General features: G+C 73.6%; 50 protein-coding genes and 1 pseudogene (2 of these 51 cut by a window edge). 20 read left to right on the forward strand and 31 right to left on the reverse strand.

Translation table 11 applies throughout. From position 1 onward, the window contains the following. From ACE1OC_RS34960 to ACE1OC_RS34975, 4 genes are all read right to left on the reverse strand, one after another. Positions 1-311 carry the 5' end (the start) of an aldehyde dehydrogenase family protein gene (locus ACE1OC_RS34960; RefSeq protein ID WP_407840344.1) on the reverse strand. It extends 1,213 nt beyond the left edge of the window, so only the first 311 of its 1,524 coding nucleotides appear in the window; it begins with the start codon at positions 309-311; its stop codon lies beyond the left edge, outside the window. A 56-nt stretch (positions 312-367) separates the two neighbouring features. Then, positions 368-1,762: a helix-turn-helix domain-containing protein gene (locus tag ACE1OC_RS34965; RefSeq protein WP_407840345.1), complete on the reverse strand. Its 1,395-nt coding sequence runs from the start codon at positions 1,760-1,762 to the stop codon at positions 368-370. 152 nt (positions 1,763-1,914) lie between these two features. Continuing rightward, complete coding sequence (locus tag ACE1OC_RS34970; protein ID WP_407840346.1) at positions 1,915-3,279, reverse strand: SWF or SNF family helicase; 1,365 nt, start codon at positions 3,277-3,279, stop codon at positions 1,915-1,917. 5 nt (positions 3,280-3,284) lie between these two features. Then, positions 3,285-6,290 carry a DEAD/DEAH box helicase gene (locus ACE1OC_RS34975; RefSeq protein ID WP_407840347.1) on the reverse strand — a complete coding sequence of 1,002 codons (3,006 nt, stop codon included), beginning with the start codon at positions 6,288-6,290 and terminating at the stop codon, positions 3,285-3,287. A 258-nt stretch (positions 6,291-6,548) separates the two neighbouring features. Between ACE1OC_RS34975 and ACE1OC_RS34980 the strand changes: the two genes are divergently transcribed. After that, a complete protein-coding gene (locus ACE1OC_RS34980) occupies positions 6,549-6,731 on the forward strand; it encodes a hypothetical protein (protein WP_407840348.1) in 183 nt (60 codons plus the stop codon). Between the two features lie 20 nt (positions 6,732-6,751). After that, the gene (locus ACE1OC_RS34985; protein WP_407840349.1) at positions 6,752-7,324 is read left to right on the forward strand and encodes an MOSC domain-containing protein; all 573 of its coding nucleotides are present in this window, start codon (positions 6,752-6,754) and stop codon (positions 7,322-7,324) included. A 4-nt stretch (positions 7,325-7,328) separates the two neighbouring features. Here ACE1OC_RS34985 and ACE1OC_RS34990 read toward each other — a convergent pair whose 3' ends face one another. The 4 genes from ACE1OC_RS34990 to ACE1OC_RS35005 all read right to left on the reverse strand — a co-directional run bounded on the left by ACE1OC_RS34990 (position 7,329) and on the right by ACE1OC_RS35005 (position 10,085). After that, a complete protein-coding gene (locus ACE1OC_RS34990; protein WP_407840350.1) occupies positions 7,329-7,715 on the reverse strand; it encodes a hypothetical protein in 387 nt (128 codons plus the stop codon). Positions 7,716-7,795: 80 nt separating this feature from the next. After that, positions 7,796-8,275 (reverse strand): SAM-dependent methyltransferase, encoded by a 480-nt coding sequence (locus tag ACE1OC_RS34995; protein ID WP_407840351.1) that lies wholly within the window; start codon positions 8,273-8,275, stop codon positions 7,796-7,798. Positions 8,276-8,424: 149 nt separating this feature from the next. Further along, a complete protein-coding gene (locus tag ACE1OC_RS35000) occupies positions 8,425-9,213 on the reverse strand; it encodes a hypothetical protein (RefSeq protein WP_407840352.1) in 789 nt (262 codons plus the stop codon). A 248-nt stretch (positions 9,214-9,461) separates the two neighbouring features. Next, entirely contained in the window at positions 9,462-10,085 is a 624-nt protein-coding gene (locus tag ACE1OC_RS35005; RefSeq protein WP_407840353.1) for a class I SAM-dependent methyltransferase, read from the reverse strand. A gap of 167 nt (positions 10,086-10,252) precedes the next feature. Between ACE1OC_RS35005 and ACE1OC_RS35010 the strand changes: the two genes are divergently transcribed. The 5 genes from ACE1OC_RS35010 to ACE1OC_RS35030 all read left to right on the forward strand — a co-directional run bounded on the left by ACE1OC_RS35010 (position 10,253) and on the right by ACE1OC_RS35030 (position 15,336). After that, positions 10,253-11,050 carry an MHYT domain-containing protein gene (locus ACE1OC_RS35010; protein ID WP_407840354.1) on the forward strand — a complete coding sequence of 266 codons (798 nt, stop codon included), beginning with the start codon at positions 10,253-10,255 and terminating at the stop codon, positions 11,048-11,050. A 113-nt stretch (positions 11,051-11,163) separates the two neighbouring features. Further along, positions 11,164-13,857, forward strand: coding sequence for a nitrate- and nitrite sensing domain-containing protein (locus tag ACE1OC_RS35015; protein WP_407840355.1), 2,694 nt, complete (start codon positions 11,164-11,166; stop codon positions 13,855-13,857). Continuing rightward, positions 13,857-14,300: a roadblock/LC7 domain-containing protein gene (locus tag ACE1OC_RS35020; RefSeq protein WP_243340590.1), complete on the forward strand. Its 444-nt coding sequence runs from the start codon at positions 13,857-13,859 to the stop codon at positions 14,298-14,300. Before ACE1OC_RS35015 ends, ACE1OC_RS35020 begins: the two co-directional genes overlap by 1 nt. Before the next feature lie 11 nt (positions 14,301-14,311). Then, positions 14,312-14,698: a DUF742 domain-containing protein gene (locus tag ACE1OC_RS35025; protein ID WP_274547500.1), complete on the forward strand. Its 387-nt coding sequence runs from the start codon at positions 14,312-14,314 to the stop codon at positions 14,696-14,698. Then, a complete protein-coding gene (locus ACE1OC_RS35030) occupies positions 14,698-15,336 on the forward strand; it encodes a GTP-binding protein (RefSeq protein ID WP_382968188.1) in 639 nt (212 codons plus the stop codon). The genes ACE1OC_RS35025 and ACE1OC_RS35030 overlap by 1 nt, the downstream gene beginning before the upstream one ends. 70 nt (positions 15,337-15,406) lie before the next feature. Here ACE1OC_RS35030 and ACE1OC_RS35035 read toward each other — a convergent pair whose 3' ends face one another. Then, positions 15,407-15,835 carry a PPOX class F420-dependent oxidoreductase gene (locus ACE1OC_RS35035; protein WP_407840356.1) on the reverse strand — a complete coding sequence of 143 codons (429 nt, stop codon included), beginning with the start codon at positions 15,833-15,835 and terminating at the stop codon, positions 15,407-15,409. A gap of 106 nt (positions 15,836-15,941) precedes the next feature. Between ACE1OC_RS35035 and ACE1OC_RS35040 the strand changes: the two genes are divergently transcribed. Next, positions 15,942-16,340: a roadblock/LC7 domain-containing protein gene (locus tag ACE1OC_RS35040; RefSeq protein ID WP_243340556.1), complete on the forward strand. Its 399-nt coding sequence runs from the start codon at positions 15,942-15,944 to the stop codon at positions 16,338-16,340. 138 nt (positions 16,341-16,478) lie between these two features. Continuing rightward, a complete protein-coding gene (locus ACE1OC_RS35045) occupies positions 16,479-17,363 on the forward strand; it encodes a DUF6397 family protein (RefSeq protein ID WP_407840357.1) in 885 nt (294 codons plus the stop codon). Here the strand turns inward: ACE1OC_RS35045 and ACE1OC_RS35050 are convergent. From ACE1OC_RS35050 to ACE1OC_RS35060, 3 genes are all read right to left on the reverse strand, one after another. Beyond that, positions 17,327-17,740: a YchJ family protein gene (locus tag ACE1OC_RS35050; protein ID WP_407840358.1), complete on the reverse strand. Its 414-nt coding sequence runs from the start codon at positions 17,738-17,740 to the stop codon at positions 17,327-17,329. The genes ACE1OC_RS35045 and ACE1OC_RS35050 overlap by 37 nt on opposite strands. Positions 17,741-17,781: 41 nt before the next feature. Then, on the reverse strand, positions 17,782-18,684 hold the full coding sequence (locus ACE1OC_RS35055) for an acyl-CoA thioesterase (RefSeq protein WP_250745037.1): 903 nt from the start codon (positions 18,682-18,684) through the stop codon (positions 17,782-17,784). A gap of 106 nt (positions 18,685-18,790) precedes the next feature. After that, positions 18,791-21,313: a DEAD/DEAH box helicase gene (locus ACE1OC_RS35060; RefSeq protein ID WP_407840359.1), complete on the reverse strand. Its 2,523-nt coding sequence runs from the start codon at positions 21,311-21,313 to the stop codon at positions 18,791-18,793. 145 nt (positions 21,314-21,458) lie between these two features. Here ACE1OC_RS35060 and ACE1OC_RS35065 point away from each other — a divergent pair, with 145 nt between their 5' ends. Both ACE1OC_RS35065 and ACE1OC_RS35070 read left to right on the forward strand, forming a co-directional pair. Next, on the forward strand, positions 21,459-22,250 hold the full coding sequence (locus ACE1OC_RS35065) for a metal-dependent hydrolase (protein ID WP_407840360.1): 792 nt from the start codon (positions 21,459-21,461) through the stop codon (positions 22,248-22,250). 53 nt (positions 22,251-22,303) lie between these two features. Continuing rightward, positions 22,304-23,089 (forward strand): hypothetical protein, encoded by a 786-nt coding sequence (locus ACE1OC_RS35070; protein WP_407840361.1) that lies wholly within the window; start codon positions 22,304-22,306, stop codon positions 23,087-23,089. A gap of 31 nt (positions 23,090-23,120) precedes the next feature. Here the strand turns inward: ACE1OC_RS35070 and ACE1OC_RS35075 are convergent, their stop codons facing one another. Further along, positions 23,121-24,902 (reverse strand): ABC transporter ATP-binding protein, encoded by a 1,782-nt coding sequence (locus ACE1OC_RS35075; RefSeq protein WP_407840362.1) that lies wholly within the window; start codon positions 24,900-24,902, stop codon positions 23,121-23,123. Next, entirely contained in the window at positions 24,899-26,794 is a 1,896-nt protein-coding gene (locus tag ACE1OC_RS35080) for an ABC transporter transmembrane domain-containing protein (RefSeq protein ID WP_407840363.1), read from the reverse strand. The genes ACE1OC_RS35075 and ACE1OC_RS35080 overlap by 4 nt, the downstream gene beginning before the upstream one ends. 247 nt (positions 26,795-27,041) lie before the next feature. Here ACE1OC_RS35080 and ACE1OC_RS35085 point away from each other — a divergent pair, with 247 nt between their 5' ends. Next, positions 27,042-28,253 (forward strand): tryptophan 2,3-dioxygenase family protein, encoded by a 1,212-nt coding sequence (locus ACE1OC_RS35085; protein WP_407840364.1) that lies wholly within the window; start codon positions 27,042-27,044, stop codon positions 28,251-28,253. A 123-nt stretch (positions 28,254-28,376) separates the two neighbouring features. Continuing rightward, positions 28,377-29,633 carry a sulfite oxidase gene (locus ACE1OC_RS35090; protein WP_407840365.1) on the forward strand — a complete coding sequence of 419 codons (1,257 nt, stop codon included), beginning with the start codon at positions 28,377-28,379 and terminating at the stop codon, positions 29,631-29,633. 24 nt (positions 29,634-29,657) lie between these two features. Here the strand turns inward: ACE1OC_RS35090 and ACE1OC_RS35095 are convergent, their stop codons facing one another. Beyond that, positions 29,658-32,594: an FAD-binding and (Fe-S)-binding domain-containing protein gene (locus tag ACE1OC_RS35095; RefSeq protein WP_407840366.1), complete on the reverse strand. Its 2,937-nt coding sequence runs from the start codon at positions 32,592-32,594 to the stop codon at positions 29,658-29,660. A gap of 116 nt (positions 32,595-32,710) precedes the next feature. Further along, positions 32,711-33,208 carry a MarR family winged helix-turn-helix transcriptional regulator gene (locus ACE1OC_RS35100; protein WP_407840367.1) on the reverse strand — a complete coding sequence of 166 codons (498 nt, stop codon included), beginning with the start codon at positions 33,206-33,208 and terminating at the stop codon, positions 32,711-32,713. 107 nt (positions 33,209-33,315) lie between these two features. Here ACE1OC_RS35100 and ACE1OC_RS35105 point away from each other — a divergent pair, with 107 nt between their 5' ends. Both ACE1OC_RS35105 and mltG read left to right on the forward strand, forming a co-directional pair. Beyond that, complete coding sequence (locus ACE1OC_RS35105; protein ID WP_407840368.1) at positions 33,316-35,265, forward strand: ABC transporter ATP-binding protein; 1,950 nt, start codon at positions 33,316-33,318, stop codon at positions 35,263-35,265. Positions 35,266-35,328: 63 nt separating this feature from the next. Further along, entirely contained in the window at positions 35,329-36,168 is an 840-nt protein-coding gene (mltG, locus tag ACE1OC_RS35110; RefSeq protein WP_407840369.1) for an endolytic transglycosylase MltG, read from the forward strand. A gap of 83 nt (positions 36,169-36,251) precedes the next feature. On the opposite strand, the gene ACE1OC_RS35115 is transcribed toward mltG, so the two are convergent. The 12 genes and pseudogenes from ACE1OC_RS35115 to ACE1OC_RS35170 all read right to left on the reverse strand — a co-directional run bounded on the left by ACE1OC_RS35115 (position 36,252) and on the right by ACE1OC_RS35170 (position 48,572). Then, positions 36,252-37,319, reverse strand: coding sequence for an FAD-dependent oxidoreductase (locus ACE1OC_RS35115; RefSeq protein WP_407840370.1), 1,068 nt, complete (start codon positions 37,317-37,319; stop codon positions 36,252-36,254). 72 nt (positions 37,320-37,391) lie between these two features. Beyond that, on the reverse strand, positions 37,392-38,486 hold the full coding sequence (locus tag ACE1OC_RS35120) for an LLM class flavin-dependent oxidoreductase (RefSeq protein WP_407840371.1): 1,095 nt from the start codon (positions 38,484-38,486) through the stop codon (positions 37,392-37,394). Continuing rightward, positions 38,486-39,526, reverse strand: a pseudogene (locus ACE1OC_RS35125) (ABC transporter substrate-binding protein). Before ACE1OC_RS35125 ends, ACE1OC_RS35120 begins: the two are co-directional and overlap by 1 nt. 65 nt (positions 39,527-39,591) lie before the next feature. Continuing rightward, positions 39,592-40,365, reverse strand: a complete 774-nt coding sequence (locus tag ACE1OC_RS35130; RefSeq protein WP_407840372.1) for an ABC transporter ATP-binding protein — start codon at positions 40,363-40,365, stop codon at positions 39,592-39,594. Then, positions 40,338-41,213, reverse strand: a complete 876-nt coding sequence (locus ACE1OC_RS35135; RefSeq protein ID WP_407840373.1) for an ABC transporter permease — start codon at positions 41,211-41,213, stop codon at positions 40,338-40,340. The genes ACE1OC_RS35130 and ACE1OC_RS35135 overlap by 28 nt, the downstream gene beginning before the upstream one ends. A gap of 440 nt (positions 41,214-41,653) precedes the next feature. Next, entirely contained in the window at positions 41,654-43,021 is a 1,368-nt protein-coding gene (locus ACE1OC_RS35140; protein ID WP_407840374.1) for a cytochrome P450, read from the reverse strand. A gap of 131 nt (positions 43,022-43,152) precedes the next feature. After that, on the reverse strand, positions 43,153-43,830 hold the full coding sequence (locus tag ACE1OC_RS35145) for an HAD family hydrolase (protein ID WP_407840375.1): 678 nt from the start codon (positions 43,828-43,830) through the stop codon (positions 43,153-43,155). A 52-nt stretch (positions 43,831-43,882) separates the two neighbouring features. Further along, complete coding sequence (locus tag ACE1OC_RS35150; protein WP_407840376.1) at positions 43,883-44,362, reverse strand: Lrp/AsnC family transcriptional regulator; 480 nt, start codon at positions 44,360-44,362, stop codon at positions 43,883-43,885. 37 nt (positions 44,363-44,399) lie between these two features. Next, entirely contained in the window at positions 44,400-45,146 is a 747-nt protein-coding gene (locus ACE1OC_RS35155; protein WP_407841779.1) for a DUF1295 domain-containing protein, read from the reverse strand. Between the two features lie 56 nt (positions 45,147-45,202). Continuing rightward, positions 45,203-46,465 (reverse strand): class I SAM-dependent methyltransferase, encoded by a 1,263-nt coding sequence (locus ACE1OC_RS35160; RefSeq protein ID WP_407840377.1) that lies wholly within the window; start codon positions 46,463-46,465, stop codon positions 45,203-45,205. Further along, positions 46,462-47,247: a DUF1365 domain-containing protein gene (locus tag ACE1OC_RS35165; protein ID WP_407840378.1), complete on the reverse strand. Its 786-nt coding sequence runs from the start codon at positions 47,245-47,247 to the stop codon at positions 46,462-46,464. Before ACE1OC_RS35165 ends, ACE1OC_RS35160 begins: the two co-directional genes overlap by 4 nt. Next, a complete protein-coding gene (locus ACE1OC_RS35170; protein WP_407840379.1) occupies positions 47,241-48,572 on the reverse strand; it encodes an NAD(P)/FAD-dependent oxidoreductase in 1,332 nt (443 codons plus the stop codon). Before ACE1OC_RS35170 ends, ACE1OC_RS35165 begins: the two co-directional genes overlap by 7 nt. Before the next feature lie 176 nt (positions 48,573-48,748). Here ACE1OC_RS35170 and ACE1OC_RS35175 point away from each other — a divergent pair, with 176 nt between their 5' ends. Beyond that, positions 48,749-50,254, forward strand: coding sequence for an SDR family oxidoreductase (locus ACE1OC_RS35175; protein WP_407840380.1), 1,506 nt, complete (start codon positions 48,749-48,751; stop codon positions 50,252-50,254). Positions 50,255-50,270: 16 nt separating this feature from the next. Here ACE1OC_RS35175 and ACE1OC_RS35180 read toward each other — a convergent pair whose 3' ends face one another. Continuing rightward, complete coding sequence (locus ACE1OC_RS35180) at positions 50,271-50,867, reverse strand: hypothetical protein (RefSeq protein ID WP_407840381.1); 597 nt, start codon at positions 50,865-50,867, stop codon at positions 50,271-50,273. Between the two features lie 303 nt (positions 50,868-51,170). Here ACE1OC_RS35180 and ACE1OC_RS35185 point away from each other — a divergent pair, with 303 nt between their 5' ends. Together ACE1OC_RS35185 and ACE1OC_RS35190 are read left to right on the forward strand one after the other, a co-directional pair. Beyond that, positions 51,171-52,631, forward strand: a complete 1,461-nt coding sequence (locus tag ACE1OC_RS35185) for a cryptochrome/photolyase family protein (RefSeq protein WP_407840382.1) — start codon at positions 51,171-51,173, stop codon at positions 52,629-52,631. Between the two features lie 35 nt (positions 52,632-52,666). Beyond that, entirely contained in the window at positions 52,667-53,701 is a 1,035-nt protein-coding gene (locus ACE1OC_RS35190; protein ID WP_407840383.1) for a MerR family transcriptional regulator, read from the forward strand. On the opposite strand, the gene ACE1OC_RS35195 is transcribed toward ACE1OC_RS35190, so the two are convergent. Beyond that, a complete protein-coding gene (locus ACE1OC_RS35195) occupies positions 53,613-54,188 on the reverse strand; it encodes an RNA polymerase sigma factor (RefSeq protein WP_407840384.1) in 576 nt (191 codons plus the stop codon). The genes ACE1OC_RS35190 and ACE1OC_RS35195 overlap by 89 nt on opposite strands. A gap of 189 nt (positions 54,189-54,377) precedes the next feature. After that, on the reverse strand, positions 54,378-55,103 hold the full coding sequence (locus ACE1OC_RS35200) for a YoaK family protein (protein WP_407840385.1): 726 nt from the start codon (positions 55,101-55,103) through the stop codon (positions 54,378-54,380). A gap of 69 nt (positions 55,104-55,172) precedes the next feature. On the opposite strand from ACE1OC_RS35200, the gene ACE1OC_RS35205 reads away from it, so the two are divergent. Further along, the gene (locus ACE1OC_RS35205) at positions 55,173-55,766 is read left to right on the forward strand and encodes a histidine phosphatase family protein (RefSeq protein ID WP_407840386.1); all 594 of its coding nucleotides are present in this window, start codon (positions 55,173-55,175) and stop codon (positions 55,764-55,766) included. Between the two features lie 88 nt (positions 55,767-55,854). Beyond that, positions 55,855-56,100: the 5' end (the start) of an APC family permease gene (locus ACE1OC_RS35210; protein WP_407840387.1), read on the forward strand. 1,383 nt of this gene lie beyond the right edge of the window; 246 of the gene's 1,629 nt are visible here — the first part of the coding sequence; its start codon is at positions 55,855-55,857; its stop codon lies beyond the right edge, outside the window.

Below are 56,100 nucleotides of genomic sequence, written 5' to 3' on the forward strand. Positions count from 1 at the left end.
GTCTCCGCGACCGCGAGCGCCTCCAGGTTCTGCTCCATCCGGTCCGCGATGCGCAGCAGGATCGTGGAACGCTCGGTGATCGAGGTACGTCCCCACGCGGGCGCGGCGGCGTGCGCCGCGTCCAGTGCGCGCTCGATGTCCTCGGCCGTACCGCGCGCGACCTCGGTGAAGGTCTCGCCGGTCACGGGGGAGGGGTTGGCGAAGTACCGCCCGAGGGCCGGCTCGACGTACTCGCCGCCGATGAAGTGGCCGTAGCGGGACGCGTACGACATGAGCGCGCCTTCGGTACCGGGCGCAGCGTAACGGGCCATGGAAGGACCTCCCCTTGCCGGGCGCCGGCCGCCGTCGGCCGGTGCTCGCCGTGAGGCTAGGGGCGGGCAGGTTGCCGGTACGTTGCACGGCCGCGCGGCGAACGGGCCGCGGACGGTGGTGCGGTGGTCGTCGGTGCGGTGGTCGTCTTCTCCGGCGCCGCGCGGCCCCGCCTGTCGCCCGGCACGTCCTGAGGCGGTACGCCGAGTTCCGCGTCGATGGCCCGTACGCGGGCCAGCGCGGCCGTCCGGCCCGCAGCCGGGAGTACGGCGGCCAGGGCCCGCCAGACGTCGGTGTCCTCCGCGCCCCACGGGCTGGACACCCAGTCGGTCAGCAGCCCCGGGTCGGCCCGCGCGATCACCGCGGCCCGAGCCTGCTCCTCGATGCGGCGCCGGAGCCGGACGATGCCGGGCGCCGTGGACGCGGGCAGCAGCGGGCCCGGATAGCGGGCCAGCGCCGCCGAGACGGCACCGGAGGCCAGGTGGCGGGTGACGGCCGTGAAGTCGGCCTCCAGCGGTGCCGCCGTGCGGTAAGGACGGGAGAGCGGGGCCCGGGGACCCAATAGGCCGCGCAGCCGTGACATTTCGGCGCGCAGGGTGACCGGTGACACCGACTCGTCCTCGTACAGGGCGATCGCCAGTTCCTCCCCCGACAAGCCCTCCGGGTGGTGCGCGAGCAGGGCCATGATCTCGCTGTGCCGCCGCCCGAGCCGGACCTCACGGCCGCCCGGGCCGGTCAGCAGCGCCTCGTCGCGGCCGAGCGCGGTGAGGGAGCCGCCGGGTGGCAGGGGCGCCGGAGCGAGCAGCGCGAGCCGGGCCTCCGCCGCGCACGCCACCGCCCGCACGAAGGCGAGGGAGTGCGGATGGGCCAGCCAGTCGCCCCCGGTGACGTCCACGGCGCCGAGCAGCCTTCCGGTGCGCGGATCGCGGACCGGAGCCGCCGCGCAGGTCCACGGGTGTACCCGACGGCTGAAGTGCTCGGCGCCGAAGACCTGGACCGGCTCCCCGACCGCCACCGCGGTGCCGGGGGCGTTGGTGCCCATCGCCGTCTCCGCCCAGTGGGCGCCCGGCACGAAGCCGAGGCCCTCCGCGCGCCGCAGCGTGGCGGGTTCGCCCTCCACCCAGAGCAGGCTGCCCCGCGCATCGCACACCGCCAGCAGATGGGCCCCGTCCGAGGCGAAGGCGCCCACGAGGTCCCGGAACAGCGGGAGCACCCTGGCCAGGGGGTGCTGCTCCCGGTACGACCGCAGTGCCGCCCCGGCCAGCTCCACCCGGGGCGTGCACTCCGGGCTGACCCGGGCCCGGGCGCAGCGGCGCCAGGACCTCGCGATGACCGCCCGCACCGGGGCCTCGACCCGCCCGTCCTGGGTGAACGCGGCGTGGGCCCGCCGCAGTTCCCGCGTCCGCTCGGCGGGGTCGGCCCCGCCCGGCAGAGCCACCGAAGGATCGTCCATGTCACCCTCTCGCGGTGCCTTGGTACCCGGAGCGCCCCATCGTCGTACCGGCCCGACGCCCCGGCAAGCGGTACGTCGGCCAGTGCGGGCTGCGGGTAGGCCGGTCCCCGTCGGTGCGGCCCGGGCCTCGCCCCCGGGCCGGCCGGCTCCTCCTAGTCCTCCGGCTCCTCCGCCTCCTCCGGCTCCTCCGCCTCCTCCGGGTCCAGCGCGGCCAGCGCCGCCGCCGGGTCCGTGGACGGCGGGCCCGCCGGGAGCCAGTGGTCCGCCGCCCGGCGGTACGGCCACCAGCGGCCCTCACGGCCCAGCCGGAGCTGGCGGTCACCGCCCGGTTCCGTCCAGCGGGACCGGACCCGGCGGAACACCGGGTCGGGGGCGCCCGCGCCGGCGCCCGCACCGTCCGCCCCGTCGGGCCAGGCCGATGCCAGGGCGGCCCGGGCCCGGGCGAGCGACGCCCGGTCCGGGGTCCAGTCCTCCTCCAGCACCTCGACGGCCCGTGCCCCGCCGAAGCCCCAGGCGAGTACGGCCCGGTCCATGGCGGCCCGGTCCCTGTCGGAAGCCGCCGACAGGCGGGAGCGGACCCGAAGGTCGTGGGCCTGCGCCGTGAGCCGTACGGCGTCGTCAGCGGTCGAGGGCTCGGGCTGCGGGGCGCGCTCCGCATGGGCCGGAGCGAGCGCTTCCGCGAGCAGCCGGTACGCCTCCGTCGCGGCCGCCTGCGCGAGGAACTCGACCCCGTCCACGTCCAGGCCCGGTGGCTCCGCCCCCGACTCCGTGTCCAGCGTCGGAGGCTGGCCCGGCACGTCCGGCAGCGCCGCGGGCGGAGGCAGCGGGGGCAGGGCGGACGCCGCGGCGTACACCTCGGACGCGAGTACGCCGGGGATGCCGGGGATGACGGCCTCGCCGGCGGAATCCGGGGATCCCGCTTCCGCTTCCGCCGTGCTGCGCTCCTCCAGCTCGGTCACCAGACCGGCCTCCGCCCGCCCGCGCAGCAGCAACAGCACGAAGGGGTCCTGGTCCAGCAGCCGCGCCACCTGGTAGCAGAGCGCCGCGGTGTGCGGGCAGTGGTCCCACTCCTCGCAGTCGCAGCGCGGGTCGAGGTCGCCGATCCCGGGCAGCAGTTCCACCCCGGCCGCCGCCGCGTCCTCCGCGAGCTCCGGCGGCACCTCCCGGTCGAGCAGCGCCGCGATGTGGCCGGACTCGGCGGCCGCCATGCCGAGCAGCCGGTCCCATTCCGCTTCCGTGAACTCCTGCACCAGCACGTCGGTCCGGTGCGCCGTCCCGTCCGGATCGCGCACCACGGCCGTCAGCCCGCCCGGCCGTACGGACACGGCCCCGACGGCGCCCGAACGCGCGTACCGCCGGCCCTGCTTGACCTGCTGACCGTCGAGCGCGCTGTCCTCCAGGGCGCGCAGCCAGGCATGGCCCCACCAGGTCCGGGCGAAGGCGCGGCCCGGGGCGGGCGGGAGGGGCGGGAAGGTCTTCTCGTACGGGTCCTTCGCGTACGGGTCCTTCGCGTTCATCCGTGTCACTCCCCGGAGGCGGTCGGGCGGAGCGCGACCAGTTCGGCCAGCTCCGCATCGCTCAGTTCGGTCAGCGCGGCCTCGCCGCCCGCGAGCACGGCATCGGCCAGGGCCCGTTTGCGTTCCAGGAGTTCGGCGATCCGGTCTTCGACGGTGCCTTCGGCGATGATGCGGTGGACCTGGACGGGCTGGGTCTGGCCGATGCGGTAGGCGCGGTCGGTGGCCTGTTCCTCGACGGCGGGGTTCCACCAGCGGTCGTAGTGGATGACGTGCCCGGCGCGGGTGAGGTTGAGGCCGGTGCCGGCTGCCTTGAGGGAGAGCAGGAACACGGGGACCTCGCCCGCCTGGAAGCGGTCCACGAGCTCCTCGCGGCGCGGAACGGGCGTGCCCCCGTGCAGCAGTTGGGAGGCGATGCCGCGCGCGGTGAGATGGCGCTCGATGATGCGGGCCATCGTCACGTACTGGGTGAAGACCAGCACCGAGCCGCCCTCGGCCAGGATCGTGTCGAGCAGCTCGTCGAGGAGCTCCAGCTTGCCGGAGGCCGCCCCGGTGGGCTCCTTCGGGCCGTGCTGCTCCTTCGTGTACTGGGCGGGGTGGTTGCAGATCTGCTTGAGCGAGGTGAGCAGTTTGACGACGAGCCCGCGGCGCTCCATCCCGTCCGCCGCGGCGATCGCGGCGAGGGTCTCGCGCACGACCGCCTCGTACAGCCCGGCCTGTTCGCGGGTCAGGGACACCGCGTGGTCGGTCTCGGTCTTCGGTGGCAGCTCGGGTGCGATCCCGGGGTCGGACTTCTTGCGGCGGAGCAGGAACGGCCTGACGAGTGCCCCGAGCCGGGCCGCCGCCCGCGGGTCGCGGCCGCTCTCGACCGGCTCGGCGTAGCGCGTGCGGAAGGTGCCGAGGCGGCCGAGGAGGCCGGGCGTGGTCCAGTCGAGGACGGCCCACAGCTCGGACAGGTTGTTCTCGACCGGGGTGCCCGTGAGGGCCACCCGGGCCGCCGACGGGATGGTGCGCAGGGCCTTGGCGGTCGAGGAGCGCGGGTTCTTGACGTGCTGGGCCTCGTCCGCGACGACCATGCCCCAGTGCACGGCGGCCAGTCGGGGGGCGTCCAGGCGCATGGTGCCGTAGGTGGTGAGGACGAAGCCCCCGGCGGGTTGGCCGGCCACCCCTTCGAGGTCGCGGCCGGTGCCGTGGAAGCGGCGCACCGGCGTGCCGGGGGCGAACTTCTCGATCTCCCGCTGCCAGTTGCCCAGCAGCGAGGCCGGGCAGACCACCAGCGTCGGGCCCTCGTGCCCGTGCTCCTGGCGGTGCAGGTGCAGGGCGATCAGCGTGACGGTCTTGCCGAGGCCCATGTCGTCGGCGAGGCAGGCGCCGAAGCCGAGCCCGGTGAGTCGGGCGAGCCAGCGCAGGCCGCGGAGCTGGTAGTCGCGCAGGGTGGCGCGGAGGGCGGCCGGGGCTCGTACGTCGGCCTGCGCATCGGGGTGCTCCGGGGCGGGGTGCTCGGGGGCGGGGTGCTCGGGGTCGGCCGTGAGGAGCGTGCGGAGCCGTTCGAGCGGACCGGTGGCCTCTACGTCGTACCGCGTGCCGCCGAGCTCCGCCGAGCCGGTCAGTACGGCGGCCAGCGCGTCGGCGGCCGTCACCTCGCGGTTCTCGCGGGCGAGGGCCCGGGCCCGGCGGGCCGCGGCCGGATCGATCAGGACCCACTGGTCGCGCAGTCGGACCAGGGGCCGCTTCGCCTCGGCGAGCCGGTCCAGTTCGTCGGCGGTCAGATCGCCCTGGCCGCTCAGGGCGTAGCGCCAGCCGACGGGGTGCGCGGAGGTGGCGGAGAGCGGACCCGGCAGCCCCGACAGGCCCGGCAGGTCGGAGCCGGTGGCGGGCCGGCCCACGACGGCCCGCGCGGTGAGCGTACGGGCGAGCCCGCGCGGCCAGTGCACCTGCACCCCGTCGGCCGCCAGGGCGCCGGCGGCCTCCCCGAGCAGCTCCGCGACCTCCTCGTCGGCGAGGTTCACGGCGTCGGGGACGGCGGCGCCGAGCAGGGGCGCGAGCGGCGGCCACAGGCGGGCGGCGCGGCGCAGGGCCCGGAGGGCGTCCAGGCGGGCACCGGGCGGGAAGGCGGCCGCGGCGGGTCCGGACCCGGCCCAGACGTCGGCTGCGTCCGCGACGAGCGCGGCGTCGGCGAGGCCGTGCATCTGCAGGACGGCGCGGAAGGCGGCGGGTCGGGCGTCCGGGTCCACCTCGATGCGCAGCGAGACGCGCACCCCGGCGTCGTGCCCGGCCGCGACCTCCGCGGCCCAGTCGCGCAGTTCGGGGTGGAGCTGCGGCGGGCGGGCGGCGTAGGCGGAGCCACCGGCGGCGGCGGGCGCGGCGGGGGAGCGGGGCAGGGTGTCGGCGACGGCGTCGAGGAAGGCGCGCAGCAACGGCTCCGGTGCGGGCAGCCGCGGCGGGACGGCGAGGTCACGATCCCCGGCGGCGCCGGCGCCGGCGCCGGCGCCGGGGTCGGGGCCGGGGCCGGTTTCGGTGAGGATGCCGGCCGTGGCCTTGGCCGCGTCCCTGCCGTGGCGGCCGTCGCCGATGCCGACCGGTACGCAGTGCGCGTCGGGCGGCATGGCCGCCGCCAGCTCCCGTACCTCCTCGAGATCGGCGGCGTCCAGCGGCCCGAGCCGCCAGGCGTCGTACCCGGCGGGGCTCAGCCCGGGCAGCAGCAGCCCGCGGGCGGCGAAGCGCAGGGCCAGCAGGGTGGCGGCGCCCCAGAAGGGCGCGGCTCCGGCCGATGCGGCGGACCGGACCCGGGTGAGCAGCGGCAGGGCTTCGGCGAGGGGCAGGACGAGGGCCGGCACGGTGGTGCGCCGCAGGTCGGGCGTGACGATGGTGAGTTGCTCGGGGGTGCCCCGGCCGCCGAGGTGGAGGCCTTCGGCCGGGTCGGGCCGCCAGAAGGCGATCCGGCCCTCGCGGGCCGGCTCGGCGGGGAGGAAGACGGCGGAGCAGGGGATGAGGCCGGAGATCGTTGGGAGCACGCATTCCTCAAACTTGACTACCGGATACGGAGTGGCCGAGAGTAACCCACCGGCGGCCGCCCCGGCCCGCGGCGACGCGGTGACCCGGGTCACGTCCTCGGCCGTTCGCGCGAGCGGGCGTGCGCGAGCGGTGTTGCGCCAGCCGCCGTGCGCGGGAGGGACGGCGGGCGGGCCGGACGGAAACGAGGAGCCGGGAACGCGGGGCCCGGCGCGCGCGTTGTGTGGGGTAGTGGCCTACGGAGAAAGAGGGTGCCGCAGATGTCCACGAGCGGAAAGATCGCGGTTGCCGGTGTGGTGGCAGCCATCGCACTGTTCTGGACGGTCGGGTTCTGGGCCGGACTGCTGGTCCTGATCGGCGTTCCGGTAGCCGCCTACCTGCTGTTGGACTCCTCCCAGCGTCGTAGGCTGCGGGGGATGTCCAGGAAGCAGATCGGCCGCTGACGGCGGCAGGGGGGGCAACCATGAGCACGGTGAGCACGGCAGGCAGGGCGAGTGCGGCGCAGGTCGCGGCGGTCAGCAGCAACGGGGTCTACTCGTTCACCAAGCCCACGCGCGAGAGCATCACGCTCCTCGAAGGGCTCGGGGTCGAGGGCGACGTCCACGCCGGGGTCACGGTCAAGCACCGTTCCCGTGTGGCCCAGGACCCCACGCAGCCGAACCTCCGGCAGGTGCACCTGATCCACCGGGAGCTCTTCGAGGAGGTCGCCGAGGCCGGTCACCAGGTCGAGCCGGGCCAGCTCGGGGAGAACGTCACCACCGAAGGCATAGACCTGCTCGCCCTGCCGACCGGCACGTTGCTGCGCCTCGGTGCGGACGCGGTGGTCGAGGTGACCGGGCTGCGCAACCCGTGCCTGCAGATCGACACCTTCCAGCACGGACTGCTCAAGCAGGTGGTGGGCAGGGACGACGAGGGCAACGTGCTCCGCAAGGCCGGAATCATGGGCGTGGTCCACCGGGGTGGCACCATCCAGCCCGGCGACACCATCGAGGTCACCCTGCCGCCGACTCCTCACGTCCCCCTCGAGCGCGTCTGATCGCTCAGCCGAGCCACGCTCGCAGACGCTCGCTGAGCACCACGTCGTGGGGCAGCCGCTCCAGCTCGTGGGCAGCCACGTCCACGCCCTGCTCCCCGAGGACGCCGGCCAGGTAGCCCCAGTGTCCGGCGGCCATCTGCTCCTGCGTCATGCCGTCGAACGGCTCGTCGGGTCCGACCACCGTCCGGGCCGTCTCCTCGATGTCCTCGGGGGAGGTCAGCGCAGGCATGCCCGAAGGGCCCGAGGTGCTCCAGCCGCGATCGTCGAGCAATACCACGCTGCGGCCGTCCGCGAGGACGGCCTCCAGCCGTGCCGACACCGACAACTGCCGAGCGTTCGTGGCGCCGACGTGCAGATCGGTGTACGTGACCAAACGGGTCACCGCGGTCATGCCGCACTCCTGTCGGCTCGCGAAACGTGCTCCCGGAATCCCGGACCCTACACGCGGCGCTCCGCCCCACCCCGCGCGACTCAGTAGTAGTCCCGCATCAGCTCCGTCGCCCACTCCGGCTGGCGGTGCTCGCCGCGCGGGCCGAACTCCGTCATGTACGGCTTGAGGTCGAGCACCGGCGTGCCCGCGACCGCGTCCAGCCCCTCCACGTGCAACTCCGGGCCGTCCGCCGCCAGTACGTCCAACTTCACGACGCGACAGCGCGAGAGGCCCAGCCGGTTGGGCCGGTTCTTGCCGCGCTGGGCGAAGATGCCGACGAGCGGCCAGTCCGGATTGCCCCGGGGGCGCCGCGCGCCCGTCTCGATCTTGTCCTGCGGAACCCGGTCGAAGTGGAAGACCACCTCGACGTGCGAGAAGTCCTCCAGTCCGTACAGGGCTTCCGGACCGAACCGCTCCCGGTCCAGCCGGATCACCGCCGTCTCCCGCCCCCAGTCGTCGTCGACGACCTCCGAGCGGCCGCCCACCACCACGCCCACCGGGACCACTTCCACCGGATCCATCAGCGCATCCTCCCCCTCATGACCAGCCCGTACATCGAACGCCGCGCACGCGGCTCACCTGCGCCTTGCCTCGCAGCGCACCGTGCCTTGCCTCGCAGCGCACCGCGCCACGCCGCACCCCGGCTCGGCCCTGCCCCGCCCCGCCCCGCTCAGGCGGGCCGCACGGCCACCCGGTCCAGCGCCGCCAGCAGCTCCGACAGCTCCGGAAGCTCCCCCTGGGCCTCGTGCGGTACGGCCAGCACCTCGCTCGGCTCCTCGTCGAGCAGGACGAAGGCGGCCCCGTCGGTGCGGGCCACCAGTGACCACCCCGGCCCGTCGACGCGCAGCGTCCGCGCCTCGTCGCCCGCGAAGGAGGACCGCACCCTGCCGGGCGGCGGCGGGCTCTGCGTGTACGCCAGGGCCTCCTCCAAGGCCCGCGCCAGCCCCGGGTGCGCGGCCGCCGCGACCCCGCCGTCCGTGCCCACGCGCTCGCTCCAGTCGGCCCACTCCCGGGCGATCTGGTCGGCGCCCATCCGCCGCTGCACCGGACCCCAGGTCTCGGCCGACGGCGGGGCCAGCGGCACCCGTCCCGTGCCGTCCGCACCCTGCTCTGGATCGTGCGGATCGGGGATCCCGGCCGTGGCCACTGCGAGCGCCAGCGGCCAGCCCGCCAGCGAGATCACGATGGACCGTTCGTCGGGGGACAGGTCGTACTCCATCCCGCAGTCCCACGAGGCGATGGCCATGGCCACGAGCGAGACGTCGTCGACCACGACCGTCCAGCGCGCGCCCTCCTCGTCCTGCCCCATCACCAGGCCGTACCCGGCGGCCGCCGGCGGCACGCCGAGCAGCGAGCAGGCCTCGGGGTAGTCGTCACCCAGGATGCTCGGGAACTGCGCGGGGGTCAGCAGCACGGCGGTCAGCACGTACAGCGACCCGCCGTCCTCCTCTTCGGACACGTGGCCTCCCGGTCGTTCTCTCGTCGGCGCACCCTAACCAGCGAGTAACCACCGCGTCGAGAGCTGGCGGGAGGCGATTTCCGAGCCCGTCACCTGCACGGAGCGTCTGCCGCCCGCCACGGAAACGGCTCGGCGCCGCCGACGGCGTGCCGTGGGCGAGCCCGGGTGCGTGGGCGAGCCCGGTCGCGTGGCCGGTGCGTACAGCTGCTCCGGGCACGTGGCCGACGTAGAGGATCTGCCGGTCGTGATCAGGGGGTGCGGACCGCCAGCGCGAGGAAGCGGGAGTCCTCGTCGGCGTACGAGGTCATCCGCCAGCCCGAACCGGCCAGCAGCGGGCCCAGGTTGTGCTCGGCGCGCATGTCGTCCGGGGTCAGTTCGCGGCCGTGGCGCGCCGCGAGGGCCGCCCGCCCGATCGGGTGGAACAGCGCGAGCCGGCCGCCCGGGCGGACCACCCGGGCGAGTTCGCGCAAGTTGGCCCCGGGGTCGGGCAGATGGGCGATGAGACCGGCGGCGAACACGGCGTCCAGCACCCCGTCGCGCAGCGGCAGCCGGGCCACGTCCGCGAGCAGCAGTGCGCCCTCCGCGCCCCGGCCGGCCTCGTGCGCGGCGGCCAGCATCTGCGGGGTGACATCGGCGCCGAGCACCGTTCCCGACGGTCCGACGGCCGCACGGAGCGCGGTCAGCGCCCGCCCGGTGCCACAGCCCGCGTCGAGCACCCGGTCGCCGGGACGCAGTCCGAACTCGCCGACGGCGGTCGCGAAGGCGGGCCCGTCGCCGGGGAACTTGCGGTCCCAGTCGGCCGCGCGCGCCCCGAAGAACTCCTGGACGTGGCCACGGTCCCGGGTCTGGTCCTGTGTGCGGTCTTCGCTCATGTGCCCATGATCCCTCACCGGGGCTCCGGCACATGCCTGCGGAACGTGTGCAAGGTGGTACGTGGTGTGATCGAAGATGAACGTATCTCTGTCATATTCCAGCAGTTCCAGTGGCTTTCGAAATGCGGCCCGTGTTCGCTCCCTCACCCGGACTAGCTTCCGTGGCCATGGGACACCTGGACCACGCCGCCTACGGCTGGCTTACCCCCGCGCTGTCATACGTGATGGCTTCGATCGGCGCCGCCCTCGGCCTGCGCTGCACCGTTCGCGCGCTCGCCGCGACGACCGGAACCTCCCGCCGCAACTGGCTCCTCACGGCGGCCTCGGCCATCGGCACCGGGATCTGGACGATGCACTTCGTCGCCATGCTCGGCTTCCACGTCACCGGGACCGAGATCCGCTACAACGTGCCGCTGACCATCCTCAGCCTCCTCGTCGCGATGATCGTCGTCGGCGCCGGGGTCTTCGCCGTCGGCTACGGGAAGGACCGCGGCCGGGCCCTCGTCGTCGGCGGCCTCACCACCGGCCTCGGCGTCGCCAGCATGCACTACCTAGGCATGGCGGCCCTGCGCCTGCACGGCACGGTCTCCTACGAGCCGCTCACCGTCGGGCTCTCCGTCGCCATCGCGGTCGTCGCGGCCACGGCCGCCCTGTGGGCGGCCCTCAACATCAAGTCCCCGGTGGCCGTCGCCGTCGCCTCGCTCGTGATGGGCGGCGCCGTCAGCAGCATGCACTACACCGGCATGCTCGCGGTCGCCGTCGAGGTCACCCCCTCGGACGCGGCCCTGCCGGGCGCCACCGCCATGCAGTTCATCTTCCCGCTCGCCGTCGGCCTCGGCTCCTACCTCTTCATCACCTCCGCGTTCGTCGCCCTCTCACCGACCGCCGACGAGCGCGAGGCCTCCGCGATGGCCTCCGCCGACCTGCGCCTGGGAGAGCGGGCCGCCACCGCCCCCACCGGCTGAGGCCCCGCCGCCACCCGGTCGCCGCTCCGGCTGCCTCCGATACCCGCCGCCACGCCGCCGCCACCGCCCCCGCGACCGTCACGTCCGTACGCACCGCCCGGAACGAGGAGCCCATGCGCAGACCCCGCAGAACACCGGAAGCAGCGGCGTCGCGGCCGCCCGCGCCCGCGCCAGCGGGTGGCCGCGGCAAGGGGCCGGGCCGCCGGGCGCACGCCGGACCGCCCGCCGAGGAGCCCGTGGAGCGCGCCACCTCCGACGTGCTCGGGGCGATACCCGGCGGGGCCGGGGGCGGTGGCCGCGGTCCGCGCCTGCGGCTGCGCCCCGCCACCGTCCGAGCGAAGATCGTCTCGCTGCTGATGGTGCCGGTGGTCTCCCTGCTCGCCCTCTGGGCCTTCGCGACCGTCGACGCGGCCCAGGACGTCGCCCGCCTCAGCCGCGCCCAGCGCGTCGACCGTGAGCTCCGGGCACCGGTCGAGGCCGCCGTCACCGCCCTGCAGGCCGAACGGCGCACGGCGGTACGGCTGCTGGCCGACCCCACCGCCGGCCAGGCGGCCGCCGCCCAGGCCCCCGGCCAGGCCGCCGCCCTGGACGAACAGGCACGCCGCACCGACGGCACCGTACGGGCACTGCGGCTCGGCGACCGCAACACGGTGGCCGACTCCGGCGACTACCGCACCGACATCGTCATCCGGCTGCGCGACTTCGTCGCCGCCGCCGAGGGACTGGGCCCGGCGCGCAAGGACGTCGCCGGGCACCGGGCCACCCCGGAAGCGGCGTACGAGACGTACACCCGGGTGATCGACGCGGCGCTGGAAGTCGGCGGGGCCCTCTCCGGAGGAGGCCAGGACGCCGAACTGGGCGTCGACGCCCGGGTCCTGCTGGAGTTCGCGCGGGCCGGGGAGCAGCTGTCGCGGGAGGACGCCCTGCTGACGGTGCCGGGGCCGCGCACCGCCGAAACGCTTCGCCGGCTGACCGGAGCGGTCGAGACCCGCCGGGCCCTGACCGCCACGGCGGCCCGGGACCTGCCCGGCGCACAGCAGGACACCTGGCAGGCCGTGGCCAAGAGCGCCGCCTACGCCGACCTCACCGGGGCCGAGGATCGGGCGCTGGCCGCCGCGGCCGGTGCCGGCGCCGCCGGCCCGCCCCCCGGCTGGGAGGCGGCCTACACCTCCGTCGCCGGCTCGATGCGGGAGATCGCGGACGCCGCCCACGCGGCATCCGCCGACCGCACCGACCCGTTCGGCGCGGGTGCGCTGAGTCCCGCCGGAGCCGCCGTCCTCCTGGGCCTGGCCGCCGTGGCCGCCTCGCTCGTCATCTCGGTCCGCATCGGCCGGGCCCTCGTCGTCGAACTGGTCTCGCTGCGCAACACCGCGCTGGAGATCGCCCACCGCAAACTCCCGCAGGCCATGGACCGGTTGCGGGCCGGGCAGGACATCGACGTGGCCGCCGAAACCCCGCGGGGACCGGCCGCCGCCGACGAGATCGCCCAGGTCGGCGAGGCACTGGCCACGGTCCACCGGGCCGCCCTCAGCGCCGCCGTCGAACGCGCCGAACTGGCCAGCGGAGTGAGCGGGGTCTTCGTCAACCTCGCCCGGCGCAGCCAGGTCCTGGTGCACAAGCAGCTCACCCTGCTCGACTCGATGGAACGCCGCGCCGACGACCCGAGCGAGCTCGGCGACCTCTTCCGCCTCGACCACCTCACCACCCGGATGCGGCGGCACGCGGAAAGCCTGATCATCCTCTCGGGCGCCGCTCCCGGACGCGCCTGGCGGATGCCGATCCCGCTGACGAACGTCGTCCGGGCCGCCGTCTCCGAGATCGAGGACTACCCGCGCGTGGAGGTCCGCCAGCTCGCCGAGGCCGCCGTCGTCGGCGGGGCCGTCGCCGACCTCACCCACCTGCTGGCCGAACTCATCGAGAACGCGACCCAGTTCTCCCCGCCCCACACCAAGGTCAGGGTCAGCGGAGAACCCGTCGGCGCCGGCTACGTCCTGGAGGTGGAGGACCGCGGACTCGGCATGGGCCGCGAATCCCTCCAGGAGGCCAACCGGCGCATCGAGCAGTCCGAGGCCCTCGACCTCTTCGACAGCGACCGGCTCGGGCTCTTCGTGGTCAGCCGCCTCTCGGCACGCCACGGTGTCAAGGTGCACCTGCGCATGTCACCGTACGGCGGCACCACCGCGGTGGTACTGCTCCCCAACTCCCTGCTCCAGGGCGCCCTGACGGCCGCCTACCCGCACCCCGAGGAGGAGCACGGCGCAGCTCCGGCCCCGGCCCCGAGCCCTGTGCCGTCGCCGGAGCCGATCTCCGAGCCGGTCCGGGAGCGGTACCGGGAGCCGTCCCAGGCCATCAGCGTCGTACGGGACGACGTGCGCGGGGTCCCGGTCCCGGACCGGAGCCCCGTGCGCGAGGAGCCCCGTCCCTCCCCGGTGGCCCCGCTGCGGCCGCGCGGCTCCGCGGGCGCGGTTCCCCGTACGCCCGCCCCGGCGGTGACGGTGGCCCCCTCGGGCCCATCGGCTCCCTCGGGCCCGGCCGCGTCGGTCACCGAACTGCCGCGCCGCGTCCGGCAGGCCAGCCTCGTCCCGCAGTTGCGCGAGGCCCCCGCTCCCAAGGCCCCGGCCGGGGTCCGGGGGGCGGAGGCACCGCCCGGCCGCAGCCCCGAGCAGGCGCGCGAGCGGATGGCGGCGTACCGGGCGGGCTGGGTGCGGGGCACGCAGGCGAGCGGCGAAGCCGGAGCGGACGGTCCGGGCCGCGCGGGCGGCATGGGCGGCACAGGCAGTACTGGCGAAGGCGAAGGAGCACGGTGATGATCGAACATCAGAGGATCGACCTCGACGGCGTCCGCAGGTCGGGCGAACTCGACTGGCTCCTGGACGACCTCGTGGTCCGGGTGCGCGAGGTACGGCACGCCGTGGTCCTGTCCAACGACGGCCTGGCGGTGGGCGCTTCCAGCGCACTGAGCCGGGAGGACGCCGAGCACCTGGCGGCCGTGGCCTCCGGCTTCCACAGCCTGGCCAAGGGCGCGGGCCGGCACTTCCACGCCGGGGGCGTGCGCCAGACGATGGTGGAGATGGACGAGGGCTTCCTCTTCGTGGCGGCCGCCGGAGACGGCTCCTGCCTGGCCGTGCTCAGCGGGGCCGGCGCCGACATGGGGCTCATCGCCTACGAGATGGCCCGGTTGGTCAAGCGGGTCGGCGAGCACCTGTACACCCCGGCCCGGTTCGCGGCGCGGCCGCCGGCCGCCGGTTGAGGGCGGCGGCCGTGAGCACGAACGGCCGGTGGTACGACGCCGACGCGGGCCCGCTCGTCCGTCCGTACGCCATGACCGGCGGGCGCACGAAGCCGGGACCCCACGGGGTCCGGTTCGACCTGATCGCGCTGGTGGCCGTGGACCCGGCGGGAACGGACGAGGCGGCCGAGTCGCTGCTGGGACCGGAGCACCGGGCGTTGCTCGGACTGTGCCGGGACGAAACCCAGTCGGTGGCCGAACTCGCGGCGGACGCGGACCTGCCCGTGGGCGTGGTGCGCGTACTGCTCGGTGACCTGCTGGAGGCCGGGCACGTCAAGGTCAGCCGGCCGGTGCCGCCCGCACAGCTGCCGGACGAGCGGATTCTGCGTGAAGTCATCGAGGGATTGCGAGCGCTGTGATGGGACTGCACCACAACGGGCCGGCGCCGGCCGCCGAGGGCGGCGAGGAACTGGCCGCGCTCGCGCTGAAGATACTCGTGGCGGGCGGCTTCGGCGTCGGCAAGACGACCCTGGTCGGCTCGGTCAGCGAGATCCGGCCGCTGCGCACGGAGGAACTGCTCAGCGAGGCAGGGGAACTGGTCGACGACACGGGAGGGGTCGACCAGAAGACGACGACCACCGTGGCGATGGACTTCGGGCGGATCACGATCAGATCGGGGCTGTCGCTGTACCTGTTCGGGACTCCGGGGCAGGACCGGTTCTGGTTCCTGTGGGACGAGTTGTCCCAGGGGGCGCTGGGTGCGGTGGTCCTCGCCGACACGCGGCGGCTGGAGGACTGCTTCCCGGCGGTCGACTACTTCGAGCACCGGAAGATCCCGTTCGTGGTGGCCGTCAACTGCTTCGCGAACGCGCGGCGGTACGCCTCGAACGAGGTCGCGCGGGCGCTGGACCTGGATCAGGGGACGCCGGTGGTGCTGTGCGACGCACGGGACAAGGACTCGGGGAAGGAAGTGCTGATCCGGCTGGTGGAGTACGCGGGACGGGTGCACACGGCGCGGTTGCTGGAGTCGGTGGAGCCGCGGGCCGATTCGGTGTGAACCGGCCCGCGGCGTGGCGGTGTTGCGGGGGTGGGGTGGGGGTGCTGCGGGAACCGTGCGGCGGATGCCGTCAGTCGGCCACGCCGGCGGCCGAGATCACCTTGTCGATGGAGACGCGCACGAGGAGCTCGCCGGGAACGGCGTTGCGGCGGCCGAAGGCCTCGCCGTGCTCCTCTCCCATGTAGCGGGCGCCGATCCTGGTCGACCAGGGGAGCATCGTGTCCAGGTCGTCGCTGATCTCGGCCCGGCCCTGGAGGACGACGTAGGAGAAGGGCGGCCGGTCGTCGTCCACGCAGAGGGCGACGCGGCCGTCGCGGGCCAGATTGCGCCCCTTGACGGTGTCCTTCCCGGTGTTGAACACGAAGGAGTCGCCGTCGAGAACGAACCAGATGGGAGCGATGTGAGGGCTTCCGTCCTCACGGACGGTGGACAGTTTCCCGGTGCGGGTGGAGTGGGAGACGAACGCCTGCCATTCCTCTTGAGTCATCTTCTTCACCATGGGTCCATCCTCCTTGCCGGAAAGCCGCTGGTGGGGAAGGCTGGCGGCACGACTATGCGGGGTGGGGCGCGGCCGGTTCGGCCGCGTCGACGGGGAGGGACTGTATATGGCGCTGGACAAGCAGCTGGACTGGCTGCTGGACGACTTGACGCGGCGGGTGCAGCAGGTGCGGCACGCGGTGGTGCTCTCCAACGACGGCCTGGTGACGGGCGCGAGCGCGGGGCTGGCACGGGAGGACGCGGAGCACCTGGCGGCGGTCGCGGCGGGGCTGCAGAGCCTGGCGAAGGGCTCGGGGCGGCACTTCCGGGCGGGTGAGGTCCGTCAGACGATGGTCGAGTACGACGACGGGGTCCTCTTCGTCATGGCGGCGGGTGCGGGCAGCTGCCTGTGCGTGCTGAGCGCCTCCGAGGCCGACATCGGGCACGTGGCGTACGAGATGACGCTGCTGGTCAACCGGGTGGGGGAGCACCTGGGGGTCGCGGAGCGGCGGATCACCGGCGGCTAGGGCCTGTCGTCAAGATCCCGTCGTCGCCCGAAGGGCGGCGCAGTGCGCGCCTTCCGGGTTGTCCACAGGCGCTGCGGGGTGTCGTAGCTCTGAGTTACGTTCTTCACACACAGTGATCACTCTGGTGGGGAGAGCGCGATGACGCAGATGGTGCAGACGACGCAGATGGCGCATGCGACGCGGGCGACGGCGGAGACTGCGGGGGTGATCCCGACGGCGGTGCCGAGGGTGGAGTCCGCGCCCGCGGGGTGCGCAGAGGTCGCCGGGCTGATGGGCGGTGGGCGAGCCGCCGAGGAACTGGGGCTGAGCCGCAGTGAGTTCGCCCGCGCCGTCCAGTTGGGCCTGGTGCGGGCGGGACCCCAGGGGCCCGCCGGGGCCCCGCGGTACACCCGGACCGAGCTCGACCGGGTCCGGTCGGCCGAGGGGTTCCCGGACGCGCTGCGCGAGCGGGTGGAGACGGTCGCGGGAGCGGAGGCGGCAGCCGCCGTCCTGGGGGTCGGCCCGAGCCGGTTCACCCGGCTCGCACGCTGCGGCCATCTCACTCCGGTGGGATACCGGATCAACCGCTACCGGGCGGTGGTGTGGCTCTATCTGACCGCGGAGCTACGGGACTTCGCGGTCCGCGAGCCCGGAATGCTGCGGGGGAGCGCCCCGCCGGCGGACCGGGAGCTGATGGCGGCCAGGGCCGACCTGCGCCCCCGGAAGTGGCGCGAACGGCACGTCGGGCTGTTGCTGAGAGGGACCGCCGTCCCCTGGGAGCGGGCTGCCGTACTGGCCTCCGTGCTCCCCGAGGACGATGTGCGCGCGATCGTTCCCGACGCGGCGGAGCGCATCCTGCTCGGCGCGCTCGCCCCGCCCCCGCCCTACGGGCACCCGCAGGTCCCGGCGGCCGCCGAGGTGGCGACCCGGCTGCTGCGGGCCGGGTCACCGGACGAGACCGGCTGGTACCGCACCAGCCTCGACTTCGCCCTGACCGGAGCGAGGGGTCAGTCGAAGTCGACGGGGGAGAGGGGGCCGACGTAGACCCAGGCCCCGTTGTCCCGGGCGAAGGAACTGTGCTCGTGCAGGGAACCGGTGTGCCGCCCCTCGCGGTAGTGCGCCCGGAACTCCACCGAGCCCTCCGTCTCGAACATCCCGCCGCGCTCGGTGGCCAGGATCTCCAGCCGTTCCCAGCGCTGCCCGGGATCCAGGTCGAGCACGCCCGGCCGGGTCGACGGGTGCCAGGAGCGCAGAAGATAGGCGGTGTCGCCGACGGCGAAGGCGCTGAAGCGGGAGCGCATCAGCAGCTCGGCGGTCGGAGCCTGCCGCTCGCCGGAGTGGAAGCGGCCGCAGCACTCCGGGTAAGAGGCGGGCAGCCCGCAGGGGCAGGGGACGGCGCGGGCGGGAGCCGGAGTGGGCATGGAAACACTCAGTTCTTCGGGGAAGGGAGGGGGCGGAGGGACTACTGCGGGGACACGGCCGGCTTGGAGGCCTTGGCGCCGTACGGGCGGAAGAGCCCTTCCTGGACCACCGACACCAGCAGCTTGCCCTCGAGGTCGTAGATGCGACCGCGTGCCAGGCCCCGGCCGCCGTGCGCGATGGGCGACTCCTGGTCGTACAGGAACCACTCGTCCGCCCGGAACGGCCGGTGGAACCACATGGCGTGGTCGAGGGAGGCCATGTCGAAACCGCGCATGCCCCACAGGGGCTCCACGGGGATGCGCACGGCGTCGAGGAGGGTCATGTCACTGGCGTAGGTGAGGGCGCAGGTGTGCACGAGCGGGTCGTCGCCCAGCGGGCCGACGGCGCGCATCCACACCGCGCTGCGCGGATCGGCGTCCTTGAGCTCCTCGGGGGTCCAGCGGAGCCGGTCCACGTAACGGATGTCGAAGGGCTGGCGGCGGGCCATCCGCTCCAGCGCCTCCGGCAGCGTGCCCAGGTGCTCACGGATCTCGTCCACGACCTTCGGGAGCGTGTCCGGGTGCGGGAAGTCGAGGCGGGGAGGCAGCTGGTGCTCGATGCTGCCCTCCTCCGGCTGATGGAAGGAGGCGGTCAGATTGAAGATGGTCTTGCCCTGCTGGACCGCGGTGACCCGGCGGGTGGTGAAGGAGCGCCCGTCGCGCACCCGCTCCACCTGGTACACGATCGGCACCCCGGGGATGCCGGGGCGCAGGAAGTACGAATGGAGGGAGTGCACGGGCCGGTCGCCCTCCGTGGTGCGGCCGGCCGCCACCAGCGCCTGGCCGGCGACCTGGCCGCCGAAGACGCGCTGGAGGGACTCCTGGGGACTGGCGCCCCGGAAGATGTTGACCTCGATCTGCTCCAGGTCGAGCAGATCGACCAGCCTCTCGGCGGGGTTCGTCATCAGAGGATCTCCACGGTCGGGCCCGGCCGCCGCGAGGGCGCCGGTCGGTTGCGGGTCGGAGGTCGGTTGCGCGGCGGGTGCCCGCGCGGGCGGAGCCGGAGGGAGGTCAGAGCTGGCCGAGTTCGCCGACCGAGGTGACGCGCAGGACCGCCCGGCCCTCCTCGTCGGATGCGGCGAGGTCCACCTCGGCGCTGATGCCCCAGCCATGGTCCCCGTTGGGGTCGGCGAAGGTCTGCCGGACGCGCCAGAGGCCGTGCGCCGGGTCCTCCTCGATCTGGAGCAGCTTGGGCCCGCGCGCGTCGGGGCCCGTGCCCAGGTCGTCGTACTCGTCCCAGTAGCCGTCCATGGCCTCGCCCCAGGCGTCGGCGTCCCAGCCGGAGTCGCCGTCCAGCTCGCCCAGGACGTTGACGTGGTCCAGGGCCGCCAGCTCGACCCGGCGGAACATGGCGTTGCGGACCAGGACGCGGAAGGCGCGGGCGTTCGCGGTGACCGGCTTGACCTGGTCGGCCTTCTCCTGGGCCTGCTCCGCCGTCTCCACCTCCGGGTTCGCCAGCTGCTCCCACTCGTCGAGCAGGCTGGAGTCGACCTGGCGGACCAGCTCGCCGAGCCACTCGATCAGGTCCTGGAGGTCCTCGGACTTGAGGTCGTCGGGGATGGTGTGGTCCAGCGCCTTGAAGGCGCTCGCCAGGTAGCGCAGCACGATGCCCTCGGTGCGCGCCAGCTCGTAGTACGAGGTGAACTCGGTGAAGGTCATCGCGCGTTCGTACATGTCGCGGATGATCGACTTCGGGGAGACGGGGTGGTCGCGGACCCACGGGTGGCTCTTGCTGTACACGTCGTAGGCGTGCAGGAGCAGCTCTTCGAGGGGCTTGGGATAGGTGATCTCCTGGAGCCGCTCCATCCGCTCCTCGTACTCGACCCCGTCGGCCTTCATCGCGCCCACGGCCATGCCGCGTTCCTTGTTCTGCTGGGCGGCGAGGATCTGGCGCGGGTCGTCCAGCGTGGACTCCACCACCGAGACCATGTCCAGCGCGTAGGAAGGGGACTCCGGGTCCAGCAGGTCGAAGGAGGCCAGCGCGAAGGTGGACAGCGGCTGGTTCAGCGCGAAGTCCTGCTGGAGGTCGACGGTCAGCCGGATCGTGCGGCCCTCGGCGTCCGGGGTGTCGAGCTTCTCGACGACACCGCCGTCCAGCAGCGACCGGTAGATGGCGATGGCCCGGCGGATGTGGCGCAGCTGGGCCTTGCGCGGCTCGTGGTTGTCCTCGAGCAGGTGGCGCATCGCCTTGAAGGCGTCGCCGGGCCGGGCGATGACCGACAGGAGCATGATGTTGGTGACCTTGAAGCGCGAGGTCAGCGCCTCCGGGTCGGCGGCGATGAGCTTCTCGAAGGTGGTGTCCGACCAGGCCACGAAGCCCTCGGGGGCCTTCTTGCGGACCACCTTGCGGCGCTTCTTCGGGTCGTCGCCCGCCTTGGCGAGCGCCTTCTCGTTCTCGATGACGTGCTCGGGCGCCTGGGCCACCACGTAGCCGGCGGTGTCGAAGCCGGCCCGGCCGGCGCGGCCGGCGATCTGGTGGAACTCACGGGCGCGCAGCGTGCGGACCCGGGTGCCGTCGTACTTGGTCAGCGCCGTGAACAGCACCGTGCGGATCGGGACGTTGACGCCGACGCCGAGGGTGTCGGTGCCGCAGATGACCTTCAGCAGACCGGCCTGGGCCAGCTTCTCCACCAGGCGGCGGTACTTGGGCAGCATGCCCGCGTGGTGCACGCCGATGCCGTGGCGGACGTAACGCGAGAGGTTCTGGCCGAACTTGGTGGTGAAGCGGAAATGGCCGATCAGCTCGGCGATCTTGTCCTTCTCCTCGCGGGTGCACATGTTGATGCTCATCAGCGACTGCGCCCGCTCGACCGCCTGGGCCTGGGTGAAGTGCACGATGTAGACCGGCGCCTGCCGGGTCTCCAGCAGCTCGGTGATGGTGTCGGTGATCGGCGTCGTGACGTACTCGTACGACAGCGGGACGGGCCGGGTCGCGGAGCGGACCACCGAGGTGGGTCGGCCGGTGCGCCGGGTCAGGTCCTCCTCGAACCGCTTCATGTCGCCGAGCGTCGCCGACATCAGGATGAACTGCGCCTGCGGCAGCTCCAGGATCGGGATCTGCCAGGCCCAGCCGCGGTCCGGCTCCGCGTAGAAGTGGAACTCGTCCATCACGACCTGGCCGATGTCGGCGTACTTGCCGTCGCGCAGGGCGATCGAGGCCAGCACCTCGGCGGTGCAGCAGATCACCGGCGCGTCCGAGTTCACCGAGGCGTCGCCGGTCAGCATGCCGACGTTCTCGGTGCCGAAGAGCTTGCACAGGTCGAAGAACTTCTCCGAGACCAGCGCCTTGATCGGCGCGGTGTAGAAGGTGACCTTGTCCTGGGCCAGGGCCGTGAAGTGCGCGCCCGCCGCCACCAGGCTCTTGCCGGAGCCGGTCGGGGTGGACAGGATCACGTTCGCGCCGGTGACCACCTCCATCAGAGCCTCCTCCTGAGCCGGGTACAGGGTGATGCCCTGGTCCTCCGCCCACGAGGAGAAAGCCTCGAAGAGGGCGTCGGGGTCGGCGTTCGGCGGGAGCTGATCAATGAGGGTCACACCCCCCATCTTGCCTGGCTTCCCCCCGGATCAGGGAACCGGCGGACAGAAGGAAGATCATCGACGGTACGCTGTGCCGTCGATGCGGCCCGAACGACACCGTCAACAGGGCCCGACCAGCACACCACCGGGGCGGGGAACGACCATGATGGGTCCGGCGCACTCACTGTCCGGGGCAGCGGCCTGGCTGGGGGTGGGCGCCGCGGCGGCCGCCTACGGGCACCCGATGCCCTGGCCCGTCCTCGTCGTCGGCGCGCTGATCTGCGCCGGAGCCGCCCTCGCCCCCGACCTGGACCACAAGTCGGCGACGATCTCCCGCGCCTTCGGTCCGCTCTCCCGGGGCCTGTGCGAGGTGGTCGACAAGATCTCCTACGGGGTCTACAAAGCCACCCGGGCCCCGCGCGACGCCCGCCGCACCGGGGGCCACCGCACCCTGACCCACACCTGGCTCTGGGCCGTCCTGATCGGCGCCGGTTCCTCCGCGATCGCCGTCACCGCGGACCGGTGGGGCGTCCTCGCGCTCCTCTTCGTCCACCTGGTCCTCGCGGTCGAAGGCCTGCTGTGGCGGGCCGCCCGCATGTCCAGCGACGTCCTGGTCTGGCTGCTCGGCGCGACCAGCGCCTGGATACTGGCAGGCGTGCTCGACCAGCCCGGCAACGGCTCCGGCTGGCTCTTCACCGCCCCCGGCCAGGAATACCTGTGGCTCGGCCTGCCCATCGTGCTCGGCGCCCTGGTCCACGACATCGGCGACGCCCTGACCGTCTCCGGCTGCCCGATCCTGTGGCCCCTGCCCATCGCGGGCAAGCGCTGGTACCCCATCGGGCCGCCGAAGATGATGCGCTTCCGCGCCGGCAGCTGGGTGGAGCTCAAGGTCCTCATGCCGGTGTTCATGCTCCTGGGCGGAGTGGGCGGAGCCTCGGCCCTCGGCTTCTTCTAGACCCCGGTTCTGCCCGTGCCCGGGGGCCCGAGCGCGCCCCGTAGCCTGGCGGGATGCCTGAGATCCATGTCCTCTGGCCCACGGCCCCCTCCTCAGAGACCGACTGGCTGACCGAGCTCTGCGGGGACGGAACCACAGGTTTCACCCCGCCCGGCATGCCCGACGCGGCCTGGGTGCTGAACGCGATGTACGAGCACACCGGCGGGATCCTGGGCATCTCCCACCACGAGGCGCGGCAGGCGGCCATCGCCGCCGGCACCGTCACACCGCTCCGGTTCGGCGACTTCGACATGGAAGCGGGGATCGCCACGGGCGGCGGACTGGGACGCGCGGAACACCCCGGGCCGCAGTACCGCCGCCTGCGCTGGGCCGAGCTGTCCGGCCGATGCGGGGACCCCGCGGTCGCCGAAGGGACCTTGCCGTCGCTGCACTGCTTCCCCGCCGCGAAACTGGAGGGCAGCTGGCCCGTCGGCCTGCGTCCACCCACGGAAGGCAGTCTGGACCGTCCCACGTGGGACCGGCTGATCGACCTGCTCACGGCCCATGCCCCCGACGGCGCGCACACCCGCTGCCTCGCGTACTACAACCCGTTGATGCCGGCCGCCGTCGACTTCGACAACCTGCGCGTCCGGGCAGGCCGGCTCGGAGACGCGCACGCCCTCTACGACAATCCGGAGGCGGACTTCACCCCCTCCAACCTGTGGGCCGAGGACCGCTCCTGGGTCCTGTGCACCGACTACGACCTCTGGGCCACCAAGGTCTGCGGCCCCCGGCCGCTCGTCGAAGCGCTGCTCCGTGACCCCGAGATCGAGGCCGTCCGCCTGCCCTGGACCACGTAGGCGCGGTGCGGGGCAGGCGGGGTGCGGCGGATCAGCCGTGCCAGGAGCGCCACAGGGCGGCGTACGCCCCGTCGGCCTCCACCAGCGCGTCGTGCGAGCCGAGCTCGGTGATGCGGCCGCCCTCGACCACCGCGATCACGTCCGCGTCGTGCGCGGTGTGCAGCCGGTGCGCGATCGCGATCACCGTGCGGCCGTCCAGCACCCGGGCCAGCGAGCGCTCCAAGTGCCGTGCCGCGCGCGGGTCCAGCAGTGAGGTGGCCTCGTCCAGCACCAGCGTGTGCGGATCGGCCAGCACCAGCCGCGCCAGCGCGATCTGCTGCGCCTGCGCCGGGGTCAGCGCCGCGGAGCCCGAGCCGACCTCGGTGTCCAGACCGGCGTCCAGCGCCCGCGCCCACTCCTCCGCGTCGACGGCGCCGAGCGCCGCCCACAGCTCGCCGTCACCGGCCTCCGTGCGCGCGAGGCGCAGGTTGTCCCGCAGGGAGCCCACGAACACGTGGTGCTCCTGGTTGACCAGGGCCACGTGCTCGCGCACCCGTTCCGCGGGCATCCGCGACAGCTGCGCCCCGCCGAGGGTGATCTCGCCGGTCCGCGGCGCGTAGATGCCCGCCAGGAGCCGGCCCAGTGTGGACTTGCCGGCGCCCGAGGGCCCGACCAGGGCCATCCGGGTGCCCGGCGGCACCGACATCGACACCTGGTGCAGTACGTCGACGCCCTCGCGGTACCCGAAGTGCACCTGGTCCGCCCGGACGTCCCTGCCGTCCGGGGAGACACCCGCGTCGCCCGCGTCGGGCTCGATCTCCCGCACGCCCACCAGCCGGGCCAGCGAGACCTGCGCGATCTGCAACTCGTCGTACCAGCGCAGGATCAGACCGATCGGGTCGACCATCATCTGCGCCAGCAGGGCGCCCGTGGTCAGCTGCCCCACCGACATCCAGCCCTGGAGCACGCAGTACCCGCCGATCATCAGCACCGAGCCGAGGATCGTCACGTAGGTGACGTTGACGACCGGGAAGAGGACCGTCCGCAGGAACAGCGTGTACCGCTCCCACGCCGTCCACTCCTTGATCCGCCGCTCCGACAGCTCGATCCGGCGCCCGCCGAGGCGGTGCGCCTCGATGGTGCGGCCCGCGTCCACCGTCTCGGTGAGCACGGCCGCGACCGCCGCGTACCCGGCCGCCTCGGAGCGGTAGGCCCGGGGGGCCCGCTTGAAGTACCAGCGGCAGCCGACCACCAGCACCGGCAGCGCCACCAGCGCGGCGAGCGCCAGCGGCGGCGCGGTCACCGCGAGCGCCCCGTAGAGCAGGCCCGCCCACACCACGCCGATGGCCAGCTGCGGCACGGCCTCGCGCATCGCGTTGGCCAGCCGGTCGATGTCCGTGGTGATCCGCGACAGCAGGTCGCCGGTTCCCGCACGCTCCAGCACGCCCGGCGGCAGGCCCACCGACCGCACGAGGAAGTCCTCGCGCAGATCGGCCAGCATCTCCTCGCCGAGCATCGCCCCGCGCAGCCGGACCAGCCGCACGAACACGGTCTGGATGCCGAGCGCCAGGGCGAACAGCAGCCCCACCCGGCCCAGGTGGAGTTCGCGGGCCCCTTCCGAGAGCCGGTCCACGACCTGGCCCAGCAGGTACGGGCCGACCATGGAGGCGATCACCGCGACCGTGTTGACCCCCACCAGCACCAGGAAGGCCCGCCGGTGGCGGCGGAACAGGCCGCGCACGTAGCCCCGTACCGTCGCGGAGCTGCCCACGGGCAGGGTCGCGGCCGTTTCCGGGGCGGCCGGATCGTAGTCCGGCGGCGCCACGCCGATCATGCGGATTCCTCGATCTCTGTCAGTACGGATTCCAGCCGCGGGAGCCGCTGTTCTTCCCCGGTCCGCTGTTCTTCCTCGGTCTCGCGGGTGACGACCGCCCGGTAGCGCGGGTCGCCGTGCAGCAGCTCGAGGTGCGTGCCGCTCGCCGCCGCCTTGCCCTCGTGGATCAGGACGACCCGGTCGGCGCGGTCCAGCAGCAGCGGCGAGGAAGCCAGTACCACCGTCGTGCGACCGGAGCGCAGCGCCGAGATCCCCTCCGCGATCCGGGCCTCGGTGTGCGAGTCGACCGCCGAGGTCGGCTCGTCCAGCACCAGCACCTCCGGGTCGGTCACCAGGGACCGCGCCAGCGCCAGCCGCTGGCGCTGCCCGCCGGACAGCGAGCGGCCGCGCTCGGTGATCCGGGCGTCCATCGGGTCGTCCACCCCGTCCGGGGCGGACTGCAGCAGGGCGTCCAGCACGTCCGCGCACTGGGCCGCCGCGAGCGCCGCGGACGGTGCGACCGCTCCGGACGCCGGTACGTCGAACAGCTCGCGCAGCGTCCCGGACAGCAGGACCGGATCCTTGTCCTGTACGAGGACCAGCGTGCGCGCGGTGCCGAGCGCGAGCTCGTCCAGCGCGACCCCGCCCAGGAGGACGGAGGGCCCGGTCGCTGCGTCCATCGGGTGCCCGCCCAGGCGCTCGGCGAGCCGGCCCGCCAGGTCGGGGTCACCGCAGACCACGGCGGTGAACCGGCCCGCGGGGACCAGCAGCCCGGTCTCCGGGTCGTACAGGTCTCCGCCGGGGGCCGGGGCCCGCACCGCCTCGGTGGCGACGACCGGCTCCGCACGCTTCTCCTCCGGACCGGCCTCCGCCTCCGGACCGGCCTCCGCCTCCGGACCGGCCTCCGCCTGTGCGCCGCTCCGGGTCAGCGACAGCACCCGGGCGGCCCGTTTGGCGGAGGGGCGGGAGAAGGAGTACGCCATGGCGATCTCCTCGAAGTGCCGCAGCGGGTAGAGCATGGTCGCCACCGCGCTGAAGGCGGCGACGAGTTCCCCGACGTCCAGCCGGCCGTCCAGGACGAGCGCGGACCCGTACCAGACCACCGTGACCAGCAACGCGCCCGGCAGCAGCACCTGGATCGCGGAGATCAGCGCCCACATCCGGGCACTGTGCACCGCTGCCTCGCGGACCTGCTGCGAGGCCTCGCGGTAGCGGCCGAGGAAGAGTTCCTCGCCGCCGATGCCGCGCAGCACCCGCAGTCCCGCCACGGTGTCCGAGGCCAGTTCGGTGGCCTTGCCCGCCTTCTCCCGCTGCACGTCGGCGCGTCGGGTGGCGCGCGGCAGCAGCGGCAGGACGGCCAGGGCGAGCACCGGCATGCCGATGGCCACGACCACGCCGATCGTGGGCGCGTAGAACAGCAGGACGACACAGCCGATGGCCAGGGTCAGGGCGGCGGCCAGGAAGCGGGAGACCGCCTCGACGAACCAGCCGATCTTCTCCACGTCGCCCGTGGACACGGCCACCACCTCGCCCGCCGCGACCCGCCGGGTCAGGGCGGAACCGAGCTCGGCGGTCTTGCGGGCGAGCAGCTGCTGGACCCGGGCGGCGGCGGTGATCCAGTTGGTGACGGCCGTGCGGTGCAGCATCGCGTCGCCGACCGAGATCGCGACGCCGAGCAGCGCGATCAGGCCGCCGACCCACAGCAGCCGGGAGCCGTCGCGGTCCACGACCGCGTCGATGCCCAGGCCCACGGTGTACGGCAGCCCCGCGATGCCGCCGAAGTGCAGGAGCCCCCAGCACAGGCTTTTGGCCTGTCCGCCGAGTTGGCCCCGCCCCAGCCACCAGAGGAAGCGGGGGCCGGAGCGAGCGTCGGGTACCCCTGGGTCCGGATACGGAAGATCGCTGATCTGCATGACGCCCCATGACTGGTCGAGTGTTCCAAACCGTGCAAGGTTCGCGTTCCGGACCGGTCCGGGGCAATCGATTTTCCGTTGGCCGCAGCTCTTCGCAGCAGGGTCTGCGCACCCGGCGGCCGGGCGCGTCGCAGCGGGTTCGGTGTCCGTTGTCAAGCCACGAATTCCCGAGACATGACGTGCGGTCTTTCGATCATGCCTAGTGGAAAGCGACCCTTCACTCCGCACGACGGCTTGGGAGAGACGCATGGCGACACACCCCGAGATCACGCGCTGGGCGGCCGCCGGCCGAATTCCGGAGGAATGCGACGGCATCTCGCTCGCCCGGTCCGTTACGGAACAGGTGCGGCGTACAGGGAAGCATTTCCTTTCGAACGAAACGCTCCTTCGCTTGAGCGACATCGGGCGACGGCACGGGGTGAACCGCCCGTTCCTCAGCGCTTTTCTCGAGTGCGCCCTCGACAAACACGAGGGACGTTTCCAGAACCGGACCTACCTCGCGCTACCGGTCCTGGAACTCCTCATGGACGACCGGCACGACGCGCCGAGCGCGGACCGGATGTCGACCCTGCTGATGGCCGACGTGGTTCGTTTCGAGATCGAGGCGGCAGCAGGGTCGCCCGTGGGCCCCGGGCGGGACCGGCCGGATGCGCCGACGCTGAGCACGCGGTTGAGGCATGCCCTGCGACTCGTGACGGGGCTCGATCGGCCGGAGGCCGACGACCTTCCGTCGCGGCTCGCGCACGCTCCACGGTCCGGCCTCGAAGGTCTTGCCGATCGCCTGCCCCGGCCGCCGGCGACGGATGGCGCCCGGTGGTTCGACGTCACCGTCCAGCCCGTGTCCGTCGTTCACGACGAATACTTCTTCATCCGCGTCCTCCAGACCCATGAAATGCATTTCACCGCACTATCGGCAGCCATGAAGAAGGCGATCGGGGCGCTGCGCGGAGGGAATCCCGAAGGGGCCGTGGAGCCGGTGGACCACGCGGTGGCGATGTTCGAGCGGGCCGCGACGCTCTTCCGCGTCGTGGCCACGATGAGGGCGGAACAGTTCTCCGCCTTCCGGCAGTACACCCAGGGTGCCAGCGCCATTCAGTCCGAACAGTACAAACGGTTCGAGAGCCTGTGCGGCGTTCCGCCCGTACCGCGCCTGGAGTCGTCCGCATTCACGAGCGTGCCCGCCGTACGGGCCGAGGTGCAAGATCCCGGCCACGACACCGTCACCCGGGCGTACCTCGATCTCCGGAACGAGGGGGGTGTCGACCGGGCGCGGTGGAACCGCCTCGACGTGGCGATCAGCCGTCTGGAGCGTGGGCACCAGCGGTGGAAGGCGGCGCATCGCGGTCTGGCCGCACGGATGCTCGGCGACGCCCACGGTTCGGGCTACACCGACGGCGTCCCCTACCTGACGCAATGCCTGGGAAACCGGCTGTTCTGGCAACTGGACGCCGACCGCTGATGCGTGAACCGGCCGTCATTGCGGCCGTGTTGCAGGTTCGTGGCCATCGGGACGAGGAGGTTCCCGCAGGTGGGGCCGGGCTTCTACGGTCCGTCGGGAATCACGACCAAGGAGTGCCCCGCCATGCCCCTCGACCTGTCGGACGAGAGCCAGTACGACCGCGTGCGCCTGAGGCAGTGGGCGCGCGACCGCGCCCGCTCCGCCGGGGTGGACCGCCGAGACCTGCTCAAACTCTTCGCGGCGGGAGCAGCGGCCGGCTCCCTGGGCCTGGGCGCCGCCGGAACCGCCGCGGCTGCCGCGCTGCCCGGGACCGTGAAGCCGCTGCCGCCCGAGCTGTTCACCATCCGGGGCACCAACGCGGAGACCAACTTCGCCGCCCTGCGCGGCACGGGCCACTTGACCCCCCTCGACCGGTTCTTCGTACGCAACCACACCGTCACCCCGCGCCTCGACGCGAACGACTGGCGGTTGACGGTGTGGGGTGACGCCCTGTCCGGCGGGCCGGTGGAGTTCTCCTACGACCGGCTGCGCGCGCTGCCGGCGGTCGAGCGGACCCTGTTCATCGAGTGCGCGGGCAACGGCCGCAGCTTCTACACCACCCAGCAGGGCCAGCAGGTGAGCGGGACCGCGTGGACCCTCGGCGCGATCGGTGTGGCCCGCTGGCGCGGTGCCCGGCTGTCCGATGTCCTGAGGCAGGCGGGCCTGACCCGCGGGGCCGTGGACGTGCTGCCCCGCGGGCTGGACGACGAGGTCGTCACGAACGGGGTGAACCTGGGCCGGGTGCGGCGCCCGCTGCCCGTCTCCAAGGCCCTCGACGACGTGATCCTCGCGTACGAGATGAACGGCGAGCCGCTGCCGCCCGACCACGGCGGTCCGGTCCGCGTGGTCGTGACGAACTGGATCGGGATCTCCTCGATCAAGTGGGTCGGGGACATCGAGGTGAGCGGACAGCCCCTCTACACACCGTGGAACACCGACCTGTACCGGCTGTTCGGGCCCGGCCAACCGCCGGAGGGCAGCGCCCCGCTGACCCGCCAGACCATCAAGAGCGCCTTCGAGCTGGAGCCGGGTGCGACCGTGCCCGTCCGCCGGACGCGGCTGCTGACCGGGCGCTCGTGGTCGGGTGCGGCGCCCGTGCACCGGGTGGAGGTCAGTACCGACGGCGGGGACCACTGGCAGCGGGCCCGGCTGCACGACGTCCCGCGCCGGGGCAGCTGGGTGCGCTGGTCAGTGCCGTGGACCCCGCGGGCCACCGGCCCGGCCGCGCTGCTGGCACGGGCCACCGACACCACCGGACGGACCCAGCCGGCCACCACGGCCCACAACACGCAGGGCTACCTGTTCGACGCGGTGGTGCGCCACCCGGTGAGCGTGGTCTGACCTCGGCACGACAGGCCGGACGCCCTAGGGCCGGGTGGCGCGCTCCAGTTCCAGCAGCGCCGAGTAGTAGCTGCGGCCCGTGGCCCGGTCCATGCCCACCTCGCACATCCGGTTCGCCGACAGGTGGGCGTCGAACTGCCGCGCCGTCACCTCGGCGGCCTCGCCTGCCGTCGCCGACTCCGTCAGCTCCGGGTGCAGCATGCCGCGGTCGCCCGCGAAGGCGCAGCAGCCCGTGTCGTACGGGACCACCACCTCGTCGGCGCAGGCCTCGGCCACCGTCCGCAGGTGTGCCTCGTCGTCGAGGTGCCGCATCGAACAGGTGGGGTGGAGCACCGCCGAGCCCACCGTGCGCCGGACCTCCAGGTGCGGCAGGAGCTCCTCGGCCGCCCAGACGATGGAGTCGACGATCCGCAGCTCGGCGTGGAGCGAGCGGTTGTCGTCCGTCAGGTACGGGACCACCTCGTGGGCGATGCCCAGGGTGCAGGAGGACGCGTCGACCACGAGCGGCAGTCGCCCGCCGGCCGTCCAGCCCCAGGCGGCCTCCACGATGCGGTTGGCCATCACGCGGTTGCCGGCGTCGTACCCCTTGGAGTGCCAGATGGTCGCGCAGCAGGTGCCCCGGACGTCCCCGGGGATCCACACCGGCCTGCCCGCCCGCTCCGACACCGCCACCACGGCCTCGGGCAGGGAGGGCCCGGAGGCGCCGTCGGGACCGCCGAAGATCCGGTTGACGCAGGCCGGGTAGTAGACCGCGGCGGCGCCCCCGCGCCGGGTGGCGGGCAGTTTGCGGGCCGCGGCGCCGGGGACCTGCGGCAGCCACTCCGGGACCAGGTCGGGCCGTACGATCCTGCGCGCGGCCCCCGTCACGGCCTCCAGCATCCCGTCCCCGACGACGTCGGTGATCTTGTCGGCGGCGGCCACGGCCAGCCGCGCGGCCCCTTCCACGGCGCCGAACCGCAGAGCGGCGAGTTCGGCCGCGCGCTCCTCGCGCGGGCTGTGCCGGCGGTGGCGGAAGTCCTTCATCAGGGCGCCGGTGTCGATGCCCACGGGGCAGGCGAGCTTGCAGGTGGAGTCGCCGGCGCAGGTGTCCACGGCGTCGTACCCGTAGGCGTCGAGCAGACCGTCGAGCACGGGGGAGCCGGGCTGCTGGCGCATCATCTCCCGGCGCAGCACGATCCGCTGGCGCGGGGTGGTCGTCAGGTCCTCGCTGGGGCAGGTCGGTTCGCAGAACCCGCACTCGATGCAGGGGTCGGCGACGGCCTCCACCTGCGGGATCGTCTTGAGGCCGCGCAGGTGCGCCTGGGGATCGCGGTCCAGGAGGATCCGCGGGGCGAGCACCAGGTCCGGGTCGACGACCCGCTTGGTCCGCCACATCATCTCGGTGGCCCGGGGTCCCCACTCCAGTTCCAGGAAGGGGGCCATGTTGCGGCCGGTGGAGTGCTCGGCCTTCAGCGAGCCGTCGAAGCGCTCCACGGTGAGCCGGCAGAAGGCATCCATGAACGCGGCGTACCGCTCCACGTCCGCGGGCCGGGCGGCGTCGAAGGCGAGCAGGAAGTGCAGGTTGCCGTGGGCGGCGTGCCCGGCGACGGCCGCGTCGAAGCCGTGCTCCGCCTGGAGTTCGAGGAGGGCCTCGCAGGCCTCGGCCAGCCGGGACGGGGGGACCGCGAAGTCCTCGGTGATCAGGGTGGTGCCGGAGGCGCGGGCGCCGCCGACGGCGGTGACGAAGGCCTTGCGGGCCTTCCAGTAGCCGGAGATGGTCTTGGCGTCGCGAGTGAAGGCATTGGTCACCGAGGCCACGGGGGTCACCAGGTCCAGCCCGGCCAGCACCTCGGCGGCCCGCCGCTCGTACTCCGCGCGGCCGGCCTCGTCGGGGGCCCGGAACTCCACCAGCAGCGCGGTGGTGTCCTTGGGCAGCCCGGCCCAGTCGGCGGGGACGCCCGAGACGCTCACCGAGGCGCGCAGGGTGTTGCCGTCCATCAGCTCGACGGCCAGCGCCCCGGCCTCGTTGAAGAGCGGTACGGCGGCGGCCGCGGCGGGCAGCGAGGGGAAGAAGAGCAGGGCGCTGGTGAGCTCGCGGTCCAGCGGCAGCGTGTCGAAGACGACCTCGGCGATGAACCCGAGCGTGCCTTCGGAGCCGACCATCAGCCCGCGCAGGATCTCCACCGGGGTGGCGCCGTCGAGGTAGGCGTCGAGGCGGTAGCCGGTGGTGTTCTTGATCTCGTACTTGGCCCGGATGCGGGCGACGAGCTCCGGATCGGCCTCGATCTCCTTCTTGATCTCCATCAGGCCGTGGCACAGGGCGGGCTCGGCGTGCTCCAGCTCCTCGTCGGCGAGCGGATCGGCGGTGTCCACCACGGTGCCGCTCGGCAGCACGAAGGTGAGGGAGGACAGGGTGCGGTACGAGTTCCTCGTGGTGCCCGCGGTCATGCCCGAGGCGTTGTTCGCGACGACTCCGCCGAGGGTGCAGGCGATGGCGCTGGCCGGGTCCGGGCCGAGGATCCGGCCGTGCCGGGCGAGCGCGGCATTGGCGCGCAGGACCGTGGTGCCGGGCTGGATCCGGGCCCGCAGGCCCTCCTCGAGCACCTCGACCCCGGCCCAGTGGCGGCGGACGTCGACGAGGATGTCCTCGCCCTGGGCCTGGCCGTTGAGCGAGGTCCCGGCGGCCCGGAAGACCACCTCGCGCTGCTTGCCGTGGGCGTAGGACAGCACGGCGGAGACGTCGTCGATGTCCTCGGCGATCACGACGACCTGCGGCAGGAACCGGTACGGGGAGGCGTCGGAGGCGTAGCGGACCAGGTCGGAGATGCCCGAGAGCACCTTGTCGGCCCCCAGCAGTTCGGCCAGCTCGCGCCGCAGCGGCTCGGGTGTGCCCGTCGAGGCGCGGTCGGGCACCCGGTCGGGGGCGGGGCCGCTGAGGGTGCGCGGGCGCAGGGCCCCCGGCTTCGGTTCCAGCAGTGGCATCTGCAGCCCCTCAACTCGCGCCGTGTCGGTCGAACCCGCTCGGTCGATCGATCCGACTCAGTCGATCTCACTCGTTCGGCGCAGCCCCGGCCCGGTCCCGGTCGGACCGTCGCCCGTCAGCAGCCGTGCTCCGCCGGAGCGTCCGCCAGAGCGTTCAGCAGACCGCCGAGCACCTCGCGCTGATCGGCGGTCAATGGAGCCAGGATCTCCTCTGCGGCTCCGGTTCGCGCGTTGCGCAGGCGGCGCAGCGTGGCGCGGCCGGTGTCGGTGAGCTCGATCCTTATGACACGGCGGTTCGCCGGGTCGGGCACGCGGCGGACGCAGTCGGCGCTCTCCAGGCCGTCGACCAGTGTGGTGACGGCACGGGGCACGACTTCCAGGCGGGCGGCGAGGTCCGCCATCCGGGGCGGCCGCACCGTGGAGAGGTGGGCGACGGTGCGCAGCAGCCGGGACTGGGCCGGGGTGATGCCGAGCGGCTCCAGATGGCGCTTCTGGATGCGGTGGAGTCGCCGGGTCAGGCGGAGCAGTTGCTCGGCGAGCACGCCGTCGGTCGTGTCGGCGCTGTCGGTGCCGCCGGCGCCCTGGCTGCTGTCGGTCTCGGAAGCGGTGCTCATGCTGCGGTCCTCATAATGGGAACGATATCAGGACCAGATTCATTGTGAGCATAGGTAACAATGAGCTATGCTCATTCGAGTCTCGTCACCTGTCATGAAGGAGGCCCATGCGCCCCAAAGAACCCGAGTGGGAACCCTCGAAAGAATCCCTCGACCCGCGCGGCCCCGCGCCGGACGAGCGGCCGCGCGAGCTGCGCCGCATCGTCGGTCTCTTCCGGCCCTACCGGGGCCGCCTCGCCGTCGTCGGCATCCTCGTCGCCGCCTCCTCGCTGGTCGGCGTCGCCACCCCCTTCCTGCTGAAGGAGGTCCTCGACGTCGCGATCCCGCAGGGCCGCACCGGGCTGCTCAGCCTGCTCGCCCTCGGCATGATCGCGACCGCGGTCGTCACCAGCATCTTCGGCGTGCTCCAGACCCTGATATCCACCACCGTCGGCCAGCGCGTCATGCACGATCTGCGCACCGCCGTCTACGCACAGCTCCAGCGGATGCCGCTGGCCTTCTTCACCCGTACGCGCACCGGCGAGGTGCAGTCACGCATCGCCAATGACATCGGCGGCATGCAGGCCACGGTCACCTCCACGGCGACCTCCCTCGTCTCGAACGCGACGGCCGTCATCGCCTCCGTCGTCGCGATGCTCGCGCTCGACTGGCGGCTCACGCTCGTCTCGCTCGCCCTGCTGCCCGTCTTCGTGTGGATCAGCCGCCGCGTCGGCGGCGAGCGCAAGAAGATCACCGCGCAGCGCCAGAAGCAGATGGCCGCGATGGCCGCGACGGTCACCGAGTCCCTGTCGGTCAGCGGCATCCTGCTCGGCCGCACGATGGGCCGCGCCGATTCGCTCACCACCTCCTTCGCGGAGGAGTCCGAGAAGCTCGTCGACCTCGAAGTGCGCTCCAGCATGGCCGGGCGCTGGCGGATGTCCACCATCGGCATCGTCATGGCCGCCATGCCCGCGCTCATCTACTGGGCCGCCGGCATAGCCCTGCAGACCGGAGCCCCGTCGCTCTCGGTCGGCACCCTCGTCGCCTTCGTCACCCTCCAGCAGGGCCTGTTCCGGCCCGCCGTGAGCCTGTTGTCGACCGGCGTCCAGATCCAGACCTCCCTGGCGCTCTTCGCCCGCATCTTCGAGTACCTCGACCTGCCGGTGGACATCACCGAGCGCGAGGACCCCGTCCGCCTCGACCGCGCCAAGGGCGAGGTCCGCCTGGAGGACGTCCACTTCGCCTACGACGCCAAGAGCGGCCCCACCCTGACGGGCATCGACATCACGGTCCCGGCCGGCGGTTCCCTCGCGGTGGTCGGCCCGACCGGATCCGGCAAGAGCACCCTGAGCTACCTCGTGCCCCGGCTCTACGACGTCACCGGCGGCCGGGTCGCCCTCGACGGCGTGGACGTGCGCGACCTCGACTTCGACTCCCTGGCCCGCTCCATCGGCGTGGTCTCCCAGGAGACCTACCTCTTCCACGCCTCCGTCGCCGACAACCTGCGCTTCGCCAAGCCGGACGCCACCGACGAGGAGATAGTGGAGGCGGCCCGCGCGGCCCAGATCCACGACCACATCGAGTCCCTGCCCGACGGGTACGACACCCTGGTCGGCGAGCGCGGCTACCGGTTCTCCGGCGGAGAGAAGCAGCGCCTGGCCATCGCGCGCACCATCCTGCGCGATCCGCCGGTGCTGATCCTCGACGAGGCCACCAGCGCGCTGGACACCCGCACCGAGCACGCCGTGCAGCGTGCCATCGACAACCTCTCCCAGGGTCGCACCACCATCACCATCGCCCACCGCCTCTCCACCGTCCGCGACGCCGACCAGATCGTGGTGCTCGACGGAGGCCGGATTGCGGAGCGCGGCACCCACGAGGAGCTGCTGCAGGCCGACGGCCGGTACGCCGCGCTCGTCCGCCGCGACCGGGAGAGTGCGCTCAAGCCGGAGGCTCCGGCGTCCGGCGGGCTCCTCGGGGAGCTCGGTTCCGAGATGCGCAAGGCGGATCTGCTCAAGCCCGGGACGTTCAAGCCGGACACCCTGCGCGGCACCGAGCCGACCCCGGTGAACGTGTGATCGTATGACCGGCGCACGGGTGAGATGTCGGGAATCCGGCGATTCGCGGGTTAGCGTGCCCGCATGCGTCATGAGAACCGGCCGCCGTCACCGCGCCGTTCCCGGCTCACCCGCCGGGGCAGGCTGGCGCTCTTCCTCGGAACCGTACTGGGACTCGGGGCAGCCCTCCTGATCCCCCTGTTTCCCGGGGAGCGGGCGCCCGAGAAGCCGCGCCCGTTGCTGATCCCCGAGGGCTGGCGGGCCGCACAGGTCTACGCCGCCATCGACCGCGAACTGAAGCTCCCGGCCGGCTCCGCCAAGGCCGCGGTCGCCTCGACCGCTCTGCCCCTGCCCGCCGAGGCGAAGGGCAACCCGGAGGGGTACCTCTTCCCGGCCACCTATCCGGTGACCTCGCAGTCCACCCCGGCCTCACTGCTCACCTACATGGTCGAGACGGCCAACAAGAGCCTCGCCACCAAGGCCGTGGCGGACGGCGGCAAGGCCCACGGGATGACCCCGTACCAGACGGCCACCCTCGCGAGCATCATCGAGGCGGAGGCCGAAACCCGCGGGGACATGGGCAAGGTCGCCCGGGTGGTGCACAACCGGCTGGCGAAATCGATGCCGCTCCAGATGGACTCCACCATCAACTACGCACTGAACCGTTCCACGGTGGACACCAAGCTGAGCGAGACGAAGATCGACAGCCCCTTCAACACGTACGAACGCCAGGGCCTGCCGCCCACCCCGATCGACAGCCCCGGCCTGCAGGCCATGGCGGCCGCGGTGGCCCCTACACCCGGTGACTGGCTCTTCTTCGTCACCGTGAAGCAGGGAGACACCCGCTTCTCCGCGACGTACGAGGAACACAAGCGACACGTGGCCGAGTTCAACCGCCTCCGCGCGGCCTCCCGCGCGGCCTGACTCTCCACCGGGGCCGGCCTGGCGGTGCACCGGGTCGAGTATCTGAGCGACGGCGCCGGTGGCGCACGCAGCTCTCGTGGTCTTCAGCGGACGCCGGCCCCCGTGCGGGTGAGTAGGCGGTGGATTTCGCGGGCCGCGGCGCCGCCGGCGCGGTTGGCGCCGATGGTCGATGCCGACGGGCCGTAGCCGACCAGGTGGATCCGCTCGTCGCGGACCGCGCGGGTGCCGTCGAGCCGGATGCCGCCGCCCGGCTCGCGCAGGCGCAGCGGAGCCAGGTGGTCGATGGCCGGGCGGAAGCCGGTGGCCCACAGGATCACGTCCGCCTCCACCCGGCTGCCGTCCGACCAGGCGGCCCCCGTCCTCGTGAGGTGATCGAACATCGGCCGGCGGTCCAGGACGCCCGACTCCAGCCCGCCGCGGACCGCCTCGTTCAGGGGCAACCCGGTGACACTGACCACGCTCCGCGGCGGCAGCCCCTGCCGCACCCGTTCCTCCACCAGGGCCACCGCCGCACGGCCCTGCTCCTCGCCGAAGCTCCCGTCGCGGAACACCGGGGGCCGCCGGGTGACCCAGGTGGTCTCCGCCGCCACCTCGGCGATCTCCAGCAGGTGCTGTACCGCCGAGGTGCCGCCGCCCACGACGATGACCCGGGCTCCGGTGAACTCGCCCGGCCCGGGGTAGTTCGCGGTGTGCAGCTGGCGGCCCCGGAAGAGCTCCTGTCCCGGGTAGCGCGGCCAGAACGGCCGGTCCCAGGTTCCGGTGGCGTTGATCAGCGCCCGCGCCGACCATGTCCCGGACCGGGACTCCACCAGTAGCCGGCCGTCGGCCCCGTCGCGTACGGCGGTGACGTCCACGGGGCGGCGTACGCGCAGGTCGAAGCGGTCCTCGTAGGCCGCGAAGTACTCCGCGATCACCTCGGACGACGGGCGCAGCGGGTCGGCGCCCGTCAGTTCCATCCCGGGCAGGGCGTGCATGCCGTGGACCTTGCCGTAGGTGAGCGAGGGCCAGCGGAACTGCCAGGCGCCGCCCGGGCGCGGGGCGTGGTCCAGGACCACGTGGCGGATGCCCGCCCGCGCCAGGTGGTAGGCGCCGGACAGTCCCGCCTGTCCCGCGCCCACGACGACCACGTCCTGCACCGCGAAATCGTTCACGGTTCTACCAACTGGCGGCGAAGCCGAGATCTTCCCGGCCCCGCCCCCGCCCCCGGCCCCGCCCCCCCCGGCTCAGCCCGCGAGCAGGCCGCGCGCCGCGAGCTCCGGCGTCACCCCCTCGCCGAACCAGTACGCCTCCTCCAGGTGCGGATAGCCCGACAGCACGAAGTTCTCGATCCCGAGCGCGTGGTACTCCTCGATCCGGTCCGCCACGTCCCCGTGGCTCCCGACCAGGGCCGTACCGGCACCCCCGCGCACCAGGCCCACCCCGGCCCACAGGTTCGGGGAGATCTCCAGCTTGTCGCGCGAGCCGCCGTGCAGGGCCAGCATCCGCTGCTGGCCGACCGACTCGCTCGCGCCCAGTGCCGCCTGCGCCGCGGAGATGGACGCGTCGTCCAGATCACCGAGCAGCCGGTCCGCCGCCGCCCAGGCCTCCTTCGCCGAATCCCGGGAGATGGTGTGCAGCCGGATGCCGAACTTCACCGTCCGGCCCCGCTCCTCGGCCAGCGAACGGATCCAGTCGATCTTCTCCTTCACCTCCTGCGGCCGCTCTCCCCACGTCAGGTACACGTCCGCGTGCTCGGCGGCCACCGGACCGGCCGCCGCCGAGGACCCGCCGAAGAAGATCTCCGGCAGCGGGTCCGGCGGCACCGCGGTCAGCCCGCCGTCGATCCGGTAGTGGTCACCGTGGAAGTCGAAGGGCTGCCCGCCCCAGACGCCGCGGACGACCGAGAGGAACTCGGCCGTGCGCGCGTAGCGCAGATCGTGGCCGAGGTGGTCGCCGAACCGGCGCTGCTCCGCCGAGTCGCCGCCCGTCACCACGTTCAGCAGCAGCCGGCCGCGCGTGATCCGCTGGTACGTCGCCGCCATCTGCGCGGCCAGCGTCGGTGAGATCACCCCCGGCCGGAAGGCCACCAGGAACTTCAGCCGCTCGGTGTGCTGCGCGAGCGCCACCGTCGTCAGCCAGGCGTCCTCGCACCAGGTGCCGGTCGGGGTCAGCACCGCCTCGAAGCCGAGCCGCTCGGCCGCCTTCGCGATCTGCGCGAGGTACTCGATGTCGGGCTCGCGCACCCCGGCGGCGGCATGGTTGTTGGCGTAGGCGTGCCGGTCGACCAGGGTGCGGCCGTCGCCGCCGGTCGGCAGGAACCAGTGCAGTCGTACCGTCATCAGGATTCCTTCCCGTATGTGCGGGGGGCGGTGGTGGAGGGCGGCAGGTCCCGGTTGAAGCGGGTGTCGACGAAGTCCTTGAAGGCGACCTTGCCCGGGATCAGCTTCAGCTCGGCGAAGGTGTCGGCGATCTTCTGCTCGGAGGCCACGGCCGCGTCGTCCACGGCCACCGGAACCCGGGTGCCGTTGCTGCGCTTCACCGCGTCGAAGGCCACCTCGTACGGCAGCCCGGTCTCCTTCGACTAGACCTTGGCCCACTCCTCCGGGTGCTTGAACACCCAGTCCTGGGCGCGCTGGAGGCGCTGGAGGTAGTCCCCGATGGCCTTGCTCTTGGCCTCGTCGGCCAGGGCGCCGGGCGCCGCCACCTGGAAGCCGAGCCCGTTGGCGATCCCCTCACCGCTGGTCAGGACGCGGGCGCCGGAGCGCAGCACCTGGGAGGTGTACGGGTCCCAGACCGCCCAGGCGTCGACCTTGCCGCTGTTGAAGGCGGCCAGTGCGTCGGCCGCCTGGAGCAGGGTGATCTGCACGTCGGCCGGGGTCAGGCCGGCCTGCTGGAGGCTCGCGATGAGCTGGAAGTGCGCCGAACTGCCCTGCGCCACCGCGACCTTCTTGCCGCGCAGGTCGGCGGGGGACTGGAGGGTGGAGTCCTTGGGCACGAGGATCGCCTCACCAGCGGAGGAACCGTGCGTGGCGCCCACGACCGTGATCTTCGACTTGGCCGCGGCGGCGAAGACGGGCGGGGTGTTGCCGACGCCGCCGATGTCGACGGCCTTGGCGTTGACGGCCTCCAGCAGCGGGGGGCCGGAGGTGAAGGTGGACCACTTGATCTCGTAGTCGAGCTTGTCCAGTTCACCGGCGGCCCGCAGCAGCGACTCGAAACCGCCCTTCTGGTCACCCACGTTGAGGGTGACCTTGGTGCCGCTCTTGGCGCCGTCCTTCGTGCCCGCGCCGGTGTCGGCGGCCGAACTGCCGCCGCAGGCGGTCAGGACCAGCGACAGCGGAAGCACCGCGGCGAGCAGGGGCAGGGTGTGACGTCTCATGTCGCTTCTCTTCGATCTCTCGTACGGGAACCAGGGCAGGGGAAGCAGAGGGGACCGGTCGGAGCTCAGCCGACGCCGAGCTCGGCCAGCAGCCGGGCGCGCAGCGCGGCGAAACCGGGGTCGCCGACCGAGCGAGGCCGCTCCGGCGCGACGTCGGTGTCGTGGGCGATGCGGCCCTCGTCCATCACGAGCACGCGGTCGGCCAGCAGCACCGCCTCGTCGACGTCGTGCGTGACCAGCAGCACGGCGCAGCCGCGCCGCTGCCACAGCTCGGCGACCAGTCGCTGGGCGTTGATCCGGGTCAGCGCGTCGAGCGCGCCGAACGGCTCGTCCAGCAGCAGCAGATCGGGCTCGCGGACCAGGGCGCGGGCCAGGGAGGCCCGCTGGGCCTCGCCGCCGGACAGGGTCTTGGGCCAGGCGTCGGTGCGGTGCTCCAACCCGACCTCGGCCAACGCCCGCTCCGCACGCTCGCGTTCGGGGCGCCCGGGCAGACCGAGCAGCACGTTGCGCCAGACCCGCTTCCAGGGCATCAGCCGGGGAGCCTGGAAGGCCACCGCCCGGCGCTCGGGCACCAGGACCTCGCCCTCGATCTCCCGGTCCAGGCCGGCGAGCACCCGCAGCAGCGTGGACTTCCCGCAGCCGCTGCGGCCGAGGAGCACGGTGAACTCCCCGGCCCGCAGCGTCAGATCGAGCCCGTCGATGACGGCCCGGCCGTCGAAGGACCGGGTCAGCCCCCGGACCCGTACCGCAGTATCGGCCGGCTCCGCCGTGGCGGTGGTGACGGTGGCCGTGACGGCGGTGGCGGCAGCGGTCACTGGCCGGTGAAGGTCGGTCGCCATTGCAGCAGCAGCCTTTCGAGAGCGCGGACGATGAGGTCGGCGGTGAGGCCGAGGAAGGCGTAGACGACGAGGCAGACGACGATGACGTCGGTGCGGAAGAACTCACGGGCCTGGTTCATCAGGAACCCGATGCCGGCGTCGGCGTTGATGGACTCCCCGAACACCAGGGCCAGCCAGCCGGTGGCGAGGGAGTAGCGCAGCCCGGTCATGAACCCGGGCAGCGCGCCCGGCCGCACCACGTGCCGCACCAGTCCCCAGCGGCCCAGCCCCAAGGCCCCGCCCGCTTCGATGAGTTGCTCGTCGACCCCGCGGATCCCGGCGTACACGTTCAGGTACAGGTGGAAGGCCGTGCCGAGGGCGATGAGCGCCACCTTCGGCGCCTCCCCGATGCCCATCCAGATGATGAACAGCGGGATGAGGCCCACCCAGGGCACGGTGCGCAGCATCTGCACGCTCGCGTCGATCAGGTCCTCGCCCAGCCGGGAGAGCCCCGACAGCAGCGCCAGCACCGTACCCACCGCCCCGCCGAGGACGAGCCCGATCGCCACCCGCTGGAGCGACACCCCCATCGCGGCGGGCAGGGTGCCGTCCCCGATCAGGCCGGCGGCGGCGCTCGCGATGGTCGAGGGCGGGGCGAGCACATCGGCGGGCAGCCAGCCCAGACTGCTGGTCAGTTGCCATGCGGCGAGCAGCAGGAGCGGCCCGATGGTGCGCCGTGCCCAGCGGGGCGGAGAGCGCCGTTTCGCTGAGGCGGGTACCACCGGCACGAGTACGGGGGCGCTGCCGGCCGGGTGCACGGATGGCGTTTTGGGCGATATATCCGGCCGCACATGGCTGGTCAGGGTCATGGGTGCTCCACGGAAACGGAAGGGGAGGGCGAGGGGCGGGGCGGGAGGAAGCGCATGCCCGTCGGCCCCCACGTCCGTCGGCCCCCACGCCGGTACGGACGCGGAGTGCGGGGGCCGCGGAGGTCGGGGATCCGGAGCCGCGCAGATCCGGAGCAGCCGAGTACCTGAGCCGCGGAGGACCGGGACTCAGGGAACGGGCGACTCGGGGGATCGGAGGCTCAGGGCGTGCGAAAGAGAGCGCGGAGCGCTCGTGTCACAGATGAAAGGGCGTCAGCAGCCGCGACAACACGCGGCGGAGGCCACCGGCAGCAGGTCGATGTGACCGCGCGTGGTGAGCATGACGGGACGCAACATGCGGCGAAACTTAGCCATCCGCCCGCTCCGGGTCAATGGCGTCTCGACCTCTGGGATCGCGATCTCTCCCGTCGGGACGTGATCGGTCAGGAGCGGTGCGCGCGGAGGGTGGCCAGGACCGGGTCCCTGGGCTGGAGGGTGAGTCCCGGGAGGACCCTCGCGAGGGTCGGGCCGCTGTCCAGGTGGAAGCGCTGAGCCACGACGGCCAGCACGAGGGCGGCCTCGACCAGGGCGAAGCGGGCGCCCAGGCAGGCGCGCGGGCCGCCGCCGAAGGGGAACCAGGCGTGTTCCGGGATCTGGTGGGCGGCGGTCGCGTCGGCGGACCAGCGCTCGGGGCGGAAGGCCTCCGGCTCCGGGAACCACCGCTCGTCCCGGTGCATCGACCACGGGCTGATCCACACCGACAGGCCGGCCGGGACCGGGCGGCCGCCGAGCGTGGCGCCTTCCCCGGCCACCGCGGAGATCAGCCAGATCGGCGGGTAGATCCGCAGCGCTTCCTTGACCACCTGCTGGGTCCAGGGCAGCCGCGCGTAGTCCTCGTAGGTCGGCAGCCGGCCGCCGAGCACCCGGTCCAGCTCCTCCGTCAGCCGTTCGCGGGCCTCCCGTGCTCCCGAGAGCAGTTGCCAGGCCCAGGTCAGGGTGGTCGACGTGGTCTCGTGGCCGCCGATGTACAGGGTGATCGACTCGTCCCGCAGCTCCGTGCGCGACAGCGGCCCGCCGTCCTCGTCGCGGGCGGAGAGGAGCCTGCTGAGGAGGTCGTCCCGCTCCTGGCCTGCCGCCGAGGCCGCCTCGTGCTCCCGTATGACGTGCTCGATCTCGCGGTCGAGGACGTCCACGGCAGCGCGCATCCGGCGCCGTCCGGGCGTCTGCACCCAGGGCGGCAGGAACATCGTCACGCCCCGGAACTCGGCGCCGAGTTCGCGCTGCGCGGTGGCCATGGCCGCACTGATGGGCGCCTCCCGGCCGGCGGCATCGCTCCCGAACAGGGTGCGCACCGCGATGCGTTGGGTGAGCCCGGCCATTTCCCGGTGCACGTCGATCCGCGCGCCGTCGCTCCAGCCGGAGACCAGTGCGTCGGCGCACTCCACCATTGTGCCCGCGTACGCGCGCACTTGGCGCGGCCGCACCGAGGGCTGGACCAGCGCCCGCTTGCGCCGCCAGTCGTCGCCGGTGGCCACGACCACTCCGTTGCCCAGCAACTGCCGGAAGGCCCAGCCCAGTTCGGTCGGCTTGAAGGTGGACTCCACGGCGCCGAGCAGCTCACCGGCGTGCTCCGGCAGTGAGACCAGGACGTTGCGCTGCGGGCCGAGCGCCCAGGGCACCCAGTCCCCGTACTCGTCGCGCAGCGACTCGAAGAAGGCCAGCGGATCGCGGGCGAAGGCGGGCAGGTTCCCCACCAGGGGCCAGCGGCGCGGCCCGCGCTCGGAGCCCGGGGGCGTCAGGGTGGCGGTCACCCCGGCATGGTGACAGCGCCGCCCCCAGGACGCCAGAGCACGACGGACCCCGGGCCGCCGGAGAAGACCGCCGAGCCCGGGGCGTCCGCATCCGGGCCGTCCGCGTCACGGCGCCCGGGCGTCCGGACGGCTCAGGCCGCCTGCGCGGCGGTGAGCCAGCTGTAGGCGCTCTCCGCGCTGAACTCCCGCTGCCCGGAGGGGAAGAGCAGCCCGGCCGCGGCGAAGGCCGGGTCGTCGGCGGTGGCCGCCACGTACGGGACCGCCACGCACCGCATGCCCGCCGCGTGCGCGGCCAGGGCGCCCGGCGCCGCGTCCTCGACGACCACGCAGTCGGCGGGGTCCGCGCCCAGCCGGCGCGCCGCCTCGAGGAACACGTCCGGGGCGGGCTTGCCCTGGGCGACCTCCTCGGCGGAGACCACCGTGGTCAGCAGTGCGTCCAGCCCGGTGCCCGACAGGACCGCGTCGATCGCCTCGAGCGAGGAACCCGAGGCCACCGCCATCGGAACGCCCTCCGCGTGCAGCCGCCGCACGAACGCGCTCATCTCCGGGTAGGCCTCGGTGTGGGTCCGGGCGAGCTCCAGATAGGCGGCGTTCTGCTCGGCGAGCAACTGCTCCACCGGGGCCGCGATCCCGTACTCGTCCCGGAGGATCTCCAGGGTTTCCAGGGTGCCGATGCCGATGTACCGGGAGTGCTGCTCCCAGGTGAAATCGGGGACCCCGTGGCGCTCCAGGGTGCGTCGCCCGGACTCGTAGTAGTTCGGCTCGCTGTCCACGAGGGTGCCGTCGAGATCGAATATGACGGAGATCATCCGTTGTGCCCGTCCTGCCGGTGCCTGTCTTGTTCCTGTCCCTGCCATCTTGTCAGGGTTTGCGCGCCGCTCGTCCCACGGACTCGACCAGGGGCAGGAGCCGGTGCGCCACCCGCTCGCGCAGCGCGACCTCGGTCCGCGTGCGCACCACGCCGGGCAGCCGGATCAGCCGCTGGATGACGTCCTCCAGATGCTCGTTGTCCCGGGCGGCCACCCGGGTCAGCAGGTCCCCGCCGCCGGTGATGGAGAAGGCCTCGATGATCTCCGGTACGGAGGCCAGCGCGTCGCCGACCTCGTCCAGGTGCCCCTGCGTGACCTCGATGTGCACGAAGGCCAGGACGGGATGCCCCAGCGCGGCGGGGGAGAGCACGGGGCCGGTTCCGGTGATCACCCCGGTGCGCTCCAGCCGGTCGAGCCGGGCCTGGAGGGTGCCGCGCGCGACGCCGAGGATCCGGGCGTACTCCCGGACGCTGGTGCGCGGCTGCTCGATCAGCAGGCGCAGGATCCGTGTGTCGAGCTCGTCCACCGCCATGCCGCGACTGTACCAACGCGTCGTCCTGCGTCCCGGTTCAAACCCCCTGTGACCTGCGGTGGCGCCGCGCCCGCCCGGGCGGCAGGGGCAGGAATCCGCTGGTCCGGGACCGGTACGCGGCGTAGCCGGGGCGCTCCGCCATGTGCCGCTCCAGCAGCCGTTTCCCGCTGCCGCCGATCAGGAGGTACGACATCACGAGCGGGGAGACCACCGACACCGCCACCGCTCCGCCCGAGGTCCACGCGGTCAGGGACAGTCCCCACCACACGCAGAAGTCGCCGAAGTAGTTCGGGTGCCGGGTCCAGGACCACAGGCCCCGGTCCATGATCCGTCCCCGGTTCGCGGGATCGGCCTTGAACCGGGCCAGCTGGTGGTCGCCGACCGCCTCGAAGAGCAGCCCGCACAGCCACAGCACCGCGCCCGCCACCGCCAGGGTCCCGGGGCGCCCGGTCGCGTACGCCGCCGCCTGCACGGGCAGCGAGACCAGCCAGACCAGGCCCGCCTGGAGCAGGTAGACCATGCGCAGCGCGTACGCGTTGCGGTGGCCCGGCGCCTTGGCGAGCAGCCGCTCGTAGCGCGGGTCCTCGCCGTGCCCCCGGCCCCGCCACGCGATGTGCCCGGACAGCCGCAGGCCCCACACCACCGCCAGGACCGCCGGCAGCGGGTGCCGGCCGCCCGACAGCGCGTACGTGGCCACCGCGACGGAGACGAAGCCCAGGCCCCAGGCCACGTCCACCCCGCGGTGCCTGCGCAGGCGGACCCCGACGGCGAAGGCGGCCAGCATCACGGCTAGGGCCGCCCCCGCCGAGACGGCCAGGTTGAGTCCGAAGGCGCCCCAGTTCACCGGGTACCACCGCCCCGGGGCGGCGCCGCCGGCTTGCCGGCGCCCTCGGCCGTCAGCAGGAACTGGTGCACGTCCAGGTAGCCCGAGGCGAACCCCGCCTCGCAGTAGGCCAGGTAGAAGGTCCACATCCGCCGGAACGTCGCGTCGAAGCCCAGCTCCGCCACCCGGTCGGCCCGCTCGGCGAAGCGCTCCCGCCACAGGCGCAGCGTCTGCGCGTAGTGGGCCCCGTAGGCCTCGGAGCGGACCACGCGCAGCCCGGTGTGCGAGCGCGCCATCTCCTCCACCACCCGCACCGAGGGCAGCATGCCGCCGGGGAAGATGTACTTGTGGATCCAGGTGTACGTGTCCCGGGTGGCGAGCATCCGCTCGTGCGGCATGGTGATCGCCTGGAGCGCGACCCGACCGCCGGGCGCCAGCAGCCGGTCCAGCGTGGCGAAGTACACCGGCCAGTACTCGGCGCCGACCGCCTCGATCATCTCGACGCTCACGATGGCGTCGTAACTCCCCTCGGCCTCCCGGTAGTCGCACAGCCGCACCTCGACGCGGTCGGACAGCCCGGCGGCCGCGATCCGGCGCAGGGCCAGCTCCCGCTGCTCCCGCGACAGGGTCAGGGTGACCACGTGCGCACCGCGCCGGGCCGCCCGGACGGCGAGCTCGCCCCAGCCCGTGCCGATCTCCAGCAGCCGGGTGCCGGAACCGGTCCCCGCCAGGTCCAGCAGCATGTCGATCTTGCGGTGCTGGGCCTCGGCGAGCTCCTCCCGGCCGGCGGGCAGGGTGCCGAACACCGCCGAGGAGTAGGTCATCGTCGGGTCGAGGAACTCGGCGAAGAGCTCGTTGGACAGGTCGTAGTGGCGTTGGACGTTCGTCCGCGAGCCGTCCGGGGTGTTGCGTTCCGAGGCCGGGTGGCGGGAGGCCCACAGGCCGCGCAGCCGCTGGAGCGGAGCCGGGACCAGCCCCGTCACGTGCCCCGCCAGCACGGTCAGGACGGCGACCGGGTCGCGGGCGTCCCACTCCCCGGCCAGGTACGACTCGCCGAAGCCTATTAGTCCCTCGGCCGCGATCCGGCGTTCGAAGGCGTCCGGGTCGTACACCGCCATCGCGGGGCCGCCCCGCCCCAGGGTCCCGTCGGGGCCCATCCGGACCTGGAGCGGCAGCCGGTCCAGGGCCCGGCGGATCAGCAGCCGCCCGACGGCGGCCCTGGCCCGGGAGCACGGCGGTACGGCCGGGGCGGTGGTGGTGGTGGTGGTCGACGTGCTCACTTCAGGCCCTCCTGGGGTACGTGTCGGGGTCGCGGGCGGACCGGCAGCCCGCGCAGCCACAGCCGGACGCCGTGGTAGCGGATGCCGACGCTGACGGCGGCGGTGGACCAGGGCCGGCGCAGCGCGGCGCGCAGCAGTCCGCGGGCGCCGGCCGGGCGGCGGGCGCCGCGGACGGTCGCGGTCAGGCGGGCGCCGTCCGTACCTCCGGCCAGCCGCACGGTCAGCGCGAGGCGTTCGTCCGGCTCGGGCAGCCGCATCCGGTAGGCGCCCTCCACCCGGAGGAAGGGGGAGACGTAGAACTCCTTGGGGACGGCGACGGCGTCGGGGCCGCTCCGGCCGCTCCGGGCCGTTTCCGGAGGGAGCAGGTAGCAGTGCCGTTCGCCGTACGTGTTGTGCACCTCGGCGACCACCTGCCGCAGGCAACCGTCCGGTCCGTGACACCAGTACACGGTCAGCGGGTTGAAGACGTGGCCCAGCACCCGGGCGTGCGCCAGCATCAACACCCGCGAACCCGCCGGGAGTCCGGCGCCGCGCGCGACGAGGAACGCGTCCAGTCCGGCCCGGATGGAGGGGGCGCCGCCGCCGAAGTGGTCGCGGGCCTCGAACCGGGCGAGCGGCCGCAACGCCCGCGGGAGGCGGGGCAGTCGATCGAGGTCCACCAGCCACAGGTACGTCCGGTGCCGGAGCCGGTAGCCGTTCCCGCCCGACCGGACGTGCCGGACGTCGGCCAGGTAGAGACGGGGCTCCGCCGGACCGGCCTCGCTCCGCCCGGGGCTCACCACGTCACCCCCAGCGCGGCGGCGGCCTCCACGCCCGAGCGGCAGCCGTCCTCGTGGAACCCCCACCCGTGATAGGCGCCGGCGAAGGCCGTCACCGGCCCCGACAGGGCCGGCAGGAGCCGTTGCGCGGCCACCGACTCCGTGCTGTAGACGGGGTGTTCGTACTCCATCTCGGCCAGGACCGACTCCGGTCGCACCGCGTCGCCCGCGTTCAGCGTGACCACGTACGGCTCCGGCCCGTCCAGCCCCTGGAGCCGGTTCATGTCATAGCTGACCCGTACGTGCGCATCGGCCGGCCGGCACCCCGACAGCCGGTAGTTCCAGCAGCCCCGGGCGCCGGGCGTGCGCGGCAGCACCGAGGTGTCGGTGTGCAGCACGGTCCGGTTGCGGGAGTAGCGGAAGGCGCCGAGCGCGGCGCGTTCCGCGTCCGTCGGATCGGCCAGCAGGCGCAGCGCCTGATCTGCGTGGACGGCGACGACCACAGCGTCGTAGAGGTCGGTGGCCCCGCCGGCGGTGGTGACCGACACGCCCTGCGGGGTGCGCGCGAGCGCCCGTACCGGAGCGGCCAGGTACACGGCGTCCAGCCGTTCGCGGACCCGCTCCACGTAGCGCGCCGAGCCGCCCTCGACCGTGCGCCAGCTCGGCGAGCCGCCCACCGACAGCATGCCGTGGTGCTCCAGGAACCGGAACAGGTACCGGGCCGGGTACCCGAGCGCCGTGTCCGGCGGGCAGGACCACACGGAGGCGACCAGCGGGATCGCGAAGTGCGCGGTGAAGTAGGCCCCGAAGCGGCCCCGTTCCAGGAACTCGGCCAGGGTGATCTCGCCGGTGCCGGTGCCGGTGCCGATGGTCGTGGCTGTGCCTGTGCCCGTGGCGGCCAGCAGTCTCCTGGCCCGCCGGTGGAACTCCGGTATCCGCGCCAGCATCCGCAGGTACCGCGGGTTCACGGCGGACCGGCGCCGGGCGAAGAGCCCGCGCGGCCCGCGCGCACCCGCGTACTCCAGCCCGCACCCCTCGCAGCGGACCGACAGGCTCATCGTCGTCGGCCGGGTGGCCACCCCCAACTCGCCGAAGAGCCGCAGCAGGTGCGGGTAGGTGCGGTCGTTGTGGACGATGAACCCCGAATCCACCGCGCGCACCACCCCGTCCGGCCCCTTGAGCTCGTGGGTGTGCGCGTGCCCGCCCAGCCGGTCGTCCGCCTCGTACAAGGTCACCTCGTGCGAGCGCGCGAGGACGTACGCCGCCGTCAGCCCCGACACGCCCCCGCCGATCACGGCCGTCCGCGGGCGCGGCGCCCCTCGCTCGGTCGGCGCTCCTCGCTCGGTCATCGTGTTCCTCCTCGTCACCCCGTCACCCGGGGCACCCCGGCACCCCTTCTTCGGAGCCGAGGGGGGTCTTGGATGTGCCGTCCGGGGGAATCCCGCATCCGATCCGGCGCGCCGCGGCGAATCGGAAGGAGGGGGCGGAGGTAACGAGGAGCAGCGCACGAAGAGCGGAGACAACCATGACGGGCAAGAACTGCCTGGTCACCGGGGCCAGCGGATACATCGGCGGACGCCTCGTCCCCGAACTCCTGGACGCCGGGCACCGGGTCCGCTGCCTGGCCCGCACCCCGGAAAAACTGCGCGACCATCCCTGGGCCGGGGACGTCGAGACCGTCCGGGGAGACGTCACCGACCCCTCGTCCCTCGCGGGGGCGATGACCGGCATCGACGTCGCCTACTACCTCGTGCACTCCCTCGGCACCGGATCCGGCTTCGAGGAACGCGACCGGGACGCCGCCCGGGCCTTCGCGGACGAGGCCCGCGCCGCCGGGGTCCGCCGCATCGTCTACCTCGGCGGCCTCACCCCCGCGGACCTCCCCGTCCGGAGCCTCTCACCGCACCTGCGCTCCCGCGCCGAGGTCGGTGAGGTCTTCCTCGCCGGATCCGTGCCGGCGACCGTGCTGCGCGCCGCCGTCGTCATCGGGTCCGGGTCGGCCTCCTTCGAGATGCTGCGCTACCTGACCGAACGGTTGCCCGTCATGGTCACCCCCAGCTGGGTCGGCACCCGCTGCCAGCCCATCGCCGTCCGCGACGTGCTGCGCTACCTCGTCGGCAGCGCGGGCATGGCGCCCGAGGTGAATCGGGCCTTCGACATCGGCGGCCCCGACGTGCTCACGTACGAGGAGATGATGCGCCGCTACGCCGTCGTGGCGCGGCTGCCCGCCCGCCTCATCCTGCGGGTCCCGATGCTCACCCCGAGGCTGTCCAGCCACTGGATCGGCCTGGTCACCCCCGTGCCGAGGGCGCTGGCCCGGCCGCTCGCCGAATCCCTGCGGCACGAGGTGGTCTGCGCGGAGCACGACATCGCCGTCCACGTCCCGGACCCGCCGGGCGCGCCCATCGGCTTCGACGAGGCCCTCGCACTGGCCCTCCGGCGGATCCGCGAGGCCCGGGTGACCACCCGCTGGTCCTCCGCCGCCGTCCCGGGCGCGCCGAGCGACCCGCTGCCCACCGACCCCGACTGGGCCGGCGGCAGCCTCTACACCGACCGCCGGGAGCTGACCGTCGACGCACCGGCCACAGCACTGTGGCGGGTGGTGGAGGGCATCGGCGGGGAGAACGGCTGGTACTCCTTCCCGCTCGCCTGGGCCGTACGGGGCTGGCTGGACCGGCTCGTCGGCGGAGTCGGCATCCGGCGCGGCCGCCGGGACGCCGCGCGGCTGCGGGTGGGGGACTCCCTGGACTTCTGGCGGGTGGAGGCGATCGAACCGGGCCGGCTGCTGCGGCTGCGCGCCGAAATGCGGCTGCCGGGGCTGGCCTGGCTGGAACTGTACGCCGATCCGCCGTCCCCCGGGGAGACCGGATCCCGCTACCGCCAGCGGGCGCTGTTCCATCCGCACGGCCTGCTCGGCCATCTGTACTGGTGGAGCGTGTCACCGTTCCACGCCGTCGTCTTCGGCGGCATGGCACGCAACATCGCCCGCGCGGCGGAGCGCGCGGGCGATGGCGACGAGGGTGCGGTGTAGCCCCATGGGCGGGGGATCAGCGGCCGGCCGAGGCCGCCCGGCGGCGCATGACGGCGAAGCCCAGACCCGCGGCGGTCACCGCGGCCGCCGTGGCGCCCACCGCGATCGGCGACGGGCCGGAGCCCTGCTCGTACTCGGCACCGGCGGCGACGCCGCCCTTGGGCACGTCCTTGGTCTGGCCCTTGCCGGTGCCCTTCCCGGTGCCCGTACCCGTGGAGTGGTCGAAGGTGCAGCCCTTGGGGAGCTTGGGGAAGTCCTTGACGCTCGGCTTGTGACCGCCGCCCTCCATGTTCGTGCGCAGTTTCGGGGCGGGGCCGTTCGGGTCGAGGATCTCGGCGAGGAAGCCGGCGCTGGCGGGGAGCTTCGGGTGAGTGCGGTCGAGTCGGTGGGGGAGCACCTTGCCGTCACCCGCGTCCTTGAAGGAGACGGACGGCCCGGAGGGGGCGATGGTCAGCACGGCGTCGGTACCGGCGCCGATCCACACGTCCTTGACCACCACGCACTTCGAGGGGGTCGACGTGCTGTCGGCAGAGGCGACGGCGGCCGGGGCGAGTACCGCTCCGGCGAGGACGGTGGTGACGGCGGCGGCGCGGCGGAACGTGCGCAAGGACATGAACGACTCCGTGGAGTGAAGAGGGCCCGTGGGCCTGGTGGGAACGGGAGGGCCGCATGCCGTGTGCTCGGTGTGGGGTCACGAGTCCTGGCGGGCTGCTGTGACGAATCTAGAAAGCGAATGGCAGGGACGCGTCCGTTCCATGTCACAGATCTGTGACAGAACGTCATATTCCGTTCAGCTGAGGCGAGTTCGTGCAAAGAGGCCTCATCGGGCAGTGCCGCCGCATCCGCGAGGGGCGCTGACGGCGAAGTACCTCACGACAGCCCGTCCCCACGTCCCCACTCACGCGGAGCGAACCCCATGAACGTCGCGGTGGTCCTCTACACCTCCGACCTGCGGCTGCACGACCATCCGCCGCTGCGGGCAGCCCTGTCCTCGTCGGCGCAGGTCGTGCCGCTCTTCGTGCGCGACCCGGCCGTCTCCGCCCCGCCCAACCGGCTCGCCTTCCTCGCCGACTGCCTCGCCGCGCTCGACGCCGGGCTGCGCTCCCGCGGAGGCCGCCTCGTCGTGCGGTCGGGCGACCCGGTCGCCGCGACCATGGCGCTCGTACGGGAGGCCGATGCCGACGAGGTGCACATGGCGGCCGGAGTCAGCGCCTACGCACACGCCCGAGAGGAGCGGCTGCGCGAGGCCCTCGAAGCGGAGGGCAGGCGGTTCCACGTCCACGACGCCGTGATCACGGCGGTGGCCCCCGGGGCCGTCACACCCTCCGGGTCCTCCGGGTCGGACCACTTCGCCGTCTTCACTCCGTACCACCGCCGCTGGTCGGAGCACCCGCTGCGGGCCGCCGCTCCCGCACCCCGCGCCGTCCCGGTGCCCGACGCGATCCGCTCCGAGCCCCTGCCCGAGCGCGCCGCCGTCACCGGCACCTCCCCGGGCCTCGCCCCCGGCGGGGAGTCCGAGGCGCGCCGGCTGCTGGCCCGGTGGCTGCGTTCCGGCATCGACCGCTACCCCGAGACCCACGACGACCTGGCCGGTGACGCCACCTCCCGGCTCTCCCCGCACCTGCACTTCGGCACGCTCTCGCCCGCCGAGGCCGTCCACCGTGCCCGCGCTGCCGGCGGCCCCGGCGCGGAGGCCTTCGTACGGCAGTTGTGCTGGCGCGACTTCCACCACCAGGTGCTCGCGGCCAGGCCCGCGGCCGCCGCCGCGGACTACCGGGACCGCGGAGACCGCTGGCGCACCGGCCCGGACGCCGAGGAGGAGACCCTGGCCTGGAAGGAGGGCCGCACCGGCTACCCGGTCGTGGACGCGGCCATGCGCCAACTGGCCCACGAGGGCTGGATGCACAACCGCGGCCGACTGCTGGTCGCGAGCTTCCTCACCAAGACCCTGTACGTGGACTGGCGCGTCGGAGCCCGCCACTTCATGGACCTCCTCGTCGACGGGGACCTCGCCAACAACCAGCTCAACTGGCAGTGGGTCGCGGGCACCGGCACCGACACCCGCCCCAACCGGGTCCTCAACCCGGTCCGCCAGGGCCGGCGGTACGACCCCGACGGCGGCTACGTCCACCGCTGGGTCCCCGAGCTGGCCGGACTCCCCGCACCGCGCGTGCACGAGCCCTGGCGGCTCCCCGGCCTGGAACGGGCGGGCTACGACTACCCCGACCCCCTGGTCGGCCTCGCCGACGGCCTCGACCGCTTCCGCGCGGGCCGCGGGGCGGGGCCGGAACCCGGGGAGGGAGAGGGCGAGGATGAGGATGAGGGGCAGGGTCCGGCGCCGGTGCCGGGATCCGCAGGGCGCCCGGGATCCCCGTGACCCCCCGTCCGCCCGCCGCGCCGTACGGTGGAACGGTGGAGCCCGAACCCCCGCAGACCCGGCTGCAGCCCCCGCCCGTCGCCCTCGGCACCGGGGCCGTCGCCCGGCGCCTCGGTGTCTCCCCGACCACGCTGCGCTCCTGGGAGCGCCGCTACGCCATCGGCCCGGACCGCCGCGAAGCGGGCCGGCACCGGCGCTGGACCCCCGAGGACATCGCCCGGCTGGAACTGATGTGCCGCCTCACCGCCCAGGGCGCACCCCCGTCCGAGGCCGCCCGGGTGGCCCGGGGAGTCGCCCCGGAGGACCCGCCCGCAGCCGATCCCGCCGCCCCGACCCCCGGCGGGCCCCGCGCGCTGCGCCTCGGGGACGTCCGCCCGGAGTGCAGGGGGCTCGCGCGGGCCGCCGTACGACTGGACGCGCCGGCCGTGGAGGACCTGCTGGAGGCCGTGCTCGCGGAGCTCGGCCCGGTCACGGCCTGGGAGGAGGTCATCGCGCCGACCCTGCACGCCGTGGGCCGCAAGTGGGCCACGGCGGGGGAGCGTTACGTCGAGGTCGAGCACCTCCTGTCCTGGTACGTCTCCGCGGCCCTGCACCGGATCCGGCCCGCCCCGGAGCCGCTCCCGGCCCCGCCCGTGCTGCTGGCCTGCACGCCAGGGGAGCAACACAGCCTGCCGATGGAAGCGTTGGCAGCCGCCCTCGGTGAACGCGCCCTGCCGGTGCGGATGTTCGGGGCGGCCCTGCCCGCAGACGCCCTGTGCGAGGCCGTCCGGCGGACGGGTCCGCGGGCCGTCGTCCTGTGGGCGCAGTCCCGTACGACCGCGGACGCCTCGCTCGCCAGATCGGTGGCGGGCATCGAGTGGGGCCCGCGCGGCGCCCGCGGCCACTCCGCGCTGCTGCTCGCCGGGCCCGGCTGGGGCGCCGCGGCCGCGGCCCCGCCCGCCCGCGCCGAGCGGCTGTTCGGGCTCCGCTCGGGGCTGGCCGTCATCGAATCGGTTGTGGCACCCCGGGTTCCAGGGACTGCTCGAGGGACTGCCGCAGGACGTGCAGCGCCCGCCGCATGTGGCTCTTGACGGTGCCCAGCGGGAGCCCGGTGCGGTCCGCGATCTGCGACTGGGTCAGGTCCGCGTAGAAGGCGAGCCGCAGTACCCGCTGCTGCGCCGAGGGCAGCCGGGCCAGCTCGCCGAGCAGCAGCACCCGTTCCACGGCCCGCTCCGGGCCCGGCTCCGGTTCCGGCCGGGCCTGCGCGCAGACGCGCGCGGCGGCCCGGACCACCCGGGCCCGCCGGGTGCGGGCCTCCAGGGCATCGGCCACCTTGTGCCGGGTGATGCCGGTCAGCCAGGCCCCGAGGCCGCCCGGCCCGGGCCGGTACCCGCCGCGGCCCCGCCACGCGGCGAGGAAGACCTGCTGGGTCACGTCCTCGGCCTCCCGCTCGTCGCCGAGCGAGCGCACGGCGAGCCCGTGCACCAGCGGCCGCCAGCGCCGGTAGACCGCCGCCACGCACTGCTCGTCGCCCGCCGCGAACCCCGCCGCCAGCCGGGTGTCGTCCTGGTCGTCCATGCCCCGAGCCTCGCGAGAACGTCATGCCCGGCCAACTTGCACCGTTTCCGCATCGTTTTCAGATCGATCGCCGGGCGCCCTTGGACTGCCGGGTCACCCTCGCACCGGACCGGCCAGCGGAGCGATGGTCAGCACCCTGCCCCCCTGCTCCGGCGGTGACGGTGGCGTGCAGCCGGAGCACTAGGCCGTCTAGACCGATGCCTCCCCGCCGGGGTGCATCAGCGGCTGGGTCAGGTACACCAGCGCCACCGCCAGGACCAGTACGGCGGCCGGAAGCAGCAGCCACCCCACCGACCAGCCGGTCCGTACGAGCAGCGCCCCGGCCAGTCCGCCCGCGAACATCGCGCCGACCGACGAGGCCCGCCGCACCCAGGCCGCGGTCCCGTACCCGAAGGCCCGGTCCTGGCCGAAGACCGAACCGCCGAGGAAGGAGGTCAGCGAGCGGGTCACCAGGGTGGTCGGCACCCCGGCCAGGTTCACCCGCAGGCTCGTCACGTTCCGGATCCCCATCGCCATCGACAGGGTCGCCGCGACCAGCAGCTGTCGGGCGTCGGGAGCTCCGAAGCGGGGCGCCACCCCCCATCCGGCGGCTGCGGCCGCCAGGACCAGCACCGCCTCGGCCGACAGCCCGGTCACGAACCAGCGCCGGCCCCGCTCCTCCGCGAAGGCCTCCAGCCGGGCCCCGCACGCCGCCCCCAGGGCGAACGCGGACAGCGAGACGGCGGGCGCCAGCGCGGGTACCGGGCCCGCGTGGGCCACGCCGAAGGCCAGGAACAGCACGTTGCCCGTCTGCATGGCGGTGAAGACGGGCCCGAGCGCCAGCAGGCTGACCGCCTCGGTCAGCCCGGTCACCGCGGTCAGCACCAGCAGCAGGAGGGTCAGCGGAGGTCGCGGCGTACGGGAACGCGGGCTCATGAGCCCCGACACTGACAGGCAGGCCCACTCGTCCGGCGCCGACATGCCGCAGGGATTAGGGTCCGAAGGGTGAGCGATCTTCTGCTGGTGCGGCACGGCGAGACCGCCTGGAGTGCGACCGGACGGCACACCGGGCGCACGGACATCCCGCTGGCCCCGCGCGGGGTCGAGGAGGCGATCTCGCTCTTCCCGTACTTCCGCGACCGCCGGCCCGCCCTGGTCCTGACCAGCCCGCTGCGCAGGGCCGCCGCCACCGCACAGCTCGCCGGGCTGACCGGCGCGGTCACCGACCCCGATCTGTACGAGTGGGACTACGGCGGCTACGAGGGCATCACCACCGCCGAGATCCTGCGCGAGCGCCCCGACTGGTCCCTGTGGACCGACGGGGTGCCGCCCGGCGACGAGGAGCACCCCGGCGAGAACGCCGCCCAGGTCGGTGCCCGCGCGGACCGGGTGCTCGCCCGGGCGGCCGAGGTGCTGCGCGAGGACCGGGACAACGTCGTCCTGGTGGCCCACGCGCACCTGCTGCGGGTGCTGACCGCCCGCTACCTCGGCCTGCCGCCCGAGGCGGGACGCCTCTTCCTGCTCCGTACGGGCACCTTCAGCATGCTGTCCACGGAGCACGGCCTGCCCGTGATCGCGGGCTGGAACACCCGCCCCTAGGGGCCGCCCTCCGGGCGGCGACGGGAATGTGACGACAGCCCCTAGCTCCCGCCTCGCGCGCGGGCCCCGTCTGCGTGACGATGCGTACATGGCCCACCATGGCTCGGACGGCGTGCCCCCTGAGCCCCGGGAACCGGCGCCGGAACCGGGAGCGAGGGCCGTCACGGACCCCGCCGCCGGGGACCCCGCCGCCGGGGACTCCGCCGCCGGGGACTCCGCCGCCGCGGAACCGGGGCTCAAGGCCAACGCCATCGGCTTCCTCGACGCGCTCGTCATCGGCCTGAACTCGACCTCGCCCGCCTACTCCCTGGCCGCGGTCATCGGGCCGATCGTC

It is taken from the genome of Streptomyces stoeckheimensis, assembly GCF_045822005.1.
Taxonomy (GTDB): Bacteria; Actinomycetota; Actinomycetes; order Streptomycetales; family Streptomycetaceae; genus Streptomyces; species Streptomyces stoeckheimensis.

Bases quoted from the DNA above. Each gene is read 5' to 3' on its own strand.
- ACE1OC_RS35075 (WP_407840362.1), bottom strand. From the start codon at position 24,902: ATGATCGGCGTGGCGCCGCCGGACTACGATCCGGCCGCCCCGGAAACG.
- ACE1OC_RS35045 (WP_407840357.1), top strand. From the start codon at position 16,479: ATGACGCAGATGGTGCAGACGACGCAGATGGCGCATGCGACGCGGGCG.
- ACE1OC_RS34965 (WP_407840345.1), bottom strand. From the start codon at position 1,762: ATGGACGATCCTTCGGTGGCTCTGCCGGGCGGGGCCGACCCCGCCGAG.
- ACE1OC_RS35090 (WP_407840365.1), top strand. From the start codon at position 28,377: ATGCCCCTCGACCTGTCGGACGAGAGCCAGTACGACCGCGTGCGCCTG.
- ACE1OC_RS35020 (WP_243340590.1), top strand. From the start codon at position 13,857: ATGATCGAACATCAGAGGATCGACCTCGACGGCGTCCGCAGGTCGGGC.
- ACE1OC_RS35120 (WP_407840371.1), bottom strand. From the start codon at position 38,486: ATGACGGTACGACTGCACTGGTTCCTGCCGACCGGCGGCGACGGCCGC.
- ACE1OC_RS35040 (WP_243340556.1), top strand. From the start codon at position 15,942: ATGGCGCTGGACAAGCAGCTGGACTGGCTGCTGGACGACTTGACGCGG.
- ACE1OC_RS35015 (WP_407840355.1), top strand. From the start codon at position 11,164: ATGCGCAGACCCCGCAGAACACCGGAAGCAGCGGCGTCGCGGCCGCCC.
- ACE1OC_RS34995 (WP_407840351.1), bottom strand. From the start codon at position 8,275: ATGGATCCGGTGGAAGTGGTCCCGGTGGGCGTGGTGGTGGGCGGCCGC.
- ACE1OC_RS35055 (WP_250745037.1), bottom strand. From the start codon at position 18,684: ATGACGAACCCCGCCGAGAGGCTGGTCGATCTGCTCGACCTGGAGCAG.
- ACE1OC_RS35175 (WP_407840380.1), top strand. From the start codon at position 48,749: ATGACGGGCAAGAACTGCCTGGTCACCGGGGCCAGCGGATACATCGGC.
- ACE1OC_RS35200 (WP_407840385.1), bottom strand. From the start codon at position 55,103: ATGAGCCCGCGTTCCCGTACGCCGCGACCTCCGCTGACCCTCCTGCTG.
- ACE1OC_RS34985 (WP_407840349.1), top strand. From the start codon at position 6,752: ATGAGCACGGTGAGCACGGCAGGCAGGGCGAGTGCGGCGCAGGTCGCG.
- ACE1OC_RS35085 (WP_407840364.1), top strand. From the start codon at position 27,042: ATGGCGACACACCCCGAGATCACGCGCTGGGCGGCCGCCGGCCGAATT.
- ACE1OC_RS35010 (WP_407840354.1), top strand. From the start codon at position 10,253: ATGGGACACCTGGACCACGCCGCCTACGGCTGGCTTACCCCCGCGCTG.
- ACE1OC_RS35145 (WP_407840375.1), bottom strand. From the start codon at position 43,830: ATGATCTCCGTCATATTCGATCTCGACGGCACCCTCGTGGACAGCGAG.
- ACE1OC_RS35070 (WP_407840361.1), top strand. From the start codon at position 22,304: ATGCCTGAGATCCATGTCCTCTGGCCCACGGCCCCCTCCTCAGAGACC.
- ACE1OC_RS35170 (WP_407840379.1), bottom strand. From the start codon at position 48,572: ATGACCGAGCGAGGAGCGCCGACCGAGCGAGGGGCGCCGCGCCCGCGG.
- ACE1OC_RS34990 (WP_407840350.1), bottom strand. From the start codon at position 7,715: ATGACCGCGGTGACCCGTTTGGTCACGTACACCGATCTGCACGTCGGC.
- mltG (WP_407840369.1), top strand. From the start codon at position 35,329: ATGCGTCATGAGAACCGGCCGCCGTCACCGCGCCGTTCCCGGCTCACC.
- ACE1OC_RS34970 (WP_407840346.1), bottom strand. From the start codon at position 3,279: ATGAACGCGAAGGACCCGTACGCGAAGGACCCGTACGAGAAGACCTTC.
- ACE1OC_RS35185 (WP_407840382.1), top strand. From the start codon at position 51,171: ATGAACGTCGCGGTGGTCCTCTACACCTCCGACCTGCGGCTGCACGAC.
- ACE1OC_RS35180 (WP_407840381.1), bottom strand. From the start codon at position 50,867: ATGTCCTTGCGCACGTTCCGCCGCGCCGCCGCCGTCACCACCGTCCTC.
- ACE1OC_RS35195 (WP_407840384.1), bottom strand. From the start codon at position 54,188: ATGGACGACCAGGACGACACCCGGCTGGCGGCGGGGTTCGCGGCGGGC.
- ACE1OC_RS35005 (WP_407840353.1), bottom strand. From the start codon at position 10,085: ATGAGCGAAGACCGCACACAGGACCAGACCCGGGACCGTGGCCACGTC.
- ACE1OC_RS35100 (WP_407840367.1), bottom strand. From the start codon at position 33,208: ATGAGCACCGCTTCCGAGACCGACAGCAGCCAGGGCGCCGGCGGCACC.
- ACE1OC_RS35150 (WP_407840376.1), bottom strand. From the start codon at position 44,362: ATGGCGGTGGACGAGCTCGACACACGGATCCTGCGCCTGCTGATCGAG.
- ACE1OC_RS35135 (WP_407840373.1), bottom strand. From the start codon at position 41,213: ATGACCCTGACCAGCCATGTGCGGCCGGATATATCGCCCAAAACGCCA.
- ACE1OC_RS35105 (WP_407840368.1), top strand. From the start codon at position 33,316: ATGCGCCCCAAAGAACCCGAGTGGGAACCCTCGAAAGAATCCCTCGAC.
- ACE1OC_RS35065 (WP_407840360.1), top strand. From the start codon at position 21,459: ATGATGGGTCCGGCGCACTCACTGTCCGGGGCAGCGGCCTGGCTGGGG.
- ACE1OC_RS34980 (WP_407840348.1), top strand. From the start codon at position 6,549: ATGTCCACGAGCGGAAAGATCGCGGTTGCCGGTGTGGTGGCAGCCATC.
- ACE1OC_RS35050 (WP_407840358.1), bottom strand. From the start codon at position 17,740: ATGCCCACTCCGGCTCCCGCCCGCGCCGTCCCCTGCCCCTGCGGGCTG.
- ACE1OC_RS35095 (WP_407840366.1), bottom strand. From the start codon at position 32,594: ATGCCACTGCTGGAACCGAAGCCGGGGGCCCTGCGCCCGCGCACCCTC.
- ACE1OC_RS35030 (WP_382968188.1), top strand. From the start codon at position 14,698: ATGGGACTGCACCACAACGGGCCGGCGCCGGCCGCCGAGGGCGGCGAG.
- ACE1OC_RS35080 (WP_407840363.1), bottom strand. From the start codon at position 26,794: ATGCAGATCAGCGATCTTCCGTATCCGGACCCAGGGGTACCCGACGCT.
- ACE1OC_RS35130 (WP_407840372.1), bottom strand. From the start codon at position 40,365: ATGGCGACCGACCTTCACCGGCCAGTGACCGCTGCCGCCACCGCCGTC.
- ACE1OC_RS35155 (WP_407841779.1), bottom strand. From the start codon at position 45,146: ATGCTGGCCGCCTTCGCCGTCGGGGTCCGCCTGCGCAGGCACCGCGGG.
- ACE1OC_RS35035 (WP_407840356.1), bottom strand. From the start codon at position 15,835: ATGGTGAAGAAGATGACTCAAGAGGAATGGCAGGCGTTCGTCTCCCAC.